General features: G+C 62.5%; 55 protein-coding genes and 1 tRNA gene (1 of these 56 running past the window's edge). 27 read left to right on the top strand and 29 right to left on the bottom strand.

From position 1 onward, the window contains the following. Positions 1-521: the 3' portion of a phosphonoacetaldehyde hydrolase gene (gene phnX / locus VVD49_RS05345; RefSeq protein ID WP_327598101.1), read on the top strand. It extends 307 nt beyond the left edge of the window; 521 of the gene's 828 nt are visible here — the last part of the coding sequence; its start codon lies beyond the left edge, outside the window; it ends in the stop codon at positions 519-521. Positions 522-539: 18 nt separating this feature from the next. Here the strand turns inward: phnX and VVD49_RS05340 are convergent, their stop codons facing one another. Then, positions 540-1,811 (bottom strand): Glu/Leu/Phe/Val family dehydrogenase, encoded by a 1,272-nt coding sequence (locus tag VVD49_RS05340; protein ID WP_327598100.1) that lies wholly within the window; start codon positions 1,809-1,811, stop codon positions 540-542. 156 nt (positions 1,812-1,967) lie between these two features. Beyond that, a tRNA-Arg gene (locus VVD49_RS05335) sits at positions 1,968-2,044 on the bottom strand. A gap of 176 nt (positions 2,045-2,220) precedes the next feature. Between VVD49_RS05335 and VVD49_RS05330 the strand changes: the two genes are divergently transcribed. Further along, on the top strand, positions 2,221-2,628 hold the full coding sequence (locus tag VVD49_RS05330; protein WP_327598099.1) for a c-type cytochrome: 408 nt from the start codon (positions 2,221-2,223) through the stop codon (positions 2,626-2,628). A 65-nt stretch (positions 2,629-2,693) separates the two neighbouring features. On the opposite strand, the gene glpK is transcribed toward VVD49_RS05330, so the two are convergent. Continuing rightward, the gene (glpK, locus tag VVD49_RS05325) at positions 2,694-4,172 is read right to left on the bottom strand and encodes a glycerol kinase GlpK (protein WP_327598098.1); all 1,479 of its coding nucleotides are present in this window, start codon (positions 4,170-4,172) and stop codon (positions 2,694-2,696) included. 196 nt (positions 4,173-4,368) lie between these two features. On the opposite strand from glpK, the gene VVD49_RS05320 reads away from it, so the two are divergent. Then, positions 4,369-4,959, top strand: a complete 591-nt coding sequence (locus VVD49_RS05320) for a YajG family lipoprotein (protein WP_327598097.1) — start codon at positions 4,369-4,371, stop codon at positions 4,957-4,959. A gap of 94 nt (positions 4,960-5,053) precedes the next feature. Here VVD49_RS05320 and VVD49_RS05315 read toward each other — a convergent pair whose 3' ends face one another. Further along, on the bottom strand, positions 5,054-6,046 hold the full coding sequence (locus VVD49_RS05315; protein WP_327598096.1) for a HEAT repeat domain-containing protein: 993 nt from the start codon (positions 6,044-6,046) through the stop codon (positions 5,054-5,056). Between the two features lie 157 nt (positions 6,047-6,203). Then, positions 6,204-7,385: a BaiN/RdsA family NAD(P)/FAD-dependent oxidoreductase gene (locus tag VVD49_RS05310; protein ID WP_327598095.1), complete on the bottom strand. Its 1,182-nt coding sequence runs from the start codon at positions 7,383-7,385 to the stop codon at positions 6,204-6,206. A gap of 151 nt (positions 7,386-7,536) precedes the next feature. On the opposite strand from VVD49_RS05310, the gene rng reads away from it, so the two are divergent. The 5 genes from rng to ruvA are packed head-to-tail and all read left to right on the top strand — an operon-like array spanning position 7,537 to position 11,542. Continuing rightward, positions 7,537-8,991, top strand: a complete 1,455-nt coding sequence (gene rng / locus VVD49_RS05305; RefSeq protein ID WP_327598094.1) for a ribonuclease G — start codon at positions 7,537-7,539, stop codon at positions 8,989-8,991. A gap of 17 nt (positions 8,992-9,008) precedes the next feature. Then, the gene (locus VVD49_RS05300; protein WP_327598093.1) at positions 9,009-9,671 is read left to right on the top strand and encodes an HAD family hydrolase; all 663 of its coding nucleotides are present in this window, start codon (positions 9,009-9,011) and stop codon (positions 9,669-9,671) included. A 10-nt stretch (positions 9,672-9,681) separates the two neighbouring features. Beyond that, positions 9,682-10,323 carry an alanyl-tRNA editing protein gene (locus VVD49_RS05295; protein ID WP_327598092.1) on the top strand — a complete coding sequence of 214 codons (642 nt, stop codon included), beginning with the start codon at positions 9,682-9,684 and terminating at the stop codon, positions 10,321-10,323. Between the two features lie 8 nt (positions 10,324-10,331). Next, the gene (locus VVD49_RS05290) at positions 10,332-10,958 is read left to right on the top strand and encodes a glutathione S-transferase family protein (protein ID WP_327598091.1); all 627 of its coding nucleotides are present in this window, start codon (positions 10,332-10,334) and stop codon (positions 10,956-10,958) included. Next, positions 10,955-11,542, top strand: a complete 588-nt coding sequence (gene ruvA / locus VVD49_RS05285) for a Holliday junction branch migration protein RuvA (protein ID WP_327598090.1) — start codon at positions 10,955-10,957, stop codon at positions 11,540-11,542. The genes VVD49_RS05290 and ruvA overlap by 4 nt, the downstream gene beginning before the upstream one ends. Before the next feature lie 24 nt (positions 11,543-11,566). On the opposite strand, the gene trhA is transcribed toward ruvA, so the two are convergent. Then, complete coding sequence (gene trhA / locus VVD49_RS05280) at positions 11,567-12,205, bottom strand: PAQR family membrane homeostasis protein TrhA (protein ID WP_327598089.1); 639 nt, start codon at positions 12,203-12,205, stop codon at positions 11,567-11,569. Between the two features lie 96 nt (positions 12,206-12,301). Then, positions 12,302-13,915 (bottom strand): methyl-accepting chemotaxis protein, encoded by a 1,614-nt coding sequence (locus VVD49_RS05275; protein ID WP_327598088.1) that lies wholly within the window; start codon positions 13,913-13,915, stop codon positions 12,302-12,304. 181 nt (positions 13,916-14,096) lie between these two features. Between VVD49_RS05275 and VVD49_RS05270 the strand changes: the two genes are divergently transcribed. Together VVD49_RS05270 and VVD49_RS05265 are read left to right on the top strand one after the other, a co-directional pair. Continuing rightward, the gene (locus VVD49_RS05270; protein WP_327598087.1) at positions 14,097-14,615 is read left to right on the top strand and encodes a DUF4442 domain-containing protein; all 519 of its coding nucleotides are present in this window, start codon (positions 14,097-14,099) and stop codon (positions 14,613-14,615) included. Then, positions 14,612-15,340, top strand: a complete 729-nt coding sequence (locus VVD49_RS05265) for a UPF0149 family protein (protein WP_327598086.1) — start codon at positions 14,612-14,614, stop codon at positions 15,338-15,340. The genes VVD49_RS05270 and VVD49_RS05265 overlap by 4 nt, the downstream gene beginning before the upstream one ends. A 110-nt stretch (positions 15,341-15,450) precedes the next feature. On the opposite strand, the gene fmt is transcribed toward VVD49_RS05265, so the two are convergent. Next, positions 15,451-16,395, bottom strand: coding sequence for a methionyl-tRNA formyltransferase (gene fmt, locus VVD49_RS05260; RefSeq protein ID WP_327598085.1), 945 nt, complete (start codon positions 16,393-16,395; stop codon positions 15,451-15,453). A gap of 91 nt (positions 16,396-16,486) precedes the next feature. Next, entirely contained in the window at positions 16,487-16,990 is a 504-nt protein-coding gene (def, locus tag VVD49_RS05255; protein WP_327598084.1) for a peptide deformylase, read from the bottom strand. A gap of 244 nt (positions 16,991-17,234) precedes the next feature. Here def and VVD49_RS05250 point away from each other — a divergent pair, with 244 nt between their 5' ends. The 12 genes from VVD49_RS05250 (at position 17,235) to VVD49_RS05195 (ending at position 31,533) form a co-directional block, all read left to right on the top strand. Beyond that, entirely contained in the window at positions 17,235-18,329 is a 1,095-nt protein-coding gene (locus tag VVD49_RS05250; protein WP_327598083.1) for a LysM peptidoglycan-binding domain-containing protein, read from the top strand. A 14-nt stretch (positions 18,330-18,343) separates the two neighbouring features. After that, entirely contained in the window at positions 18,344-19,432 is a 1,089-nt protein-coding gene (gene dprA / locus VVD49_RS05245) for a DNA-processing protein DprA (protein WP_327598082.1), read from the top strand. A 46-nt stretch (positions 19,433-19,478) separates the two neighbouring features. Continuing rightward, positions 19,479-19,967, top strand: a complete 489-nt coding sequence (locus VVD49_RS05240) for a Smg family protein (protein ID WP_327598081.1) — start codon at positions 19,479-19,481, stop codon at positions 19,965-19,967. Positions 19,968-20,189: 222 nt separating this feature from the next. Further along, positions 20,190-22,856 carry a DNA topoisomerase III gene (locus VVD49_RS05235; protein WP_327598080.1) on the top strand — a complete coding sequence of 889 codons (2,667 nt, stop codon included), beginning with the start codon at positions 20,190-20,192 and terminating at the stop codon, positions 22,854-22,856. 63 nt (positions 22,857-22,919) lie between these two features. Continuing rightward, positions 22,920-23,309, top strand: coding sequence for a GtrA family protein (locus VVD49_RS05230; RefSeq protein WP_327598079.1), 390 nt, complete (start codon positions 22,920-22,922; stop codon positions 23,307-23,309). Positions 23,310-23,311: 2 nt separating this feature from the next. Continuing rightward, a complete protein-coding gene (locus VVD49_RS05225; protein ID WP_327598078.1) occupies positions 23,312-24,292 on the top strand; it encodes a glycosyltransferase family 2 protein in 981 nt (326 codons plus the stop codon). 219 nt (positions 24,293-24,511) lie between these two features. Beyond that, positions 24,512-25,918 carry a pectate lyase family protein gene (locus VVD49_RS05220; RefSeq protein WP_327598077.1) on the top strand — a complete coding sequence of 469 codons (1,407 nt, stop codon included), beginning with the start codon at positions 24,512-24,514 and terminating at the stop codon, positions 25,916-25,918. Positions 25,919-26,136: 218 nt separating this feature from the next. Continuing rightward, positions 26,137-27,054 (top strand): TIGR02285 family protein, encoded by a 918-nt coding sequence (locus tag VVD49_RS05215; RefSeq protein WP_327598076.1) that lies wholly within the window; start codon positions 26,137-26,139, stop codon positions 27,052-27,054. Positions 27,055-27,234: 180 nt separating this feature from the next. Continuing rightward, the gene (locus VVD49_RS05210; protein ID WP_327598075.1) at positions 27,235-27,702 is read left to right on the top strand and encodes a GtrA family protein; all 468 of its coding nucleotides are present in this window, start codon (positions 27,235-27,237) and stop codon (positions 27,700-27,702) included. Positions 27,703-27,751: 49 nt separating this feature from the next. Continuing rightward, entirely contained in the window at positions 27,752-29,332 is a 1,581-nt protein-coding gene (locus tag VVD49_RS05205) for an NAD(P)/FAD-dependent oxidoreductase (protein ID WP_327598074.1), read from the top strand. A gap of 4 nt (positions 29,333-29,336) precedes the next feature. Beyond that, complete coding sequence (locus tag VVD49_RS05200; protein WP_327598073.1) at positions 29,337-31,136, top strand: hypothetical protein; 1,800 nt, start codon at positions 29,337-29,339, stop codon at positions 31,134-31,136. 82 nt (positions 31,137-31,218) lie between these two features. Beyond that, positions 31,219-31,533 carry a hypothetical protein gene (locus tag VVD49_RS05195; protein ID WP_327598072.1) on the top strand — a complete coding sequence of 105 codons (315 nt, stop codon included), beginning with the start codon at positions 31,219-31,221 and terminating at the stop codon, positions 31,531-31,533. 19 nt (positions 31,534-31,552) lie between these two features. On the opposite strand, the gene VVD49_RS05190 is transcribed toward VVD49_RS05195, so the two are convergent. Next, on the bottom strand, positions 31,553-32,530 hold the full coding sequence (locus VVD49_RS05190; protein ID WP_327598071.1) for a hypothetical protein: 978 nt from the start codon (positions 32,528-32,530) through the stop codon (positions 31,553-31,555). After that, positions 32,527-33,810 (bottom strand): TIGR03862 family flavoprotein, encoded by a 1,284-nt coding sequence (locus VVD49_RS05185; protein ID WP_327598070.1) that lies wholly within the window; start codon positions 33,808-33,810, stop codon positions 32,527-32,529. Before VVD49_RS05185 ends, VVD49_RS05190 begins: the two co-directional genes overlap by 4 nt. A 281-nt stretch (positions 33,811-34,091) precedes the next feature. On the opposite strand from VVD49_RS05185, the gene VVD49_RS05180 reads away from it, so the two are divergent. Then, positions 34,092-35,120: an acyltransferase family protein gene (locus VVD49_RS05180; protein ID WP_327598069.1), complete on the top strand. Its 1,029-nt coding sequence runs from the start codon at positions 34,092-34,094 to the stop codon at positions 35,118-35,120. Between the two features lie 28 nt (positions 35,121-35,148). On the opposite strand, the gene VVD49_RS05175 is transcribed toward VVD49_RS05180, so the two are convergent. Then, positions 35,149-35,592, bottom strand: a complete 444-nt coding sequence (locus VVD49_RS05175) for a hypothetical protein (RefSeq protein ID WP_327598068.1) — start codon at positions 35,590-35,592, stop codon at positions 35,149-35,151. Positions 35,593-35,662: 70 nt separating this feature from the next. Beyond that, on the bottom strand, positions 35,663-36,979 hold the full coding sequence (locus VVD49_RS05170) for an Nramp family divalent metal transporter (RefSeq protein WP_327598067.1): 1,317 nt from the start codon (positions 36,977-36,979) through the stop codon (positions 35,663-35,665). Positions 36,980-37,206: 227 nt separating this feature from the next. Here VVD49_RS05170 and VVD49_RS05165 point away from each other — a divergent pair, with 227 nt between their 5' ends. Further along, a complete protein-coding gene (locus VVD49_RS05165) occupies positions 37,207-37,869 on the top strand; it encodes a glutathione S-transferase (RefSeq protein WP_327598066.1) in 663 nt (220 codons plus the stop codon). Positions 37,870-37,975: 106 nt separating this feature from the next. On the opposite strand, the gene VVD49_RS05160 is transcribed toward VVD49_RS05165, so the two are convergent. Further along, positions 37,976-38,419 carry an HU family DNA-binding protein gene (locus VVD49_RS05160; RefSeq protein ID WP_327598065.1) on the bottom strand — a complete coding sequence of 148 codons (444 nt, stop codon included), beginning with the start codon at positions 38,417-38,419 and terminating at the stop codon, positions 37,976-37,978. 204 nt (positions 38,420-38,623) lie between these two features. Continuing rightward, a complete protein-coding gene (locus tag VVD49_RS05155; protein WP_327598064.1) occupies positions 38,624-39,340 on the bottom strand; it encodes a class I SAM-dependent methyltransferase in 717 nt (238 codons plus the stop codon). Positions 39,341-39,559: 219 nt separating this feature from the next. Between VVD49_RS05155 and VVD49_RS05150 the strand changes: the two genes are divergently transcribed. Beyond that, on the top strand, positions 39,560-41,458 hold the full coding sequence (locus VVD49_RS05150) for a glycosyl hydrolase family 28 protein (protein ID WP_327598063.1): 1,899 nt from the start codon (positions 39,560-39,562) through the stop codon (positions 41,456-41,458). Between the two features lie 151 nt (positions 41,459-41,609). Here VVD49_RS05150 and VVD49_RS05145 read toward each other — a convergent pair whose 3' ends face one another. From VVD49_RS05145 to VVD49_RS05125, 5 genes are all read right to left on the bottom strand, one after another. Then, positions 41,610-41,990, bottom strand: coding sequence for a hypothetical protein (locus VVD49_RS05145; protein WP_327598062.1), 381 nt, complete (start codon positions 41,988-41,990; stop codon positions 41,610-41,612). Between the two features lie 64 nt (positions 41,991-42,054). Then, positions 42,055-45,231 (bottom strand): CusA/CzcA family heavy metal efflux RND transporter, encoded by a 3,177-nt coding sequence (locus VVD49_RS05140; protein ID WP_327598061.1) that lies wholly within the window; start codon positions 45,229-45,231, stop codon positions 42,055-42,057. A gap of 12 nt (positions 45,232-45,243) precedes the next feature. Beyond that, positions 45,244-46,764 carry an efflux RND transporter periplasmic adaptor subunit gene (locus tag VVD49_RS05135; RefSeq protein ID WP_327598060.1) on the bottom strand — a complete coding sequence of 507 codons (1,521 nt, stop codon included), beginning with the start codon at positions 46,762-46,764 and terminating at the stop codon, positions 45,244-45,246. Between the two features lies 1 nt (position 46,765). Next, positions 46,766-48,142 carry a TolC family protein gene (locus VVD49_RS05130; protein WP_327598059.1) on the bottom strand — a complete coding sequence of 459 codons (1,377 nt, stop codon included), beginning with the start codon at positions 48,140-48,142 and terminating at the stop codon, positions 46,766-46,768. A 114-nt stretch (positions 48,143-48,256) separates the two neighbouring features. Then, positions 48,257-48,694, bottom strand: coding sequence for a hypothetical protein (locus VVD49_RS05125; RefSeq protein WP_327598058.1), 438 nt, complete (start codon positions 48,692-48,694; stop codon positions 48,257-48,259). A 234-nt stretch (positions 48,695-48,928) separates the two neighbouring features. Between VVD49_RS05125 and VVD49_RS05120 the strand changes: the two genes are divergently transcribed. After that, positions 48,929-49,510, top strand: a complete 582-nt coding sequence (locus VVD49_RS05120; protein ID WP_327598057.1) for a lectin-like protein — start codon at positions 48,929-48,931, stop codon at positions 49,508-49,510. 96 nt (positions 49,511-49,606) lie between these two features. Here the strand turns inward: VVD49_RS05120 and VVD49_RS05115 are convergent, their stop codons facing one another. Further along, on the bottom strand, positions 49,607-49,885 hold the full coding sequence (locus tag VVD49_RS05115; RefSeq protein ID WP_327598056.1) for an ROK family protein: 279 nt from the start codon (positions 49,883-49,885) through the stop codon (positions 49,607-49,609). On the opposite strand from VVD49_RS05115, the gene VVD49_RS05110 reads away from it, so the two are divergent. Then, positions 49,880-50,071, top strand: coding sequence for a hypothetical protein (locus VVD49_RS05110; RefSeq protein ID WP_327598055.1), 192 nt, complete (start codon positions 49,880-49,882; stop codon positions 50,069-50,071). The genes VVD49_RS05115 and VVD49_RS05110 overlap by 6 nt on opposite strands. Before the next feature lie 70 nt (positions 50,072-50,141). On the opposite strand, the gene VVD49_RS05105 is transcribed toward VVD49_RS05110, so the two are convergent. The 8 genes from VVD49_RS05105 to VVD49_RS05070 form a co-directional block, all read right to left on the bottom strand. After that, positions 50,142-50,540, bottom strand: coding sequence for a tautomerase family protein (locus VVD49_RS05105; RefSeq protein ID WP_327598054.1), 399 nt, complete (start codon positions 50,538-50,540; stop codon positions 50,142-50,144). Between the two features lie 184 nt (positions 50,541-50,724). Next, positions 50,725-51,141: a MarR family winged helix-turn-helix transcriptional regulator gene (locus VVD49_RS05100; protein WP_327598053.1), complete on the bottom strand. Its 417-nt coding sequence runs from the start codon at positions 51,139-51,141 to the stop codon at positions 50,725-50,727. A 387-nt stretch (positions 51,142-51,528) separates the two neighbouring features. Next, a complete protein-coding gene (locus VVD49_RS05095; protein WP_327598052.1) occupies positions 51,529-51,816 on the bottom strand; it encodes a DUF971 domain-containing protein in 288 nt (95 codons plus the stop codon). Further along, entirely contained in the window at positions 51,813-52,781 is a 969-nt protein-coding gene (locus tag VVD49_RS05090; RefSeq protein WP_327598051.1) for a HEAT repeat domain-containing protein, read from the bottom strand. Before VVD49_RS05090 ends, VVD49_RS05095 begins: the two co-directional genes overlap by 4 nt. Before the next feature lie 131 nt (positions 52,782-52,912). Then, positions 52,913-53,146, bottom strand: a complete 234-nt coding sequence (locus VVD49_RS05085) for a 4Fe-4S dicluster domain-containing protein (RefSeq protein WP_327598050.1) — start codon at positions 53,144-53,146, stop codon at positions 52,913-52,915. Positions 53,147-53,364: 218 nt separating this feature from the next. Then, entirely contained in the window at positions 53,365-55,107 is a 1,743-nt protein-coding gene (locus VVD49_RS05080) for a fumarate reductase/succinate dehydrogenase flavoprotein subunit (protein ID WP_327598049.1), read from the bottom strand. Then, the gene (locus VVD49_RS05075; RefSeq protein WP_327598048.1) at positions 55,104-55,931 is read right to left on the bottom strand and encodes a GntR family transcriptional regulator; all 828 of its coding nucleotides are present in this window, start codon (positions 55,929-55,931) and stop codon (positions 55,104-55,106) included. Before VVD49_RS05075 ends, VVD49_RS05080 begins: the two co-directional genes overlap by 4 nt. A gap of 197 nt (positions 55,932-56,128) precedes the next feature. After that, entirely contained in the window at positions 56,129-56,500 is a 372-nt protein-coding gene (locus VVD49_RS05070) for a YidH family protein (RefSeq protein WP_327598047.1), read from the bottom strand. Positions 56,501-56,536 lie beyond the last annotated feature (36 nt).

The following is a 56,536-nucleotide window of genomic DNA, read 5'->3' as shown; positions in this document are numbered from 1 at the left end:
TGGCCGACCATTCGCAACCCATCGCGGGCGCGACGGACACGCTGGGCTGGCTGCGCGCGCAAGGCATCAAGCTCGGCTCCTGCTCCGGCTACCCGCGTCAGGTACTCGACGTGTTGCTGCCTGCCGCCGGGGCGCAGGGCATCCAGCCTGATCACGTGGTGGCCGGCGATGAGCTCGCGGCCGGCGGCCGGCCGGGCCCGTTCATGGCACTCGCCAACGTGATCGCGCTGAGCATCGGCGACGTGCGCGCCTGCATCAAGGTCGACGACACGGTGCCGGGCATCGAGGAAGGGCGACGCGCCGGCATGTGGTGCGTGGGCCTGTCCATGTCCGGCAACGAGGTCGGCGTGACCCGCGAAGCCTTGCAGGAACTCGATGAAGATTCGCGTCAGGCCCTGCGTTACGTTGCCACCAAACGCCTGAGCAATGGCGGCGCACATTACGTCATCGACACGGTGGCCGACCTGCCAGGTGTCGTCGCCGACATTGATCGCCGCATTGCCGCAGGCGAGCGCCCCTGAACTGCTGGCCGCGAGGGATCAGGGATAGAGGCCGCGCTCCTCGCGCGCGTTGAGCACACGCGTGCAGGCCACCACGAAGGCCGCCGTGCGCAACGGGATCGCAAGATCGACGTGGGTCTGCCAGATGTGTTCCAGCGCGCCGAGGAGGATCTTGTCGAGACGCTGGTAGATCTCCTCCTCGGTCCAGAAGAAGGAGCTGAAGTCCTGCACCCACTCGAAGTAGGACACGATGACGCCACCGGCATTGGCGATCACGTCAGGTACGACCGTGACGCCACGATCCTTCAGCAGCCGGTCAGCTGCCGGCGTCGTCGGGCCGTTGGCGCCCTCCAGCACGATCTTCGTCTTCAGCTGCGCGGCGCGCGCCTCGGTGATCTGTCCTTCGAGCGCAGCGGGGATGAGGATGTCGCTGGAGACGTTCCAGAAGTCCTCGGCCGCAATACTGTCCGCACCGGCGAAGCCTGCGACGGCGCCCGTCGCTTTCGTGTGGGCCACCAGCGCAGCGACGTCGATACCCTGATCATTCAGCAGCGTGGCGCTGTGGTCCTGCACGCTCACCAGCCTGGCGCCGTTGTCGACGAACATGCTGGCGGCCACCGAGCCGACATTGCCGAAACCCTGCACGGCGATGCGCGCCCCCTGCAGGGGAGTCTGCAACTTGTTGGCCACCGTACGGCCCACCACGTAAACGCCACGCCCCGTCGCACTGACGCGGCCCAACGAGCCGCCCAGCGGAATCGGTTTGCCGGTCACGACGCCGGTGGCCGTCGAGCCCGTGTTCATGGAGTAGGTATCCATCATCCACGCCATGACCTGGGCATTGGTGTTCACGTCGGGCGCCGGGATATCCTTGTCCGGCCCGATGATCAGGCCGATCTCGCTGGTGTAACGCCGCGTCAGGCGCTCCAGCTCCTTCAGCGAAAGCTGCTTCGGATCGACGCGCACGCCGCCCTTGGCGCCGCCATAGGGCAGGTTCACGGCCGCGTTCTTGACCGTCATCCAGGCCGACAGCGCCATCACTTCTTCCAGATTCACCTGCGGGTGAAAACGCACGCCGCCCTTGCCCGGCCCGCGCGACAGGTTGTGCTGCACGCGATAGCCCTCGAAATGCGCCACGCTGCCATTGTCCAGCTCGATGGGGATGTCGACGATCAGGCAGCGCTTGGGGTGCTTGAGCGTCTCGACCCAGCGCGCGAGGTGGCCAAGATGCGGCACGACGCTATCGACCTGCGCCAGAAAGGTCCCCCAGGGACTGTCAGCTTGCGGATCAACATAGGACAGGTTCTGCACGGCAGGCTCCTTGGTCGCGACGAAACAGCTTCACCAAGGATATGCCGCCGCCCACCGGCTGCGCATCACGCCTTACCCGTACGCCACCGGATCGCGCAGACGGCAGGGCGCCATGGCAGCGGAAAACCGGGCGAAACAATGATGGACAAGGATTCATGGCGCACCCGACACGATTCGAACGTGTGACCCCTGCCTTCGGAGGGCAGTACTCTATCCAGCTGAGCTACGGGTGCGTTGGGCCACTTGGGGTGGCGAGGAGCGTCGTCTCCCGGCAAACCGGCATGCACAAGCACGGTCTGGAGACGCACAGGCGCGGATGATAGCCTTTGCCCGCTGCGACGTCCATGCAGGAGGCCTTGGCTTGCCGCTATAATCGCCGCTTTCCCCGCATCGTCACAGAAAGAACCTTATGAACCGGATCACGCGTCTGGCCCTGCCCGTAGCGCTTGTCATTGCGACGAGCTTGCTGGTTGCCTGCACCCAGAAGGAAGAAGTTTCGAAGGAAGAAACCGCGACGCTGATCGCTCCGGTCGCAAAGGTTGAACTCAGCGGCGCAGCCCCGGCCGCAGCCGGCAAGGCTGACCCCAAGCATGTGTTCGAAACCGTCTGTGCGGCCTGCCACACGACTGGCGCAGCCGGCGCCCCGAAGATGGGCGACAAGGCAGCCTGGGCACCGCGTATCGCGACCGGCAAGGACACGCTCTACAAGGTGGCGCTGACGGGCCGCAATGCCATGCCACCGAAGGGGGGCAATCCTTCGCTGTCGGATGATGACGTCAAGGCTGTTGTCGACTACATCGTCTCGCAGTCGAAGTAAGACCGTTTCGCTTGGAAAAAGCCCGTCCGCCAGACCGGACGGGCTTTTTCTTTTGTGGCGCCGTGCTACATCACCCGTTGCACGGCCGCGCGCCAGTCGCCCAGCCGCCGTTGCGCTTCATCACGACTCATGAGCGGCTCGAAAACCCGCTCGCGTTGCCATAACGTCGCCAGTTCATCCGCGCCACGCCACAGACCGACCGCCAGGCCTGCCAGGCATGCAGCACCGAGCGCCGTCGTTTCCTGCACCACCGGGCGCACCACCGGCACACCCAGCAGATCAGCCTGCATCTGCATAAGCAGATTATTGGCGCTGGCACCGCCATCGACCCGCAACTCGCCAAGTAGCTGCGCACTGTCGGCCTGCATGGCCTCGATGAGTTCGGCAGACTGGAAGGCAATGGCCTCCAGTGCTGCACGCGCAATGTGTGCCACCGAGCTGCCGCGCGTCAGGCCGACAATGGCCGCCCGCGCTTCGGGGTTCCAGTAAGGCGCGCCCAGGCCGGCGAAAGCCGGAATGAAACTCACGCCAGCCGCATCGGGGACCAAAGAGGCAAGCGCTTCGATCTCGGCGGCGCTGCGGATCACGCCAAGACCATCCCGCAACCATTGCACGACTGCGCCCCCCACGAACACGCTGCCTTCGAGCGCGTAGCTGGCGTCCGCACCCTGCAACTGCGCGGCACGCGTGGTGATCAGGCCGTTGTTCGAGCTACAGGCCACGCCCCCCGTATGCGATAGCGCAAAACAGCCCGTGCCGTAGGTGTTCTTCGCCATGCCGGACGCCACGCAGGACTGACCGAACAAGGCGGCTTGCTGGTCTCCCGCAATGCCGGCAATCCTGATCGGGGCACCGAACACAGCGGCATCGGTCTCACCGATCAATTCACTCGAATTGCATACCTCCGGCAACAGCGCGCGCGGGATGCGTAAGCGCGTCAGCAGCTCCTCGTCCCAGGCGCTGGTGTGGATGTTGTAGAGCAGGGTGCGCGACGCGTTCGTCACGTCGCTGACATGCAGACGACCGCCCGTGAGCTGCCACACCAGCCAGCTGTCGACGGTCCCGAAGGCCAGCTCGCCCGCCTCTGCGCGCGCCTGCGCGCCGGGGATCGAATCCAGCAGCCAGCGTAACTTGGTACCGGAGAAATACGGATCGAGAATGAGCCCCGTCCGTTCGCGGAACGCGGCCTCGTGGCCGGCCTCCCGCAACTGCGTGCAAAGGGCAGCGGTTCGCCGGTCCTGCCAGACAATCGCATTGCACAGCGGTCGACCGGTACTGCGCTCCCACAGCACAGTTGTCTCGCGCTGATTGGTGATGCCGATGGCGGCAATGTCCTGCGCGGCAAGGCCCGCCTTGGCCAGCACCTCGTACACCGTTGCCAGCTGGCCGCTCCAGATCTCCATCGGGTCGTGCTCGACCCAACCCGGCTGCGGATAGATCTGCGGCAACTCGCGCTGCGCCACCGCAACGATATGACATCGCGCATCGAACACGATGGCGCGCGAGCTGGTGGTGCCTTGGTCAAGCGCGAGCAGGAAGGACATGCTTGTGGCCTTTATGAGTCAGATTGATCCAGGGAAGCAAGTCGTCCGGCATATGACGACCTGCATGCTAGGATTCCGGACCGCCATAGCTGCGGTGCTCGATTATTCACAAGAACTCCAGACTTCGCTTCAGTCATGCAGCATCCACTCACTGAGGCATTTCTGACGAAGTTCGTATCACGGGGGAGTGACAAACATGTTCAAGAGTATCTCTGCCTGCCTGTCGGCAGTCGTGCTGCTGTCTGGCTGTGTCGTCGGCCAGCAGATCAATATGGAGTACAAGCCTGCGCCGAAGGCCATTGCCGAGAATGGCTCGAAGGTGAAGGCGCTGGTGACTGACGAACGTGCCGAAGTGAAGAGTGGCAAGAAGGAGCAATGGTTCATCGGCACCTACCGCGGCTCATTCGGCAATACGTTTGATGTTAGCAACTACGAAAAGCGTCCGCTGGTCGAGCAGATTTCACAAGACCTGAAGGAAGAGCTGAAGAGCCTGGGCTTCACGGAGGCGACAGGTGTTCAAGGCCAGAAGACCCTGGGCGTGCAGATCAGGGAGTGGAGTTTCGATGGCTATGCAAATGGGGAGTTCTGGTACAGCCTGCACGTGTCGGTGATCGATCAAGCCGGCAAGAGCCTGTACGACAAGAACCTGACGGACAGAAAGACAGTCACGGGAACCGTGATGGGGGCTGCGAAGGGCGGCTTTGAACGGGACATGCCCGGGCTGTACAACAGCATGATCCACACAATCGTCAGGAACAACAAAGAGCTCCTCGATGCGCTGAAGTAAACGCCGGAATGCTTCAGCAGGCCACCCTCCTGAGCGCGCCTGCAAAAACAAAAGCCCGGCAAGAGCCGGGCTTTCTTGTTGACGTTGCTGGAGATCAGTTCAGGTAGAGACCCAGCACACCCTTCGTGCGTACCGAATCAGCATCCGTCAGCTTGTCGACGCGCGCCAGCTCGGCCTTCAGGTAAGCGAGGGCTTCAGGCGTACCCAGATCACCGATGGCCTTGAGCGCGGTTGCGCGGTCTTCCCAGTCATCCTTGGTGTTCTCGGCTTTTTCCTTGAGCAGCGGGAACTGGCCAGCAGCGCGCAGCATGCCCAGCGCCGATACAGCACCTTGCGAAACTTCGTCATCCTTATGCGGGACGAGCTTCACCAGCTGCGGAATCGCGCGCGCGTTGTTGCTGAAGCCCAGTTCATGCACGTCGCGGAAGTCGATCTTGTCGCCGCTGGTCTTGGCAATGGCTGCATCGACCTGCGCATCGCTCAGCTTGGCATCGAACATGATGCGACCCAGCTTGGCCGCGAACTCCTTGGCTGCCAGCGACAGGGGCTGGTTGTAGTTCGGGTCATAGATCTCGGTGAAGGACCACACCGGCACCTTGCCACGCTTGATGAAGGCCGCGATGCGTTGCGTACCCGCCGTCGTTACAACATCGGCGCTCACGCTGGTGAAGGTTTCGAACGGGGAGAAACCGCTCACACGACGCGATTCGATGAACAGGCGCTTGATGACGATGGTATTGGCACCCGTGGCGCTGGTAGCGCGCGTCACGGGCAGGCCACGTGCCTTCATTTCGGCAACGACGTTATTTGCCAGCCAGGCAAACGAGTCCAAGGGCTTATCGTCCTTGTCCGTCACGCTCATGCCGAAGAAGCTGTTGATGAATGCCGTCTTGTTCTCGGGCGTACGGTCATCGCTGAAGTACAGCGCCACTGGCGTCGCCGTGGCCGACTTGACGTACTGAGCAGAAGACGGAACCGCATCCTGCACCGGCACCTTCATGCTGACAGCACAACCGGAGAGCAGGGTTGCCGAGACAAGCATGCTGGTCAGCACGCCGCCTTTGAGCGAGCGGAAAATGTTCTTCATGAAATCCCCTTGGAGTAGTGTTATTTATGACAAACAGACACTCGTTGGCGTCTGGCGCGGGAGTTTAGCAGCGCTCACGACAGGGGCATTCAGGCAGGTCAACGCTTCGGCATATTGCCAACACTATTGGCCGTGTCTTGCCCTTTCGGGCAGGACGTCAGGCAGAACGGCCCGCAGCGACGCCGCTGGCCCAGGCCCACTGGAAGTTGTAGCCGCCCAACCAGCCCGTGACATCCATCACCTCTCCCACGAAGTACAGGCCAGGCTGGCTCTGCGCCATCATGGTTTTCTGATCGAGGGCGCGGGTGTCGACGCCGCCACGCGTGACTTCGGCCTTGCGATAACCCTCCGAGCCTGCCGGCTTGAGTTGCCAGGCATGCGTGGCGCGGGCGAGTTCCCGCAGGGCCTTGTCAGCACAGTCGGCGATGGGCTTGCCGCTCAGACCATGACGCTCGGTCCAGGCTGCCGCAAGGCGGCTCGGCAGCCATTGCGACAACACGTTGGCAACATGCTGTTTGTTGCCATGCTTGGCCGCGATCAGTGCTTCGTCGAGACGCTGGTCGGGCACGAGATCGATCGTGAGCGCCTCGCCCGGCTGCCAGAAGGATGAAATCTGCAGGATGGCCGGGCCGGACAGGCCGCGATGGGTGAACAGCAAGTCCTCGCGGAAATGCCCTTCTGCACAGCTCACTTCGACTTCCAGCGAGGCCCCCGCCAGCTCCGCGAACGGCGCCCATGCGGTCGGGTCGAAGGTCAGCGGCACGAGCGCCGGACGCGGTGCGATCAAGGGGATGTCGAACTGCCTGGCGATGCGATGCCCGAAATCCGTCGCGCCGATTTTTGGAATCGACAAGCCACCGGTCGCAATCACGACGGACGCTGCCTGCAAGGGCCCGTGAGTCGTGTCGAGCGCCCATGCCTCGCCCTCGCGGCGCAGGTCCGTCACCTTGCAAGGCTGGCGCCAGCTCACCTTGCCCAGCTCGCACTCGCTCACCAGCATGTCGATGATGCGTTGCGCGCTGTCGTCGCAGAACAATTGCCCCTTGTGCTTCTCGTGCCAGGCGATGCCGTAGCGCTCGACGAGCTTGATGAAGTCCTGCGCGGTATAGCGCGACAGAGCCGAACGACAGAAGTGCGGATTATCGGAAAGGAAGTTCGCCGGACTTGTACCGACATTCGTGAAATTGCAGCGCCCACCGCCGGAGATACGGATCTTTTCGGCGAGCTTCTCCGCATGGTCGATCAACACCACCTTGCGGCCACGCTGGCCCGCGACGGCAGCAGCCATCATGCCTGCTGCGCCCGCTCCGATCACCACGACATCAACTTGTTCACGCATCTTGCGATGATAACTTGGCTTGACGGGAGATCCGCGCCGCGTCTGCTTCTCAGGGCTTTCCCTCGCGTACGGTCTGTTTCCGTGGCATCCCGGTAGAATCCTCGCAACGACAGCCTTCAACCCTCATTCAAACCCTTTCCGGAAACCCGTCATGAGCGAGGAATACCTCATCAATTTCACCCCGCAGGAAACGCGGGTGGCGCAGATGTTCAATGGTCAGGTGCAGGAGCTGCACATCGAGCGCGAGCATTCGCGTGGCATCGTCGGCAATATCTACCAGGGCCGCGTGGTGCGCGTGCTGCCCGGCATGCAGTCGGCCTTCCTCGAGATCGGTCTAGAACGCACGGCCTTCCTGCACGTTGCCGACATCTGGCTGGATCGCCAGCACGGCGAAACACAGAAGCCCATCGAGCGCATGTTGCACGAGGGCCAGAGCCTGACCGTGCAGGTGCTCAAGGACCCGATCGGCACCAAGGGCGCACGTCTGTCCACGCAGCTTTCGCTGGCCGGCCGCCTGCTCGTCTACCTGCCGCAGGATCATCACATCGGCATATCGCAACGCATCGAGAGCGAAGCCGATCGCGATGCACTGCGCGCGCGTCTGCAGCGTCTGATCCCGGCGGAAGAGAAGGGCGGCTTCATCGTGCGCACCCAGGCCGAGCAAGCCAGCGACGACGAGCTGACGGCCGACATCGCCTACCTGCGCAAGCTGTGGGCGGAAATCCAGCAGCGCCGCCAGTCGGCCACGCCGCCGCTGGCCCTGTATCACGACCTGACGCTGTCGCAACGCGTGCTGCGCGATCTGGTGAACGAGGAGACGACTCGCGTAGTCATCGACTCGCGCGAGAATTTCCAGAAGCTCTCAGCCTTCAGCCACGAATACATGCCGCGCGTGGCGCACATGCTCGACCACTACCAGGGCGAACGGCCACTGTTCGACCTGTTCAATGTCGAGGATGAAATCCAGAAAGCGCTGGCGCGCCGCGTCGATCTGAAGAGCGGTGGCTACCTGATCATCGACCAGACTGAAGCGCTGACCACCATCGACGTGAACACCGGCGGCTTCGTTGGTGCGCGCACGTTCGACGACACCATCTTCAAGACCAATCTCGAAGCGGCACAGGCCATCGCGCGCCAGCTGCGCCTGCGCAACCTCGGCGGCATCATCCTGCTCGACTTCATCGACATGGAGAGCGACGAGCACCGCATTGCCGTGCTCAGCGAGCTGCACAAGGCACTCGAGCGCGACCACACCAAGGTCTCCGTCGGCAGCTTTACGTCGCTGGGGCTGGTCGAGATGACGCGCAAGCGCACGCGCGAATCGCTGGCCCACATCCTCTGCGAGCCCTGCCCGACCTGCAGCGGTCGTGGCGAAGTGAAGACGGTACGCACCGTCGCCTACGAGATCCTGCGCGAACTGGTGCGCGAAGCACGCCAGTTCTCGGCCAAGGAATTCCGCATCCTCGCCTCGCCCGCAGTGGTCGACCTGTTTCTCGACGAAGAAGCGCAAGCGATTGCCATGCTGCAAGAGTTCATCGGCCGCGCGATCTCGCTGCATGCCGAGTCGAGCTACACGCAGGAGCAGTTCGACATCGTACTGCTGTAACCGGGGACGGAATCGCCATGCAACTTCATCTGACCCGACCCGACGCCGTCATCTTCGACATGGACGGCCTGTTGCTCGACAGCGAGCGCGTGGCACTGCGGCTCTTTGCTGAAGCTGCGCACTCGTTGGACCTGAAATGGGACGAAGCGGTGGGGCTGAAGATGGTCGGGCTTAATTCGCGCGATTCGGATGGCATCGTGCTCGAGGCCTTCGGCGCCGACTATCCGGTCGCAGCTTTGCGCGAGCGCTTCGGCGAGCTGTATGAGACCACCATCGTCGCCGGTGACATTCCCGTCAAACCCTTCGCGCGCGACTTGCTGATGCACCTCGAAGCGCTGCGCATCCCCTGTGCAGTGGCGACTTCGACACGCCGCACGCGAGCCGAAGCAAAACTCCATCATGCCCACCTCATCCAGCACTTCAAGGCGCTTGCCTGTGGCGATGAGGTCTTGCGCGGCAAGCCCCATCCGGAGATCTACGAACTGGCGGCGAGTCGCCTGGGCATCGAGCCCTCGCGCTGCCTGGCACTCGAAGACTCCAACGCCGGCGTACGCTCGGCGGTGTCGGCAAACATGCAGGTGGTGATGGTGCCGGATGTGCTGAAACCCGACGCGGGCATCCGCATGCTGGGCGTACCGGCCGTCTCCTCGCTCAAGGATGTGCTGGTCGCCATCGGCTGAGCGCACGATCATGACGCGCAAGGTCTTCTGGGACGACCCTTACCGCACGACGCTGGACACGCACATCACCTCGGTGGATGGCGATGTGGTCACAGTCGCGGAGACGATTTTCTACGCGCTGTCCGGCGGGCAGGAGAGCGACGCGGGCAGCATCGGTGGTCATGTCGTGACACAGGCCCGCAAGGACAGCCATGAGATTTTCTATACGCTGCCGACAGGGCACGGGCTCGCCGCGAACGACGCGATAACGATCGAGATCGACTGGACGCGGCGCTATCGCCTGATGCGCCTGCACTTTGCCGCCGAGCTGGTGCTCGAGCTGACCTGCAAGGCCCTGGGCTCGGTGGAAAAAATCGGCGCCCACATCTCGCAGGACAAGGCGCGCATCGACTTCGACTGGGCGGAGAACATCTCGCCGCTGTTCCCGCAGCTCACCGCCGAGGCGCAAGCCATCATCGACGCAGACACGCCCATCACCAGCGCGTTCTCCGACGAGACGAACGAACGTCGCTATTGGGAAGTTGTCGGACTGGCACGCGTGCCTTGTGGCGGTACGCACCTGAAGCGCACCGGCGAAGTCGGTCGGCTGAGCCTGAAACGCAAGAACGTCGGGCGCGGCAAGGAGCGCATCGAGATCTACGTCAGCCCCTGACAGGAGAAATGACCATGCAGATCGTCGGCATGCTGGATTCACCCTTCGTACGCCGTGTCGCCGTCTCGGCGTCGATGATGGGGCTGGCTTTCGAGCATCGCTCGATCTCCATCCTGCGGCAGATGGATCAGTTCCGCAGCATCAGCCCACTGTTGAAAGTGCCGGTGCTGGTCTGTGACGATGGCGAAGTCCTCAACGACAGCAACCTGATCCTCGACTATCTCGAGACGCTGGTAGGTCTCGACAAGCGCCTGCTGCCGAGCCATCCGACCTCACGTCGACGTGCTGCGCAGCTCATCGGCATCGCGCTGATTGCCTGCGAGAAGACAGTCCAGCATCTCTACGAGACGCAGCTACGGCCGGCGGACAAGCAATACGAGCCCTGGCTGGCGCGCGTACGCGCACAACTCGAGGACGCCTGGGCCTTGCTCGAGCCCGCTGCTGCGGCCGCCTCGCCATGGCTGCTCGGCGCGACGCTCACGCAAGCCGACGTGACGCTGGCGGTTGCGTGGCGCTTCAATCAATATGCGCAACCCGGCCTCAGCGACGCAGCGCGCTATCCTGCACTCGCTGCGCTGTCAGCAAAGGCCGAGACGCTTCCCGAATTCATCGCCTACCCGGTAGATAAACAATGATTGGTCGTTTGACGGGCATCCTGCTCGAAAAAAATCCGCCACAGATCCTGCTCGACGTGAACGGCGTCGGTTATGACGTCGAGGTGCCGATGAGCACCTTCTACAACCTGCCCGGCAATGGCGAGAAGATCAGCCTGCACACGCACCTGCAGGTGCGCGAGGACGCACATGTGCTGTTCGGTTTCGGCACGCTCGACGAGCGCATGGCCTTCCGCCAGTTGCTGAAGATTTCCGGCATCGGCGCGCGCACGGCGCTGGCCATCCTGTCGGGCCTGTCAGTGTCGGAGCTGGCGCAAGCGGTGGCCTTGCAGGAATCCGGACGCTTGACGAAGATTCCCGGCATCGGCAAGAAGACGGCCGAGCGCTTGCTGCTGGAGTTGCGCGACAAGCTCGCCAAGGCGTTGCCGGGTGTAGCGGACAGCGTGGCGGCCGCCGCAGCCAATCCGCAGAGCGACATCGTGCATGCGCTGCTCGCGCTCGGCTACAACGAGAAGGAAGCAGCGCTCGCGTTGAAGAGCCTGCCGGCGGACGTGAGCGTCTCCGAAGGCATCCGCGCGGCGCTCAAGCTGCTGTCGAAGGCCTAGCACGCGCCTGCACACGAGACAGCCTCAAGCCGAATACCAGAGCACCGCAAAGAAGTGGCAGGTCGTGCCGGCCATGACGAACAGATGCCAGATGAAATGGCCGAAACGCAGTCGCGAGCTGAGCGCGTAGAAGATGACGCCGCCGGTGTAGGCCAGACCGCCAGCAACGAGCCATAGCAAGCCTGCCATCGGCACTTTCTCGATCAGCGGTACGGCGGCTACGACGATGAGCCAGCCCATCAACAGATACAGACCGATCGACGCAAAACGGTTCGACAGGCCACCAAAGGCCTTGAGTAGCAGCCCGATGCTCGCCATGGCCCAGATCAGGCCGAACAGGGTCCAGCCCCAGACACCACCAAGCACACCCAGAGTGAAGGGGGTGTAAGTGCCGGCGATGAGCACGTAGATCGCTGCGTGATCGAGCTTGTGGAAGAAGCTCTTGCGCGGCCCCTGCGCCGCGCCGTGATACAAGGCCGACGAGAGATACAACAGCACCATCGATGCAGCGAAGACGCTCACGCCCGCCACATTGGCTATCGAGCCCTCGCCCGCCATCGCGGCGATGAGAAAAGGGGTGCCGCTCAGCGCGGCGAGCAGGCCCAGCACATGGCTGGCACTGTTTGCGAACTCCTCCGCGCGGGATTGCATACGCTTGCCCATGATGCGTCACCTCTGTTGCCAGAGGCCATCATGTCACGCAGCGAATTCCCGTTATTTGCGGCAGGTCAAGAACGGCGGGGTGCGTGCAGCGCGTGATCAGAGGCGGAAGCGCCCGGCAATGCGCGTGACCTCGGTGGCCTGATCGCGCAGATCACCCACTGCATCGGCCACAGCCGCCGCTGCGTTATTGCTCTCTTCGGCCATCTGCGCGACGCGTTCGATATCGCGCGCAATGAGGTTGCTGGCCGCGCTCTGTTCGTTGAGTGCCACGGCAATCTCGTTGACGCTGCCCAAGAGCTGGCTTGCGCCTGCGCGGATCCTGCTCATCTCGTCGCCCGCTTGGGTCACCAGCGAGACTCCGCGCGCAACCTGCTCGCTGCCGGCCTGCACCCCCTGCACGGCAGATTCGGTGCCGCCGAGGATGCGCTCCACCATGGTGGCAATTTCGCTGGTGGAATTGCCGGTACGCTCGGCCAGCTTGCGCACCTCGTCCGCCACCACCGCAAAGCCACGGCCCTGCTCGCCGGCACGTGCCGCTTCGATGGCAGCATTCAGCGCGAGCAGGTTGGTCTGCTCGGCCACTTCACGAATGACGTTGACTACGTTGGCGATGTTGCGTGACTCGTCGCCGAGTTCATGCATCTGTCCTGCCGAAGCGCCAACCGCCGTGGCCACGCGCTCCATCTCGGTGACGGCCTGTCGCGCGATCTGTTCGCCTTCCACCGAGCGGGCACCTGCCTGCTCGGCTTCGCGCATGACTTCCTTGGTGTTGTCGGAGACGTGGTTGATGGACACCGTCAGCTGTTCCACCGCCGCGGCCATGTTGGAGGCAGCACTACTTTGCGCGCTGGTGCCGGCAGACACCTGTGTGGATGCATCGGAGAGCTGGCGCGCCGAGTTGTTGACCACGCCCGCACTGTTCTGCAACTGCGTGACGATCTCGCGCAGGCTGGCGCGCATGCTCTGCATGGCGTGCAGCAGGCTGCCGGGATAGGCGGGATCTACGATGATCTCATTGGCCAGGTTGCCGGCGGCGATCTCGTTCGTTACCTGCGCGGCATAGTCCGGCTCGCCACCGAGCCGGCCGAATATCTGGCGGTAGTTGCGCCACTGCAGGACGCCTACGACCGCGAGCGCCACCGCACCGGCGACGCCGAGTACGCTCAGCATGGTCATGTAGACGCTGGTAAAATGTTGATCGTGGGCGATGGCATCCTGACTCAACAGGACCGCGAGTTTGTCGAGCTTGTCACGCACACCGCTGACCACGGCATCCATCTGGCCGTCGATCTCGCGCACTGCATCCATGTTCACGGGCTTGGCGTGCAGCATGGGCATGGTCTTGCCTTCGAACAGGCTGGCCAGCGTCTCGACGTCTGCACGTGCGCCCTGTACCAGGGACTTGCGCTCGGCACTGTCGAGATTGCGCTCCATACCCTCCAGCTGGTCGAAAGTCGCTTTCTTGGTCTTGGCCCATAGGGCCGCAGAGTCATCCAGGTTCTGATTGATCACCGCATCAGCGATAACCTGGTAGAGGCGAGCGCCCGCATTCGACATGTCGCGCGCCTGTGAGCCGAGTTCGGCGGCGTCGAAGCCCTTGTCCTGCAGATCGCCCAGCGTGCGCATGCCAACCCAGGTGCCGAGTGCCAGCGTAAAGACGGTCGCCGCCACGACGGCCGCGACGAGCATCAGGGATGTTTTGAGTTTCATGCTGATTCCCTCTCTGGAATCTCGGTAAGGTGATTTCTTGCTTATCGTCAAGAATTGCCAGAAATTAACAATTTCAGGCAATTGGGCGAATCTCGCGCCATGCGGCACGGTGCCGCTCGGGTAAAGTGCGTGCGTCTCCCGAGTGCACGGCCAGTCCCGCAGCGCCGCTTTTTCCCTCCGCATGAGCAACAATCCCAAATTCCGCCAAGGCTTTCTGCGCAACGCAACGCCCCCCGCCTGGGCAACGCGTCTGTTCATCAATCTCTGGCCGCCCTTCATCGGCGCCGGCATCCACGTCGAACACCTCGGCACCGATTTCCGCGAAGCGCGCGTGCGCATGCACCAGCGCCTGGTCAACACGAACATCTTCGGCACCCACTTCGGTGGCTCGCTGTTCGCCATGACGGATCCGTTCTTTGCGCTGCTGATCCTGCGCAATATCGGCAAGGACTACGTCGTGTGGGACAGCGCCTCGCATATCGACTTCAAGCTGCCGGCACGCGGCACCGTGCGCGCGCAATTCCGCATCGACGATGCGATACTTGCAGATATCCACCGCCAGACCGCTGGCGGCGAGAAGTACGAACCGCAATACACGGTCGACATCACGGACAAGCGCGGCAATGTCGTCGCCAGCGTCGTCAAGACCCTGTACATCCGGCGCAAGCCGGTGATTGAAGAAAGAGCACAACTGCCATGACGCCCCATCTCGCGCACGGCGCGCTGCATGACGACGAACTCGACGAGCTCGACGCCTTGCTGTCGCAGCACCCGGAATCGCATTCGCTGGAGGAGCTCGATGGCCTGATCTGCGCCCTCGTCACCGGCCCCGAAGTCGTGCCGCCCAGCGAGTGGCTGCCTGTCGTACTCGGTGAAGAAGCGCCAGAGTGGTCGAGTGAAGCCGCCGGCCGCCGTTGCCTGCAGCTCTTGATGCGTCACTGGAACAATCTGGCCCAGGGCTTCCGCGAAGACTGGTCAGGCGTCACGGCCAAGGAAGGGCCAGATGCCATGTACTTCCCCTTGCTGGACGATCCCGCGACCAGCGGCCATCCACTGGCCGAAGGCTGGGCGCGCGGTTTCCGCGCCGGCCTTAACTGGCTCAAGGATGCCCACTGGGATGCGCTGGAAGAAGACGAGGAATGCGTCACCCTGATCAGCATCATCGGCGCCTTCGACACCGGCGAAAAATCACCCGGCCATCCACTGACAACTGCGGAGCGCGACGAGCTGATCAGCGTCACGGCGGCGGGCCTGCAGTATCTTTACGCGTTCTGGCGTCGCTGGTTGCGTGTCATGACTGCGCCACGCGTGCCGCATCGCGCCGATGCCCAGCCCGGCCGAAATGACATCTGCCCTTGCGGCAGCGGCAAGAAATTCAAGAAATGCTGCGGCGCGCCCGCAGAACCGACGCGACTGCTCAACTAACGGCCGGCTAGGGCGGAGCTCCGAAGGAGGTTCCGCCAGCCACCGAGAGGCAGCTTTGCTCAAGGTAAATACAGGCCCAAGCCCGGCGGAACCGCCAAAGGTGTTCCGCCCTACGCAGCCTTGCTGAAGCTTGTGCCTGCCTCGATCGGAAACCCGCGCAGGAATTCGCGCACCGGCAAGCGCTTGCCGCCCGGCTTCTGCAGTTCGGTCAGACGCAAGGCGCCTTCACCGCAAGCCACCACCACGCCGGCATCGCTGACTTCGAGCACCTCGCCCGCTTGGCCGGTGCGATCCCGCGCTTCATCTACCACTTCAGCCGCCCACAATTTGATGGTCACGCCGTTGACGCTTGCTGCACCCGCCGGAAAAGGATCGAAAGCCCGCAGGCGCCGCGCCAGCACGATGGCTGACTGGCTGAAATCCAGCGCACTTTCGCTCTTGGCGATCTTGCTGGCGTAGGTCACGCCCTCGGCGGGCTGCGGCACCGCAGCCAACTCGCCTTTCTCCAGCGCCCGCAACGCCGCGACGATCATTTCGCCACCGAGTGCGGCCAGCTTGTCATGCAGGCTGGCCGTGGTGTCGCTGGCCAGGATGGGCAGGGACCGCATGCTCAACATGGCGCCTGTATCCAGCCCGGCATCCATCTGCATGATGGTGATGCCGGTCTCGGCATCTCCGGCTTCGATCGCGCGATGGATCGGCGCCGCACCGCGCCAGCGCGGCAGAAGGGAGGCGTGAATGTTCAGGCAGCCCAGGCGCGGAATATCCAGCACCGCTTGCGGCAGGATGAGTCCGTACGCAGCCACCACCAACACCTCCGGCGCGCAGTCGCGCAAGCTTTGCTGCTGCTCGGGCGTGCGCAGCTTTTCTGGCTGATCGACGGCAATACCGGCGCCCAGCGCAACCTGTTTGACCGCACTGGCGTGCAGGCTCATGCCGCGGCCCGCCGGGCGGTCCGGCTGCGTCAGGACGAGCGGTACGTCAAAACCCGCAGCCAACAAAGCCTGCAGAGCGGAGGCCGCAAATTCCGGAGTTCCGGCGAAAGCTATACGCATCGGGATACGAAAGAAAAAGTAAGGGATGAAGCGCAGGGAGCAGTCTTACGCGCCCTGCCACTTGTCTCCTCGTGGCGAACGCTTTACCGCGTCAGGCGGTGATGCGCGAGCGCTTCTGAAGCTTGACCTTGATGCGGTTCTGCTTGAGGAGTGAGAGGTGCTCGACGAATACCTTGCCATCCAGGTGATCGATCTCGTGCTGGATGCACACGGCCATCAATCCTTCCGCCTCGAACTCGAAGGGCTGGCCTTTCTCGTCGAGCGCACGCACGCGCACCCAGGCCGAGCGCGCCACCTTCTCGTACACGCCGGGCACGGACAGGCAGCCTTCCTCGCAGATCTGCTCGCCGTCACGCTCGATGATCTCCGGATTGATGTAAGCGCGCAGGCCGGACTTGTCTTCGGACGCGTCGATAACCACCACGCGTTCCTGCACATCGACCTGATTCGCGGCCAGACCGATGCCCGGCGCGGCGTACATGGTCTCAGCCATGTCGGCGACCAATCGTCGGATACGATCGTCCACAACCTTGACCGGAACGGCTTTCTTGTGGAGTCTCGGGTCCGGGTAATGAAGTATGTTCAGCAGGGCCATTTGTCTGAAAAATCCCGAAAACCTTGAAGGATGAGGCTGCTACGTGCAGAATCTAATGCAATACTTGAGCATGCACATTGCTGAAGATTATATATTTTTCGGGCATGCAGCCGTTATCTCAAGTCACTTTGGCAAGAAAGGGCGCAAATAGTTTGCGCCTCGCGGTGCAGGCCTTGTACGGCACCCGCGGCTTGTCTAACCAAGCACATCGAATGTGTGCACCCATCACCAAACGGGGTTGGCTATGAAACGCTTCTCTTCTGCGCTTTTCCTGGCGCTTGCGGCCTTGACGACTGGCGTAACGGGCTCTGCCTTGGCGCAAGCCCAAAGCGCTACCGCCAGCAAAGACAAGCTGGAGTTGGCCGACAACGCGCCGGATAGCTACACCGTCGTCAAGGGCGACACCCTGTGGGGGATTTCCGGCAAGTTCCTCAAATCGCCCTGGCGCTGGCCCGAGATCTGGAAGCTCAACACCGAACAGATCAAGAACCCGCACTGGATCTACCCCGGACAGGTCGTCTACCTCGATCGCAACGGCCCGAATGGCCCCACGCTGTCGTTGACGGCTCCTGGCAGCCAGGCCAGCCCTTACGAGAAGCTCTCGCCACAAGTCTATTCCACGCCGGCCAACGCACTGTCCGCAGTGCCGCTGCAATACATCCAGGCTCTGCTGATTGAGCCCCTGGTGACGGACGCAGCTGATCTGGCGAATTCGGGCACCGTCATCGCCCTGCAGGAAGACCGCGTCGTCATTGGCGCCAATTCCACCGTTTTCGCGCGTCATCTGGCGCCAGGCCAGGACGCCTGGTCGATCTATCGCCCGGGCACGCCGATCAAGGATCCGATCAACGGTGAGGTGCTTGGTTACGAGTCCGTGCTGGTAGGCAATGCCCGTGTGACCACGCCTGAGAATGGCTCAACCGCTGCAGCCCTCCAGGTCACCAAGGTCAAGCACGAAGTGCAAGCCAGCGATCTGTTGTTGCCTACGGGCAAGGAAACCGCGTTTGCACCCGTGCCCCGCCCAGCACCCGCCAACCTGGATGCGGCGGTCGCCAGCATCTATGGAGGCCTTGAGCAAACCGGCCGCTTCGGCATCATCACCATCAACGCCGGACGCGACAAGTACATCGAGCCGGGTCAGGTCATCGGGCTTGATCGCTATCGCGGCAATGCGACCTACCGCGGTCGTACCGGTGACGAGAAAGCCCAATATATTCCGTTGCCCAGCGAGCGGTTCGGGCTGGCCATGGTGTTCCGCGTTTTCAATCGCGTCTCCTACGCCATCGTCCTCGACAGCTCCTTGCCCGTGCAAGTCGGCGATTCGGCTGTCGCACCCTGAGTCACTACCGGTAAGTGAGCAAGCAGGAACTCCACTCCTGGTTGCGTCTGACCAGCGTTCCGGGGATAGGCCCGGAACGCCAGCGCCAGCTACTGGCAGCGTTCGGGCTGCCTGAGCAAGTCTTCGCCGCAAAACGCTCTGCGCTGGCCGAGATCATCGGCAACAAGCTGGCCGACCAGTTGCTGGCGCATGATGCAGAAGTCTTCATTGCTCGCGCCCAAGCCTGGATCGCCGAGCCCGGCAACCACATCCTGACGCTTGCCGACCAGGCTTTCCCGCAAAGCCTGCTACAGACCGCCGATCCGCCCTGCCTGATATACGCCAAGGGCAACATCGCGCTACTCAATCGTCCCGCAATCGCACTCGTCGGCTCACGCAACGCCACAGCACAAGGCAATGGCAATGCCGAGGCATTTGCGCGGGCGCTGTCACAAGCTGGGCTGACCGTCATCAGCGGCCTGGCACTTGGCATCGACGCTGCCGCTCATCGCGGCGCGCTCGGTGGCTCAGGCAGTACGGTTGCCGTGATCGGCACTGGCGCTGATCGCATTTATCCCGCCAGCAACGCCGATCTGGCGCGGCAAATCGCAGAAAGCGGTGTTGTCATCAGCGAATTCGCGCTTGGCACGCCGGCCGCTGCTTACAATTTTCCGCGCCGTAACCGGCTGATTTCCGGCCTGTCGCGTGGCGTACTGGTCGTCGAGGCGGCTGTCGGAAGTGGCTCCCTGATCACGGCGCGCATGGCGCTGGAACAGGGACGCGACGTGTTCGCCATTCCCGGCTCGATCCACTCGCCGCTCGCCAAAGGCTGTCATCAACTCATCAAGCAAGGTGCCAAACTCGTTGAAAGTGCTCAGGACGTGCTTGAAGAATTGCGCTGGGACAGCAGCGCACCGCGCCTGGCAGGACCTGCAACAACGCAGGAACTGCCGGACGAGACCTCACGACTGCTCTCCCTGATCGGCTTCGACCCTGTCGACCCCGACACACTCTCGGAACGCGCTGGCTTGACGGCCGATTCACTCTTCGCCATGCTGACAGTACTGGAACTCGAAGGGCATGTAGAACGCCTGCCGGGTGGAAGGCTGCAAAGAATCCAATAAGCACCGTTCTGACCAGTAAGAAGGTGCATGCCGAGGGAACGCGCATATGATCGACATACTTGTCTTTCTATTTGAAACCTACGGCTACGCCGAGGCTTGTCCCGCCGAACCGGAACAGCTTGCCCGCAAGCTCTCCGCCGCCGGATTCGAAGAGGGCGAAATCTCCGAGGCCATCGAATGGCTTTCCGGCCTGCGCTGCATCGTCAGCGAGCCCACGGCCAGCTTTGACGCTGACAGCCGCTCGATCCGCATCTTTACCGAAGAAGAACAGGCCCGCGTCGATATCGACTGCCGCGGCTTCCTGGCTTTCCTCGAGGCGAATCGCACGCTCGACGCACGCCAGCGCGAAATGATCATCGAGCGCGCCATGGCACTGCCCGAGCCGGAAGTCTCGCTGTCCAAGTTCAAGGTCATCGTGCTGATGGTGCTGTGGCAGCAACAAGCCAGCATGGACACGCTGATTCTCGACGAACTTCTGACCGAAGAAACCGACGAAGAAGACGGCGAGTGGACGGAAGTGCTGCCTGTTCATTAAGTACGGCCAAGGCGGCATGTTGCGTTGCCCGGGCAGCCTTTGTGGGCTGCCGACTTGCGCGATTCTTCCAGCGCCGCCTATCATCTACACGCATTGTTCGCCGGGCTCGCCCGGCGAACTCAATTCTGGAGAGGCTTTCTCGGGGTTGTACAGCCTGCCATGGCCACCCGGGAAATCTGCTCTCGCACCATATCTGCATACCTTCTGGATCTATCCGACAGCATGAGCAAACAGCTGATCATTGCCGAAAAGCCTTCCGTTGCGCAGGACATTGCGCGGGCGCTCGGCGGCTTTACCCGCGACGGTGACTACTTCGAGAGCGAGGAATACGTTCTGTCATCCGCAATCGGTCACTTGCTGGAGCTGGCGATTCCCGAAGAATTCGAAGTCAAGCGCGGCAAGTGGTCTTTTGCCCATCTGCCTGTCATTCCGCCGCACTTCAAGCTCAACCCTGTCGAGAAGACGGCTGAACGCCTGCGCCTGCTGACCCGCCTGATCAAGCGCAAGGACGTCATTGGCCTGATCAACGCATGTGACGCGGGCCGTGAAGGTGAGCTGATCTTTACTTATATTGCCAACCACTCCGGCACTGCCAAACCGCAGCGTCGCCTGTGGCTGCAGAGCATGACGGCACAGTCCATCCGCGATGGCTTCCAGGCGCTACGCACATCCAGTGACATGTCCGGCCTGCGTGAGGCCGCCACCTGTCGCGCCGAGAGTGACTGGCTGATCGGTATCAATGGCACGCGCGCCATGACGGCCTTCAACTCCAAGACCGGCGGCTTTCACCTGACCACTGTGGGCCGCGTACAGACGCCCACGCTGGCCATCGTCGTCGAGCGCGAAGAGCGCATCCGTGCTTTCAAGTCGCGCGATTACTGGGAAGTCGAAGGGCATTTCGGTGCCGCCGCGGGCGGCTATATCGGCCGCTGGTTCGACGAGAAATTCAAGAAACCCGAAGACGACGAACATGCGACCGCCGTACGCCTGTGGGACGTCAAGCGCGCCGAGGCGATCCGCGCCAAGTGCGATGGCAAACCGGGCTCGGTGGAAGAAGAGTCCAAGCCGTCCAACCAGCTTTCGCCACTGCTCTTCGACCTGACTTCGCTGCAACGCGAAGGTAACGGTCGCTTCGGTTTCTCGGCGCGTACGACCTTGCAGATCGCTCAGGCCCTCTACGAAAAGCATAAGGTGCTGACCTATCCGCGTACCGACGCACGCGCGCTGCCGGAAGACTATGTGGCGACCGTACCTGCCATCCTCGGCGCACTGCCAAGCGAGTACAAGAATTTCGCCACCGAGATCATCAAGAACGGTTGGGTGCACCCGAACAAGCGCATCTTCAACAACGCCAAGATCTCGGACCACTTCGCCATCATCCCGACCGGCACCGAACCGAAGAACCTGTCGGAAGCCGAGCAGAAGATCTACGACCTGGTCACCAAGCGTTTCCTGTCGGTGTTCTACCCTGCCGCCGAATACCAGATCACGACGCGTATCACGCGCGTCGAGGGCGAGGCCTTCAAGACCGAGGGCAAGGTGCTGGTCAATCCAGGCTGGCTGGCTGTGTATGGCAAGGAAGGCGCCGGTGACGGTGAAGAAGGCGCAACCGGTTCGCTCGTGCCGGTCAAGCCGGGTGAAACGGTCAAGACGGATGAGGTGCTGGTCAAGGCCAATGTGACCAAGCCGCCAGCACGCTACAACGAAGCAACCCTGCTGTCCGCCATGGAAGGCGCAGGCAAGCTGGTTGACGACGAAGAGCTGCGCGCGGCCATGGCCGGGCGCGGCCTCGGCACGCCAGCCACACGTGCGCAGATCATCGAAAACCTGATCGCAGAAACCTATATGCTGCGCGAAGGTCGTGAGTTGATTCCAACGGCCAAGGCCTTCTCGCTGATCACGCTGCTGCGCGGTCTTGGCGTCACGGAGCTGTCCTCGCCGGAATTGACCGGTGAATGGGAATACAAGCTGGCGCAGATGGAAAAGGGCCTGCTCACGCGCGCCGACTTCATGGGTCACATCGAGCAGATGACGCGCGAGATCGTCGAGCGCGCCAAGAAATTCGAGTCCGACACCGTGCCTGGCGACTTCGCCACGCTGCAGACGCCTTGCCCGAAGTGCGGCGGCGTCATCAAGGAGAACTACAAGAAGTTCCAGTGCCAGAACTGTGATTATTCGCTGTGGAAAATCGTCGCCAGCCGTCAGTTCGAAATCAGCGAAATCGAAACCCTGCTGTCGACCGGGAAGGTCGGTCCGCTGACGGGTTTCCGCAACAAGATGGGGCGCGCCTTCAACGCCGAGATCAAGCTGAACGACGACAAGCTGCCAGAGTTCGACTTCGGTCAGCCGCGCGAGGATGAAAGCGGCGAGCCGCCAGATTTTTCTGGTCAGACCTCGCTCGGCCCTTGCCCCAAATGCCAGTCCGGCGTGTATGAACATGGCATGGCTTTCGTGTGCGAGAAATCGCTTGGCGCGGGCAAGAGCTGTGACTTCCGTTCCGGCAAGGTGATCCTGCAGCAGCCGATCGAACGCGAGCAAATGGAGAAGCTGCTGTCGGGCGGTAGAACCGATCTGTTGACCGGCTTCATCTCGGCACGTACGCGCCGCAAATTCTCGGCATTCCTCGTGCGTGGCGCCGACGGCAAGGTGAGCTTCGAGTTCGAGAAGCGCGAGCCAAAGGCCAAGGCGGCAGGCGCCAAGGCAAAACCGGCTACCAGCACCAAGGCCAAGGCAGGCGCGACGGAAGAGACCGAAGACGCTGCGCCGGAGAAAGCCGCGGCCAAACCGGCAGCCAAGAAACCGGCGGCAAAAAAAGCAACGGCAACAAAGACCGTAGCCGCAAAGAAGCCTGCTGCCAGCAAGGCCAAGAAGGCGACGACGGCCAGCTGAGACAAGCCTCGCGGCACCGGCGCCCAAGGGAGGGGCGCCGGACGATAACTACAAGAAAGTGCCATGAGCAATATCAATCTCAATAGCTTCCTGCGCTTCCTGCTGGTCGGCGGCGGCGCAACCGGCCTGCAGTACCTCATCATGTGGGCGCTGGTTGCAGGCGTGGGCATGTCGGCGGTACCGGCATCCAACGCGGGCTTCCTGATCAGCGCCGCGTTCAATTACTGGGCCAATGCTCGCTTCACCTTCCAGGGTGGCGGGGGTGGGCATCAGCAGAACATTCCGCGCTTTCTCGTGACGCTGTGTGCGGGTCTGCTCATCAACAGTGGCGTTCTGCACGGTCTTCTGCTGCTGAATGTGCCAATCTGGCTGGCACAACTATGTGCGACCGGCGTGGTCTTCATCTGGAACTACACCGTCAACGCTGTCTGGACCTTTCGCAAGAGGCAATAACGATGTCAACGACGCCGCCCACCATCGGCTTGGTCATTCCCTGTTACAACGAGGAAGAGGTCCTGCGCGAGACCACCTCTCGCCTCATCGTGCTGCTCGAGCGGATGAAGAGCGAAAGCCTGATCACGCCGGACAGCGCTGTTTTCTACGTTGATGATGGCAGCCGTGACAAGACCTGGGCGCTCATCAAGGAGCTCTCAGCCGCGCACAAGGAGATCTGCGGCATCAAGCTGTCGCGCAACCGGGGCCACCAGAATGCGCTGTTCTGCGGTCTCATGACTGCGCCCGGCGACGCCCTCATCAGCGTCGACGCCGACCTGCAGGACGACCTCGAAGTCATTCCGCAGATGATCCGCAACTTCCGCAACGGCGATGACATCGTCTACGGCGTGCGCAAGCGTCGCGATACCGACACCTTCTTCAAGCGCTTCACGGCCGAGGGCTACTACAAACTCATGGCCGCGATGAAAGTCGACATCGTCTTCAACCATGCCGACTACCGCCTGATGAGCCGCCGCGCGCTCGATTCGCTGTCGGAATATCGCGAGAGCAATCTCTTCCTGCGCGGCATGGTGCGCCTGCTCGGTTATGCGAACTCCGTCGTCGAATACGATCGCGCCGAACGCTTCGCCGGTGAATCGAAGTACCCGCTGAAGAAGATGCTGTCCTTCGCCTGGCAGGGCGTCACTTCTTTCTCGACCTATCCACTACGCCTGATCACCAGCATCGGCACACTCGTCTCGCTGGCCGCGCTCGGCATGACGGCGTGGGGCTTGCTCCTGCGGTTGTTCACCGAAGAGGCGCTCCCCGGTTGGGCGTCCACCGTTATCCCGATGTATTTCCTCGGCGGTGTGCAGCTCCTGAGCCTGGGTGTGATCGGCGAATACGTGGCGAAGATCTACAGCGAGACCAAGGACCGGCCGCGCTTCCATGTCGACGTCCTTGAGGGCGAAGCCTTCAAGAAGAGCCGCGCCCAGACCTGATCTCGGCCCGACTCCACTCTCCACCCTGCAGCAAGCTGTCGCCCGCCGTGGCGCGATGATGCATTGCGTCAAGCCATGGCGGAAAGCAGCCTTTATGCTTGCAAGGCCCTGAGCCCATCAGGGCGTATGCGCCAGCGTTGCGCAACGTCTTCTGCAAGGACACGTCCTGCCTCGCCCATCGTTGGTAGTCCAGGCAATACAAAAAAGGAGAGTGGTTACATGTCTATGGTCAGCACCCGTCTCAAACCCCTTGTCGCACTGACAGCACTCGCGCTGCTATCACCCCTGGCGCACGCCATTCCGTCCTTCCCTGGTGCCGAAGGGTTCGGCGCGGAGACCATCGGCGGGCGCGGCGGCAAGGTGATCAAGGTCACCAATCTGAATGACTCGGGCGAGGGCAGCCTCCGCGCTGCCGTAGAGGCCGAAGGCCCCCGCACGGTGATATTCGGCACGAGCGGTACGATCCAGCTCAAGTCGCCCCTGATCATCAAGAACCCGAACATCACGATCGCCGGGCAAACCGCGCCAGGCGGCGGCATCACCTTGCGTGACTACACCTTGCACATCGATGCGCAAGAAGTGATCGTGCGCTACATCCGCTCACGCCTGGGCAATGTCAGCAAGGTGGAGGACGACGCCATCAGCATTCGCGACGGCGCTCGCAATGTCATCCTCGACCACGTCTCGGCCAGCTGGTCTACCGATGAGGCTTTGTCGCCTTCAGGCGATATCAAGAACATCACGATCCAGTGGAGCCTGATTGCCGAAAGCCTGAACAAGAGCGTGCACCTCAAGGGCGCGCACGGGTACGGCAGCCTGTTGCGCGCAACCGGTGGCGTTTCGCTGCATCACAATGTGTGGGCCTATCACCGCGGCCGCAACCCGCGCTTTGGCGACAATTACGGCAAGAACGGCGACCCCGCCGTCTTCGATTTCCGCAACAACATCGTCAGCTCATGGGGCGACTACGCGTCCGGCACGAACGACGGCAACATCCGCATCAACTACGTGGATAACCTCGTGCGTCCCGGCAAGTTCAGCACCAAGATCGAGCCGATCGTCATGACGGACAAGGGCGGCGACAACACCCAGATCTATGTGAAGGGCAATGTCGTGCCGGGCAATGCCGGCTGGACAGCCGACAATGCAAAAATGATTGCCTGGGGCGCGCCCCCGAAAGAGCTGTCGAAAGAGCCCGGCAAGTTCAAGCTCGTGAGCGCACCATTCGACGCCCCGAAAATCACGACCTGGCCTGCCAGTGAGCTGATGGTGCGCGTGCTCGACAATGTCGGCGCGAACTACCCATGGCGCGACGCGGTGGACGAACGCATCATCACCCAGATCGCCGAGAACGGCGGCAAGCTGGTCGACTCGCAGGAAGAAGTGGGGAGCTGGCCTGCCGTACCGAATGGCACGGCTCCGCTCGACAGCGACGGCGACGGCATTCCCGACGCCTGGGAACAGGCGCACGGCCTCAATGCCAAGGATGCTGGCGATGGCGCCAAGCCGGCCAAGGACAAGAGTGGCTACACCAATCTCGAGCGCTACCTGAACGGTCTGGTCGCAGCAGCCCCCGCCGTGGAAGAAGAAAAGCCGGTCAAGGGCAAGAAGAAAACCAGGGATTGATCTTCGGCTTCAAGCTGACTGACAAAGGCCATCGGTGCGAACCGGTGGCCTTTTCTTTTGCCGCGCCGGTACTTTCCACACACTGCAAACATCCCGGCGCGCAATGTGTCACGCACGCAGATAAAGCCGATGCCGCAATGACCGATATTGAAGAATGGTCATGGCGATCGCCGCGACACAGGTCCGCAATGGCGTGGACCCGACACTGAATGGCAGGCATGCGCATATCCGGTACAAGCTGCTCCCTCCGCCACCTGCTGCTTGCGCTTTGCGTCGCGGGCAGTGGGCTGCAAGCGGCCGAACCGAAGCCGGGCAATCTGGCCACCTGGTGCCAGTTCGACCTGCCGCCGATGTACATCGTCGACGGGCCGGATGCGGGCAAGGGCTCGGTCGACACGCAGGCGCAGTTCCTGATGCGGCACATGCCCGAGTATCAGCACCAATCGCAGTTCTCGAATATCCGCCGCGTCAGCGAGCAGATGCGGAATCGCGAGCACATCGTCTGTGCCGGCATGCAGAAAAATGCCGAGCGCGAGACCTACATGCACTTCTCGCTGCCCTTCCTTGGCGCTTTGCCACCCACGCTCGTACTGGCGCAGCGGAATCTCGACCGACTGCGCCCCTATCTCAATGCGGCGGGCGAGGTTCGCCTCAGTGCCCTGATTGAGGGCAGCCCGCTGATCCTGGGCATCGCCTTTGGCCGCTCTTACGGGCGCAACATCGACGCAGTCATGGCTGCATACAAGGACCGGCCGAACATCATGGTGCGCCCCTCCGGCCAGGATCTGACCGAAGGCCTGATCAAGATGATGTCGCTCAGGCGCATCGACTACACCATCGTCTACGGCAGCGAGTTGCAGGTCTATTCCAACGCCTTGTCCGGGCCCGAGAATGAAATCGTCTCCCTGCCCATCGAGGGGCTGCCGCATTTCATCCCTGTATACATCACGGCACCTGCGGACGAATGGGGCCGCGTCTTCATAGAACGCATCAATCAACTATTGCGCATCTACTGGAACGACAGCGAATTCCGCGCCAACGCCTTCCTCGGCCAGACGCCGGCCCAGCGTGAGACCAGCCGCGCCATCCTGCGTGAGTTGAACCCGAACCCTGGCAACCACCGTAGCCGGCCATGAGCCCCGCCCGCGACTTTTGCCGCAGTGCGGGCGGGCAAAAACTTCATATAAAGTATAGTTCCCGGCCGAAGCATGGCCCGAACCCGACCCGGCGTCTGGCCTGCTCAAGATCAAACCACTGATCAAGACGTAAGCGACGCAGATCGCGACACGTATACGGCGGATACAGGAGACAGTTGCATGGAACCCGGGTCACTCCCACTTTCAACGGCGGCGACATCGCACGCGCCAGCGTCCGCTTTGTCGCCCGTCGATTCGCGCGCACGTCTGCTCGCCATTGCCACCGCCTTCATCAAATACGTGGTGGTCGGCGGCGCGGCTTTCGTTGTCGACTTTGGCCTGTTCTCGCTGTGCATCAGCGGCGGGATGCATTACCTCATCGCCGTCACGCTCGGCTTCTGCGCCGGACTCATCACCAACTACATGCTGTGCGTGCTGTGGGTATGGCGCGGCACGCAGGCCCGTACGTTGCGCGATATTGCCGTATTCACGCTGGTCGGACTGGGCGGGCTGGCCTTGACCTGGCTGGGCATGTGGATCTGCGTCGAACTGCTGCATTGGCCTGAACGGCCGAGCAAGGTCCTGCTCGCGGCGGCCGTACTCGTATGGAATTTTTCGCTACGCCGCCTGTTCGTGTTCTTCCGTTGATTTCTCCGCCGATGTTCCCGCCACTCCCGACCTCTTCCAGAAGCCTCCCATGAGCAAAACTGCCCTGATCATCGGCGCCGGCCCCGCAGGCCTGACCGCTGCCTTCGAAATCCTGTCGCAGAAGACAGGCATCCAGCCCATCGTACTGGAGGCCACGGATCGCATCGGCGGCATATCCTGCACCATCGAGCACAATGGCAATCGCATAGACATCGGCGGGCATCGCTTCTTCTCGAAGAGCGACACGGTGATGGACTGGTGGGCCGCGCGCATGCCGCTGCAAGGCTCGCCATCGAGCGACGACATCATCCTCGGCAGCAAGAAACCGTGGGCGGCTGGCGGCCCGGACCCGCAGAAGGTGGATCGCGTGATGCTGATCCGCGAACGCATCTCGCGCATCTTCTACCTGCGCAAGTTCTTCGACTATCCGATCTCCATGAAGCTGGAGACCGTGACCAATCTCGGCATCTTCCGCACGGCCTGGGCGGGTCTGGGTTACGTGGCGTCGCAGATGTTCAAGCGCAAGGACGAGTCTTCGCTCGAAGACTTCCTCGTCAATCGTTTCGGCGTGCCGCTGTATCGCATGTTCTTCGAGGACTACACGGAGAAAGTGTGGGGCGCACACCCACGTCGTATCTCGGCAGCCTGGGGCGCGCAACGCATCAAGGGTCTGTCGCTCTCCAAGGCCGTCTTCTCCGCACTGAAGAAGATGCTGCCGGGCAAGAAGGACACGGACCTGCGCCAGAAGAAAACCGAGACCTCGCTGATCGAGCAGTTCTTCTATCCCAAGCTCGGCCCAGGCCAGCTGTGGGAATTCGTTGCCGATGATGTGCGCAAGATGGGTGGCGATATCCGCATGCGCCACAAGGTGATCGGCATCCATATCGAGAACGGCCGCGTCGCTGCCGTGACGGCCGAGTGCGATGGCGTGCAGACGCGCATCGAATGCGATTACTGTTTCTCGACGATGCCGATCAAGGATTTCGTCGCCGCCGCGCAAGGCGACACCGTACCCGAAGATGTCAAACGCATCGCTCGCGATCTGCCGTATCGCGACTTCATGACCGTCGGTGTGCTGGCCAATAAACTGAAGATCCGCAACACGACGAACATCAAGACCGTCGGCAACATCGTGCCCGACACCTGGATCTACATCCAGGAGCGTGACGTGAAGCTGTGTCGCCTGCAGATCTTCAACAACTGGTCGCCCTACATGGTGAAAGACCCGGTGAACACCACCTGGGTCGGCCTCGAGTACATGTGCGACGAGAAGGACGACATCTGGAAGATGAGCGATGCGGACTTCATCGAGTTCGCCGTCAAGGAACTGGTGAAGATCGACATCGTCGACCGCGCCGACATCCTCGACACCTGCCGCATCCGCATCGAGAAAGCCTACCCGGCCTACTTCGGCACCTACGACGAGTTCGATACCGTGAAAGCGTATCTGGATTCCGTCGACAACCTGTTCTGTATCGGCCGCAACGGTCAGCATCGCTACAACAACCAGGATCACTCGATGCTCACCGCGATCGAATCGGTGCGCTGCATGATAGATCCGGGCGTGCCGCGCTCGACGCTCTGGTCGATCAATACCGAGCAGGAGTATCACGAGACCAAGAAGAGCTGAGCGCGTGAAGCCTTCTTCTGCTGGTTCCGCGCTGTGCAAGCTGCTGTCGCATCGCGCCTGCCGTTTCCTGGTGTGCGCGCTGATCAGCTGGCTCGCCGTCAGTGCCGCGCTGTGGCTCGTGTGGCCACAGCTCACGGCGCACGGCCAGGTCACCAACGGGTCGAGTGGCGCCGTCTCCTTGCCGTGGAAATTCCCCACGGTCGGCGCGGGCAACCGCCTGGCTGTCAGCCTCAACTCGAACTGGCTGACGCCACAAGTCTGGCGCATCACACCTGACGACAATCTGCGCGACATCAGCGTCAACGGCAAGGCCGTTGCCCTCGACGGCGTGCGCCCCGGTGGTCTGCAGGACTACACCAACGGCTTCGAGATTGATCTTGGCGCGTACTTCGTCAGCGGCCGCAATGAGGTCGTCTTCAATGTCGACAATGGCGGCGGTGATGGCGGGCTGGACATGCGCCCCGTGCTCGGCACGGCGCGCTGGACACTGATCGGGCTGGGCTTTCTGCCGCTCCTGCTCGGCTTGTGCCAAATGTTCCGCCTGCGCGGCACGCAGACCGCCATCCTGTGTCTGGCCCTTGTTGCCCTGTGCTGCTACTGGGCGGCAACCCCCTGGAATGTGCGCACCCACGATGTCGGCAATGGTGACGGCCATTTCGATTACATCGTCTATGTCGCTACGCGGCTGGCATTGCCCAATCCGATGGAAGGCTGGACCTTCTATCACCCACCCATCTATTACATGCTCGGTGCCGTCGTGTGGCGCTGGGCACAGTGGCTGTCGCTCCCTGCCGCGGAGAGCGTGCAGGCCTTGTCGCTCGCCTTGTGGCTGGTTTTCCTGACGGCCTCGGCGGGTACCCTGCGCATGATGCTGCGCCAGCGTCATGGCGCGCTCATCCTGACCACGTTCGCGGTGGCCTTCTGGCCCTCGGGCATCATCCACGCCCTGCGCATCGGCAATGATGGCGCGCTGTATGCCACGGCCGCCGTAGCCGCCTGGTTCATGCTGCGCTGGTGGCAAGCGCGGCAACGTGCTGACCTGTGGGCGTTCTCCGCTGTCGTCGCGTTGTCCTTGTTGTGCAAGAGCAATGCCACGGTCCTGCTGGGCGCCGGGGGCTTGCTGGTGTTGTCGACGCTGGTGTCGGCGCTGTGGCGTCGCAAGGCCCGGAAGAGCAAACGGGCCCTGCTCGACCTCGTCATCTTCTCCGGCGTTGCTGGCTGCGGGCTCGCATTGAGCTTCGCGGTGCGCATCTACTACTACCTGCAAGGCCAGATCACCAACTGGCTGATCGCCAACGTCAGTGGTCTCAACAGCGGCCTTGCAGTACCGGTCGACGTCAAGAGTTTCCTGCCGCTCGATATTCCGACCTTCCTCACCGTGCCGTGGATCAATGTCGGTGACGATGCCAGCGGTCGCGGCAATTTCTGGAACTACCTGTTGCGTTCGTCCATCAGTGGCGAATTTCCCTTCCCGGGGACACTGCACCGCGTACTCGCCATCCTGTTCGGTATCGCCGTGCTGGGCCTGTTCATTCTGGCCATCAGGCGCCTGTTCAGTGGCGCGGGTTCGCGTACGCGCAGTGGCCTGTACCGCTATCGCCCGTGGTTGCTGTTATCGCTACTCTGGATCGCCAGCGTGGCTGCCCTGCGCATCCAGGTACCGTTCGCCTGCAGCAATGACTTCCGTTACGTGCTGCCCATCATCGTGCCGGCGGCGCTCTACTGGGTCGGCTGCGGGCGTCTGGCCAGGCTGCTGATGTTCAGCATCGTGCCGCTGTCGGCCATCTTCTTCCTCAGCCTGTAGCCACTCGCTACGCCCCATGCACCGGACTCCGAAGAATGAGTCCGGTATTCTGGCAATCATCAAGTTGGCGGAGATTTCGCACATGAACAGCCTGTTCCCGAAAGTTCTGCTTGTCGTTTCCTGCTGCATTTTCACGAATGGCGTCATTGCCGAAAGTGACAATGCAATGGCAAGAGTGACGGCCTGGGAGAATGGCCAGCAAAGTCAGAGCTTCGAGGTTTCCGCCAAGGGCGTGTATTCCGCGAAGTGTGTCGAATCGACGGGAAGCAGGAAGGTGGTCATCACCGTCGAGAAGAACAAGGACCAGGCCTATTCATGCGGCGACTCGAAGGTCGTGATCAGGTTTGAACCCTCGAAGAAAATCGTCATCGCGGACAAGGTGACGATCCAGAAGTAGTACGGCAACGGGCCAAGGATCACGCAAGCGCGACGTCAGGAGCGAGCGCCCGCGACTCGCGATCATGCAGCTCGACCACCGCACGCAGCTCTGCGTGGATGAACTCCGGGCCGATGTTCTCGAGATAGGTACAGGCTGCGTACGCCGAAGCCCGTGCTTCGTACTCGCTGACCCATTCAGCCCGCTCCGCCATGCGTTCCGGGTTGATGGGCCACACACCGGGCCGTGGCCGCATGTGACTGGCGATACCGATGCGCCATGGCTTCGCCGTCAGTCGCGCCCTGAAGCATCGCTGGTTGATGCACATGCGCACGTAGATCGGGTCGGCACGCACGACATTGAAAAAGTCCTGCACTTCCTCGGTCACCGCTTCGAATGCTTGATGCGTGGCGAGCAGGCGATAGCCGGCCGGCGTGCGATACAGGCGCACGCTCCACGTCGGGCGACTCTTCACGAATGCCACGATGCGCGTATAGGCCAGCTGTTCGGCCCCGCCTTGTGCGTCCAGCATCAGGCGCTGGACGAGCACCGCGGCCGGGTAGGCAAGCAGGAACGAGACGAAGGTGAGGCCCAGCGCGAGCCCCCAGCTGCCGTCGCCGAAACCCGCAAGGCCACACACCTCGAGCACTGCGAAGATCAGCAGCACAAGCTTGAAATCAGTGCTGCGCTTGAAGTCGACATCTGCGAACAGGGCGCGTGGCGAATTGAGGCAATGCGCGCCGTATGCATTTCGGGTGATGACTTCTTCGCCGTGGCGTGACAGTACCTCCTCGCGAATGGGCACACCGTCGGCACCGTTGTAGGCCAGCTTGCGTTCGCTGCGCGCGAGCTTCTCGCCCGAGACCAGTCTTTGCAGCGCATCGTCGGCGCGATGCGCAGCCATGCTGAGCGCGTCGGCCTCATCAAGCATCGACCAGCCGAAGCGTCGCACGGTGATCTGCCGGTCCGGCGTCTTGTGTTGTCGCCGGGCTTCCGCCCAGTAGTCGGGAACGATCATTTCCGCAGGCCGGCGCGTTGCATGAAATCGAGCACGCCTTCACCTGCACGCCGTGCACTCGCGAAGCAGGCAGTCAGCAGATAGCCGCCGGTGGGCGCTTCCCAGTCGAGCATCTCGCCGGCACAGAACACGCCCGGCAAGGCCGTGAGCATCAGCTGCTCATCGAGCGCTTCGAAGCGCACGCCGCCTGCCGTGCTGATGACTTCATCCAGCGGACGTGGAGCCAGCAGCTTTACGGGGAGGGCCTTGATGCCCGCTGCGAGCTTGCCCGCATCGGCGAAATCTTCCGTCGGCAGACATTCGCGCAGCAACGCCATCTTCACGCCCTTGATCCCGACCCGGCTCTGCAGGTGACTGGACATCGAGCGCGAACCGCGCGGGTGGTCCACTTCGGCCATGACACGGGCGAGCGCCTTGCCCGGCGCGAGGTCGAGAAACAGGGTCGCCTGGCCTTGCTCGTTGATCTGCTCGCGCAGCAGCGCAGAAAGGGCATAGATGAGCCCGCCTTCGACGCCGTTTTCCGTGACGACAAACTCGCCCTGTCGCGTGTGCGTATAGCCATGTGCATCAATGCAGCTGGCCGTCACGGCCTTCACCGCTTCGCCGGCAAAGCGCTCGCGCAAGTGCTCGCTCCAGCCCGCATCGAAACCACAGTTGGCCGCTTGCAACGCGGCGATGTCTACACCGTGCTGCTGCAGCCAGGGCAGCCATGCACCGTCTGAACCGAGACGTGCCCAGCTTGCGCCGCCGAGCGCGAGCACGACGGCATCCGCTTCGATCGTGCGTACGCCCTCGGGCGTTGCAAAGCCGAGCGTGTAACGGCGCCCCGCCGCACTTTGCCGTGCCTCGATGTCACCTTGCCAGCGATGCCGCACGTGGATCACCACGCCAGCTTCGCGCAGTCGATGCAGCCAGGCGCGCAGCAGCGGGGCCGCTTTCATGTCCGTCGGGAAGACGCGGCCGGATGAGCCGACAAAGGTGTCGATGCCCAGCGCATGAATCCAGTCACGCAATTGCTGCGGGCCGAAGGCCTGGATGAGCGGGGCGAGCTGCGCACGACGCTCCGCATAGCGCGCCACAAAGGCCTCGATGGGCTCCGAGTGGGTGATGTTCATGCCGCCCTTGCCGGCCATGAGGAACTTGCGCCCCACCGAGGGCATGGCATCGAACAGCTCGACCTGCATGCCACGCGCTGCGATGACTTCGGCGGCCATGAGGCCGGCAGGGCCGCCACCGATGACGGCGACGCAGGGCTGGGTATGAGCGCTTGAGGAGGACACGGTGGGGGCGGGAAGCGGGCTTGGCGACGAAGTGCGTGGATTAGACCAGAGAGCGCTACTGGCGGAAACAAGGGCCGGGATACACGGGAACACCGGTGGAGCCCTTTGCACTCATGCCACCGCAAGCAGAGGCGACGAAATGTCACGAAGTGTTACGTAGTAGACGTGTCACACGCACCTGCTTGGCTTGCGTTACAACTACGGGCTAACCCGCATGGTAGGCTTCGGCCCTTTCTTTCAATGCAAGGCCGGGAAGTGATCGTTAGCAAGGGAGACGCGGCGTGAGTTCGGATCGCATGCCGCTCGTGGATAGCCTCAAGGCGCTGAGTTCGCAGCTGATCGTGCTGCACCACCTGGCGTTCTATGGGCCCATGTCCGACGCGGCGCATCTTCTCATGCCCTCGCTGATCGACTGGCTGTACGACCACGCCCGTGCCGCGGTACAGGTGTTCCTGGTCATCGGCGGCTTTCTCGCCGCACGTGGCCTCGCGCCGGATGGCAAGTCTCGCGTGGTGCGCCCGTTGCGCCTGATCCTGCGTCGCTATCGTCGCCTCGCCTTGCCGTATTTCTTCGCGCTGCTGGTCTGTATCGTCATGGCCGCGCTGGTTCGCCCCTGGCTGCATGACGGCTCGGTACCGCATAGCCCGGTGCTGGCGCAGCTCGGCGCGCATGCCTTGTTGCTGCATGACGTCCTCGGTCACGAAGCCTTGTCTGCCGGCGTGTGGTACGTCGCCATCGACTTCCAGCTGTTCGCGCTCTTTGTCTTCATCCTGTGGGGCTCAGCGCTATTGGCACGGCGCTCACCGCTTCTGAGCAACGTCGCGCTGTGGCTGGTCGGCTCGCTGGCGCTGGCCTCACTGTTCTACTTCAACCGTCATGAGTCCTGGGATTCCTGGGCGCTGTATTTCTTCGGCGCCTACGCGCTGGGCGCTTTCGCCTGGTGGGCCTCCGATGAGGACAGCCCGCCCGCCATGCTGGGCATCGTGGCATTGCTGACGGGGGCGGCGCTGGTGGTGGAATACCGCGAGCGCATCCTCGTCGCGCTGGTGGTGGCGCTATTGCTGGGTACGGCGCGACGCACCGGCAAGCTGGCCCACTGGCAGACACCCCGGCCGCTGCTGCAACTGGGCCAGATGTCCTACTCCGTGTTCCTGATCCACTTCCCGGTGTGTCTGCTCATCAACGCGCTATGGACGCACTACCTGCCGGCCGATCCGCTGCTGGGCCTGTTCGGCATGATCGTCGCGTGGGGCGCCAGCATGCTGGCTGGCTCGGCGATGTACCGCTGGGTCGAAAGCCGTATTGCCTGACCAGGCCCTGCCTCGCTGACGCGCAGGTCTAGGGCATCAGCAGCATCGGCAGCCGCGTCACATCCATGTAGCGGAGCACATTGGCCGAGCCCTGCGTAACCGCCGGGTTGGCCACCAGCGAGTCGCCGATGAGCTGCGCCAGTTGCTGGAAGGCCTGCTGCATGGCGGTTGGCCCCTCACTGCGCAAGGCTGCGCCCGCCTGGCTACGACAGCTATCAAATACCAGACGCTGGATCAGCTGCCCCGCTGTGCGATCAATCTCCTGCCTCAGCTCGGGCGTGACCGTCGCGAGCCCGGCCACATCCGGATGCAGGGCTGCATTGGCGAACATCCAGCGCATCAGATCCGTCCGGTCTTTTTGCGATGCGTGGTCGAGCAGACACCTGCCCATGGCATCGGCATAAGGGCCGGCGCTGGCCGGCTGGGTCCACAAGACAAGCGATGCGGTCAGGGCGAGGAGGAGTTTGTGCATGAGCGTGCTCCGGCTGATCGGAACAGCCATTGTGCCACCGCGCGACTGCCGGCGTGGTGCGCCCCGCTACTCAGGCAAAGGTCGCGTACAACAACCAGACATTGGCTGCGGTAACCGTTGCGAAGATGGCCCACGCACAGAGTTTCGTCAGCGCATCATTGCGGAACTCCCCCATCAGGCCGCGATCACTGGTGAATCGGATCAAGGGGTAGATCGCGAAGGGCAGCTGGAAACTCAGGACCACCTGACTCAGCACCAGCAGCTTGCCGACCGCCGCATCACCCAGCCAGGCGGCACCCACGAAAGCCGGTACGAGCGCCAGGCCACGCGTAATGAGGCGGCGCTGCCAGCAGGGAATCTTCAGGTCGAGAAAGCCTTCCATGATCACCTGACCGGCGATGGTGCCGGTGAAGGTCGCGCTCTGTCCTGCCGCCAGCAAGGCAATGCCGAACAGGGTGGCCGCCATGGCGCTGCCCACGATGGGGTTGAGCAACTGGTAGGCATCTTCGATCGACGCTACATCGTGCCGCCCCGTCGCATGGAAAGCGCTCGCGGCAAGCACGAGGATCGCCGCATTGACCATCAACGCCAGCGACAGCGAGCCTATGGTGTCGATCTTGCACATGCGGATGGCGAGCCGCTTCGATGGCAGATCGGGTGCAACCAGCCGTGTCTGCACGATGGACGAGTGCAGGTACAGGTTGTGCGGCATCACCGTGGCGCCGAGTATGCCGATGGCAAGATACAGCGCGTGATCCTGCCGCAGGGTATCCACGCGCGGCACGAAGCCCTGCAGCACGGCACGCCAGTCCGGCTGCACGAAGAACAGTTCGACCATGAAGCAGATGGCAATGGTCAGCACCAGCCCGAGAATGATGGCTTCGACACGACGGAACCCATTGCCCTTGAGCGCCAGCACAAGCAGCGTATCCAGCGCCGTGATGGCGATGCCGGTGGTCAGCGAACAGCCGAAGAGCAGATGCAGGGCCAGCGCACTGCCCAGCACCTCGGCCAGATCGCAGGCAATGATGGCAAGCTCGGCGAACACCCACAGCACGAAGTTCACGCGCGGGTCATAGCGCTCGCGACACAGGCGCGCCATGTCGCGTTGCGCGACGATGCCCAGACGTGAGCACAGGCATTGCAACAACATCGCCGCGACGCTGGAGAGCAACACCACGAACAACAGGCCAAAACCGAAGCGCGAGCCTGCTTCGATATCCGTCGCCCAGTTGCCGGGATCCATGTAGCCGACGGAAACGAGCAGGCCGGGGCCGGCGAAACGCAGCAGCGTTTTCCAGAAGGACGCACCTGCCGGCACGGCGATGCTGCCTTTGACCTCGGACGGGCAGAAAGGCGCGGTAGCGGTTTGCGGGAGTCTGAACATGGCAACAGTATGCAATGGAAGTGACGTGCTGCCGCAGGTCTTGCAGGTGCACGACTGATGCGTGCGGCAACTGGCTATCGCTTCGGTGAAGACATCGATCGCAACGCGTCGGCCGGGATGACGGAGATATGCGAGACGGTGATTGAAGCACCACGCACGGCATGCCATCGCTACAGAGTTGGCCGGCAGCACTATCATGCGTGCTCGACACCGCTCCGTCCTGATCCATGTCCCTGCCCATCCTCTATTCCTTCCGGCGTTGCCCCTATGCCATGCGCGCGCGCCTCGCGCTCAAAGTCTCGGGTATCGACGCCGAGCTGCGCGAAGTGGCCCTGCGCAGCAAGCCTGCGGAGATGCTGGCGGTGTCGCCGAAGGGAACGGTACCGGTGCTCGTACTGCCCGACGGCAAGGTGCTCGAGGAGAGCCTGGACATCATGCGCTGGGCGCTCGCCCAGTCCGATCCGCAGGGCTGGCTGGCGCAGGCAGAGCACGGCGCAGAATTGATTGCGCTCAATGACGGGCCGTTCAAACAACTGCTCGACCGCTACAAGTACGCCGACCGTTACCCGGAACGCTCCGCCGCGGGGTGGCGTGAGGCGGCAGTCGTCCTGCATATCGCACCGCTCGAAGCGCGCTTGCAACAGACCCGCTTCCTGCTCGGCGAAACGATCTCGCTGGCCGACATGGCCCTCATGCCTTTCGTGCGCCAGTTCGCAGCGGTGGACACCGCGTGGTTCGACGGCGATGCGGATGGCCTCGGCACGCATGCACCATTCCCGGCCGTGCGTGTCTGGCTGCAAGGGCTGGTCGATACCGGGCTATTTGCTGCAGTGATGCACAAGCTGCCGCCGTGGAAAGCGGACGACCCTGTCACGCTTTTTCTTGACTGAGGCAAAGCCAGGCGACCCCGTTGCCGTCATTCCCGCGAAAACAGGAACGACGAAATGAAAAAAGCCCGCTACGAAGCGGGCTTTTCTCTGGCGCAGTGCTGATCTATCAGACTGCTGCGTCCTTCAGCTTCTTCAGGGCACGTGCCTTGATACGCACCGAAGCTGGCTTCGGATCGAACCAACGCTCGACACCGGTGAACGGATCCTTGCCGAAGCGCTTCTTCTTCGCAGCGATCTGTTGCACGCCGATCTTCAGCAGACCTGGCAGTGTGAATTCGCCAGCGCCCTTCTTGTGGACGGAGCCGAGGATGGTTGCTTCGAGAGCGGCCAGAACTGCCTTGGCTGCCTTCGGCTCAACGCCAGCTTGCGTCGCGAGGTAAGTCGCCAGCGAAGCCTTGGTGAAACCTTCCTTGATCGGCTTCACTGCTGCGGGTGCAGCAGCGGCTGCCTTCGGTGCAGCTGCCTTCTTCGGTGCTGCTTTTGCTGGAGCCTTTGCCGGTGCCTTTGCAGCTACCTTCTTCGCAGCAGGCGCAGCTGCCTTCTTTGCCACAGGGGCTTTTACTGCCTTCTTTGCCGTTGCCATAAGTATCCAATCGAAAGAGAAAAGGGAACCGTCCTGTACGTCAGTGACGATGCGCTGATCGACAGAGCATGAATGATTCTAGCGGAGTGTTTGAAAATTGTCCGTGAATCTGCGCTGCAAATAGCAGCGGAAATACCGTCTTGTTGTGCCGTCTGTCGGCCATTCCGCTTTTCAGCCGCCCGCGCCAGCCACCGGCTTTATGCACACCGCATTGACGAGCGTCTCTTCGCGCTGCACGGGTACGCTGAAACCAAGCTTCTCCATGAGGCCCAGATCCTCACGGCTCCACCACAGATAAGGCAGATTGATACGCGCCGCCGGCAAGGTGAAGCCCGCGGCACGAATCAGCGCGATGTACTCCTCCGCCGTTTTCTGCACCTCCATCGGGTGACGGAAGAAAGTTCGGATCACCCAGGAGTGGATGTAACGCCTGGTCGACTCCGCGAACAGCAGCACTCCACCCGGCTTGAGCACACGGAAGAACTCCGCCATGGCCTGCTCCTGGTCGACGATGTGATGAAAGGTCTGGTGACAGAACACCATGTCGAAGGAGGCGTCGGCAAAAGGCATGCGCGCCGCATTGACCTCATGCAACGACACCTTGCACGCTGCGCGTTTCGCTGCGTCGCCCGCACGCGCGAGCAGCTCCGGGTCAGCATCGGTGGCAACGATTTCGTCAGGGTCGAAGCGCTCGGCAAGCTGCGCGAAGGAGTGCCCGAAGCCGCAACCCACGTCGAGAATGCGCGGATAGCGCGACACGTCGGCCGGCATCAACGGTTGCAGCAGGCTCAGCGCGCGCGCGATGACGTGCTTCTTCCAGATGTACGAGTTGATGAACCAGTTGCCGAAGCGGGTCTCTTCGATAAAGGGCAGAAGCGGGGCATTCATCTGGAAAGGCGCGTCACACGTGAATTGAAAAATCTACAGGGCGAGGGCGGCGCCAAGAATAGCGCACGCGGGTGCTGCCCTGCAGCAGTACAGCCCTGCACAGGGATGATACAAAGCAGCCTCGCCGTCGTCTGCGAGACACATGAAATGCCGTCGAGAAGCCGGTACTCGCGCCGGCATGAAGCGCGCAGCACACTCACCCTTGCAAGGAGCAGACTGATGAGAGCACGGCCCGCCGCACGCAGCGCGATACCTGTCACCTTGACCGCTCTTCTGCTCATCAGTTCACTGGCGCATGCCAAAGGCGAAGGTGCGGCGCAAAGCACGGCACAGGTGCCGGCGCGCGTACAGGTGCTGCAACTGGCCAGTGAAGCTGACCGCATCGTGCTCGCCTGGAACAAGCCCGAGCAATATGCCGACGTGCGTGACTACAAGGTGTTCATGAACGGCAAGCTGCTCGGCAGTGCGTCGGACAATGCGCGTCGTCATTCGCCGGCCCAGGCTTACGTCGACAAGTTCTACGCTGCGGACACTCGCAAGGTGCACGTGCGCGTCAGCCCGCACAGCTTCACCGTCGACGGGCTCAAGCCCGCGACGACTTATCGCTTCACGGTGCGCGCGGTTCTCGCCGACGACAAACTCTCGGCCGCCAGCCCGGTCGTCACGGCACGCACCACAAGCTCGCCAAAGCTGTGCGACGTCGGCGCACGCGGTGCGCTCGGAGATGGCAGCACCCTCAATACCGCAGCCATCCAGGCCACCATCGACAACTGTGCAGCAGGCGGCACCGTGCGCATCCCCAAGGGCGTGTTCAAGAGCGGGGCGCTGTTCCTCAAGAGCAACATGACGCTGGAGTTGGCCGAGGGCGCCACCCTGCTCGGCTCGGAACGCGCGGAGGACTACCCGCTGGAACGTGGCTACAAGCTCTACGAATATTCCAGCACGCAGCGCCCGCCCTCGCTCATCAACGCGCTCGACGCAAGGAATCGCCACCTGGGTGCGTTCAGCAATATCCGCATCGTCGGCAAGGGCGTGATCGACGGCAATGGCTGGAAGCGCCACAGCGACGCCAGCCTCACGGACGACACCGGCTACGCATTGCCACAGTACATCGCGGGCACCAGCAAGAGCTCCACCAGCGACGGCATCCTCGCCGCTGCGCAGATGGAGCAGGCCCTCAAGGAAGGTTTGTCGGCGCTGGCCGCCTACAGCCAGCGCCGCTCCAGCCTGATCACCCTGCGCGGCGTCAGCAACCTGTATGTCGCTGGTGTCACCCTGCGTAACCCGGCCTTCCATGGCGTCATGGTGCTGGAATCGGAAAATGCCGCGGTGAACGGCGTGCGCGTCGAGACCTGGGACGTGAACAACGGTGACGGTGTCGAGTTCGGCAACAGCCAGTACGTCACGGTGATGAACAGCTTCTTCGACACGGGCGATGACTGCATCAACTTCGCCGCAGGCACCGGCGAGGAAGCCACCAGCCAACCACAGCAACAGTTCGGCTGGATCTTCAACAACTACTTCCGGCGTGGCCACGGTGCCGTCGTCATGGGCAGCCACACCGGCGCGTGGATCACCGACATCCTCGCCGAAGACAATGTGGTTCACCTCACCTGGACCGGGCTGCGCGGCAAGACCAATAACCTCAACGGCGGCGGTGCGCGTCGTGTCGTCTATCGCGACAACGCCCATCGCGACCTGCAACGCGAAGGCTTCGTGCTGAGCGCCGAATACAGCGACCCCAACCTGCTGCTCGACTACAAACCCGCCAGCCAGCCCGGCAAGTTCCAGGACATCCTCGTGCAGCACAACTCACTGGAATTCACCGATAGCTGGCAGCCCACGCCCATCAACCGCGATGGCCAGAAAGTAGTCGTCGCATTCAACCCGGTGCTCGTGCAAGGCGATGCGAAGAACAATGTCTTCCACGAGAACATCGTGTTCGACGACCTCCTTCTCATCAACGCCCCGCCGATCAAGATCGACGGCCTGCGCAACGGCCAGATCCGCGGCATCACCTTCCGCGACTACAAGACCGAAGGCATGCCGTGGAAGATCAGCAATGCGCCGGGGACGAAGATGCAGGATGTGAAGCTGGAGCCGGCGGAGAAAAAGTGAGTGCTGCTCGGCCAAGGCAGGCCGCCGCGTCAACGCCTGGAAAGGCCGCCTTGAACTGAAGGGTGGTCATGCGTGGCTGCCACACCCCGATGCATGGACTTACTTCGTCACTTCCACTACCAGCGCAGCTTCGCACCGCACTCTGACCCGGCTACTTGATGGTGAAGCGAGCGCTCGCGGCAGCTTTGCCAGGCAAGCTCACCGAGGCGAGCACCTTGGTGCCTGCCGAGACCTTGAAGCTGCCTTTTGCTTCGAGCTTGTCGCCAGCAGGCTTGAGTTCGACTTCCTGCTTGTCAGTGCCTGACAGCAGCGTGATACGTGCAGAGGCCCCATCGAGTTTCACGGGCTTGCCGTGATCACTGACATAGAGCTGCAGCGTGTCAGTCCTGGCGATCAACTCGTACTGCACCTCCTTCACTTCAACCACGATGCCGCCGTGCGCAGGTTTGTGATCGTGTTCGCCTGCGGCGAGTACGACTTCGGCGCCGAGCAATGAGAGCGTCGCCAGAGCGATTGCGATGCGGTGTTTCATGAGTGCTTCCTTTCAGACGTTGGGCAAGGGAGTGGACCGCCGGGCAAGCAGCGGTCCGGTGGAATCAGACCTGGGAGTGAGCTGGAATGGCCGCGCTTGCCGGACTCTCCACCTCTTCCTCGCGACGATGAGCAAGTCGGTACAGCACGGGCAGCACCAACAGCGTGAGCAAGGTGGAAGACAGGATGCCGCCGATGACGACCGTCGCCAGCGGACGCTGCACTTCCGCGCCCGTACCTGTGGCAATGGCCATGGGAACGAAACCCAGGGATGCGACCAGCGCGGTCATCAGCACCGGGCGCAAGCGCGTCAGCGCGCCATCGAAGATGGCCTCATCGAGCGATCTGCCTTCTTCGCGCAGATTGCGGATGAATGACAGCATCACCAGCCCATTGAGCACTGCCACGCCACTGAGAGCGATGAAGCCGACCGCGGCAGAGATCGACAAGGGAATACCGCGAGCCCACAAGGCCACGACGCCGCCCGTCAATGCAAACGGAATGCCGGTAAAGACGATCAGGCCATCGCGGAAATTGCCGAACATGGCGAAGAGCAGCGCGAAGACAAGCAGCAAGGACACAGGTACGACAATCTGCAAACGCTTGGCTGCCGACTGCAGGTTCTCGAACTGCCCGCCCCAGGTAGTCCAGTAACCCGTCGGCACTTTCACCTGTTCGCGCAGGGCTTGCCCGGCTTCGCTGACAAAGGAGCCGAGATCGCGGCCACGCACATTGGCACTCACCACGATGCGCCGCTTGCCGTCCTCGCGACTGACCTGATTCGGTCCCGGCGCGAGTTCCAGTGTGGCGACTTCGCCGAGCGGGATGAAGCGAAGCTGGCCAACCGTTCCATCTGCTTTGGGCAATGCCACCGGCAGGCGCTTGAGTGCTTCCAGATCACTGCGCAAGGCTTCAGGCAAGCGCACAAGTACATCGAAGCGACGGTCGCCCTGGAAGATGGTGCCGGCCTCCTGACCACCGATGGCGGTGGCCACGACCTGCTGCACATCGGCGACATTGAGGCCATAGCGCGCCGTCTTGTCGCGGTCGATCCTGACCGTGAGCATCGGCAAGCCCGTGGTCTGCTCGACCTTCACGTCCTGCGCGCCAGCAACGCTGCCGAGCACGCCGGAGATGCGCGCGGCCGTAGCGTTGAGCACATCCATGTCGTCACCGAAGACCTTCACCGCCACGTCGCTGCGCACACCGGAGATCAGCTCGTTGAAGCGCATCTGGATCGGTTGTGTGAACTCATAGTTGTTTCCCGCCACCTTGGCGAGCGCCACCTGCATGGCCTCCACCAGTTCTTCCTTGCTGCGCCTTGCCTCAGGCCACTCGGACTGCGGCTTGAGCATCACGAAGTTGTCGGCCACATTCGGCGGCATCGGGTCGGTCGCAACCTCTGCCGTGCCGATCTTGGCGAACACGCGTTCAACCTCAGGGAAGCTCTTGATGGTGCGCTCGACCTCTGCCTGCATCGCCACCGACTGCGTCAGGCTCGTGCCCGGAATGCGCATTGCATGCAGGGCAATATCGCCCTCGTTGAGGCTCGGGATGAACTCACTGCCCATGCGCATCGTGAGCAAGCCTGACAGCACGACCGTGACGAGGGCAGCGGTGATCACTACCGGCATATTGGCCATGACGCGCGTCAGCACCGGTGCGTAGATGCGCTTGGCCGCCAGCATGAGGCGGTTCTCCTTCTCTGCGACCTTGTTGCCGATGAACAGGGCGACTGCCGCGGGGATGAAGGTTACCGACAGGATCATGGCGCCAAGCAAGGCGATGACGACCGTGAACGCCATCGGGTGGAACATCTTTCCTTCCACGCCGGTGAGCGCAAAGATCGGCAGGTACACGATCATGATGATGAGCTGACCGAACAGCAGCGGCCTGCGCGCTTCCCTCGAGGCTGCAAACACTTCGTGGAAACGCTCGCTGAGCGTGAGCGCCCGGCCATGATGAGCCTGGGCGTGTGACAAGCGTCGCACGCAGTTCTCGACGATCACGACTGCGCCGTCGATGATGATGCCGAAGTCGAGAGCGCCGAGACTCATGAGATTGGCGCTGACCTTCTGCGACACCATGCCGCTGAAGGTGAACAGCATCGACAGCGGAATCACCAGCGCAGTGATGAGTGCCGCGCGGATGTTGCCGAGGAACAGGAAGAGGATGGCGATGACCAGCACCGCACCCTCGAACAGATTCTTCTTCACCGTGTTGATGGCCTTGTCGACCAGTACCGTGCGGTCATACACGGTCACGGCTTGCACGCCAGCGGGCAGGCTACGATTGATATCGAGCATCTTGGCGTCGACGGCGCGCGACACCGTGCGGCTGTTTTCGCCGAGCAGCATGAAGACCGTGCCGAGCACCACCTCACGACCATCCTCGGTGGCTGCACCCGTGCGCAGCTCGCGCCCCAATCCGACTTCGGCGACATCGCGAATGCGTACCGGCACGCCATCGGCACTGCCGAGCACGACGTTGCGGATGTCCTCCTCGTTGCCGAGCTGCCCCGGCGCGCGAATCAGGTATTGCTCGCCGCGCTTCTCGATATAGCCCGCGCCAACGTTTGCGTTGTTGCGCTCCAGCGCCGTCACGATGTCCTGCAGCGTCAGGCCGTAGGAGACGAGCCGTTGCGGGTTGGGTGCTACCTGGAACTCCTTGGCATGCCCGCCAATGGTGTTGATCTCGGTGACGCCGGGAACATTGCGCAGCTGCGGCTTGATGATCCAGTCCTGGATCTCGCGCAGATCGGTTGGTGTGTAAGCCGTGCCGTCCGGCTTGAGCGCACCTTCCTTCGCTTCGACCGTCCACATGTAGATCTCGCCGAGCCCGGTGGAGATCGGGCCCATGGTCGGCGTCATGCCGGCGGGTAGTTTTTCGCGTGCCTCCTGGATGCGTTCGTTGACCAGTTGGCGGGCAAAATAGATGTCCGTGCCGTCCTCGAAGATGACAGTCACTTGCGACAGGCCATAGCGCGACAGCGAGCGCGTCTGCTGCAAGCGTGGCAAGCCGGCCATGACGGTTTCGATGGGATAGGTCACGCGCTGCTCGGCTTCGAGCGGTGAATAACCGGCGGCTTCGGTGTTGATCTGCACCTGCACATTGGTGATGTCGGGCACGGCATCGATGGGCAGGCGCTGGTAGTTGTAGACGCCAAGCGCGGCCATGCCGAGCACGGCCAGAATCACAAACCATCGTTGCTCGATGGCGAAGCGGATGATGCGTTCAAACATTTGTCATCCCTCTCAGTGTTCGTGTGCGGCGGATGACTTGCCGAGTTCGGCTTTCACCACGAAGCTGCCTGCAGCCGCGTAACGCGTGCCGGCCTTGAGGCCCTTGAGTACTTCGACGCGCTGGCCGTCGCTGCGGCCAAGCTCGACCGGCTGTGCCACGAAGCCGGCATTGGTACGCACGAACACGGTGGGTTTGTCGCCAATAGTCTGGATCGCATCGCTCGCGATGCTCACCGCCACCGGCGTTTCGCTGGAGGTGAGTTCGACATTCACGAAGAGGCCAGGCCGCCACGCGCCCTGCGGATTCGGCAGGGTCACGCGCGCGGTCGCGGTGCGTGTCTGCTCACCAATCAGCGCGCCGACGTAGGACACTTTGCCGCTGGCCTGTGACTCGAACGCCGTCGCGCGAATCGTGACCTTGTCGCCCACGCGCACGAGGTTCATATCCTTGGCGGGCACACTCATTTCGGCCCAGACGTTTGAAAGGTCGGAAAGCGTGAAGAGCTGCGCATCCTCCTTGACGGATTCGCCGAGGGTGACGTGCTTCTCGACCACCATGCCGTCGAAGGGAGCGCGCAATTCGAAGCGGCTCAGTTGATTGCCTGACAGTCCGCCGACACCCAGCGCCGCAAGTTTCTGTTGGGCGTTGGCGTTCGCAATCTCCGCTTCACGCAACACCTGCTCTGCTTGCAGATAGTCCTGCTGCGGGGTGATCTTCTCTTCCCACAGCTTCTTCTCTCGCTCGAAAGTCGTCTTCGCCAGCGCCAGGCGCTTCTGCGTTGCCAGTTGCTCGCTGCGCAGCTCCGAGACTGAAGTGCTGGTGATCACCGCCAGCAATTGCCCCTTCTTCAACTGCTGACCAAGGTCGGCATGCACGCTTTCCACGACGCCCTGCACGCGCGGTACGACGTGCGCGGTGCGATCCTGGTTGAAGCGGATCTCGCCCGGAAGCTGCAGCGTGTTGCGGATGCTCGCGGCAGCGGCGCTATCCACCGTGATGTTCGCCGCCTTGATCTGCGCCTCGCTCATGGCGACTTCACCTTCATCCTTCGTGAAGCTGAACAGGTAAGGCTCTTTCGGTGTCTGCGCTTCGATGGCGGCTTCAAAGGCATGCGGTTCGGCAATCCTCTGCACGCTGCGCAAACTGTCTTTGTCAGCAGCGAAGCTGATGTTTTCCTTGTCGCCATTGGCCCGCGTCAGCGTGACGGCCAGCGTGGCTGCCGATGCTGGTAGCGCCGTGTCCTTGTCGAAGAGCCAGACGCGCAGACGCGCCTCACCACCTTCTTCGGCGAGTTTCACTTCAAGACCGAAGTCACCGTCCTTGAACAACTCCCCGCCATGGGGCCCCTTGGCTTCAGCCTCGACGTGCTCGCCCTCTGCATGCCCATGCTCGTCAGCATGGCCGTGTCCATCGCCACCACTCTTGCTCGGCGCAACGCCAAGGATGAGTGCGGCGCCAATGGCGGCAATCGCCAGCAGAGCGAAGATCATGGCCCATTGGCGTTTGTTTATGTCATGCGTATTGATTTTCATGTCATGGCTTCCTGTCAGGCGTCTGGCCCGCGATTGACGATGTGTTCGTGATGGTTTCGGCGTCTGTTTCGTCGCCGAGCAGGCGCGCGATATCGCCTGCTGCCTTGTGCGCTTCTATCCATGCGCGCAAGCGTTGGGTCTTCAGTTGAAACAGGCTGCGCTGTGCATCGAGGACGTCGAGGAAACCGAACTTGCCCAGCTCGTAACCGCGGGTTGCGGCATCGAGCGCGCTCTGCGCACCGGGCAGGCTTTCATTCGTCAGGCTGTCGGCTTCGAGGCGGCTGAGCAGCAGGCGATCTCGCGCTTGCATCAGCTCGGCGCTCACGCTGGCGCGCGTCACCGCCAGTTCGTCCAGAGCCTGCTCGCGACGAGCGAGGGCCTCGCGCAGGTTGCCGCGATTACTGTCGAACAATGGCAAAGGGATGCTGACGCCGAGGACGGCCTGGTTACGCCCGACCTCTGCATCGCGCTTGACGCCGACACTCACGTTCAGATCGGGGTAGCGTCGGCTCTGCTCGACCTGTGTGAGGGCTTGTCGACGCGTCGCTTCATTGTTGGCCACTGCGAGTGCGGGTGCGTTGTCGAGACGACTCAGCAGGGCTTCGCGAGTTGGCACCAGCGGAAGCTCATCGAAGCGTCCCTCGACGCGTGTGAAGTCCGCCTGTGCGATGCCCCACAGGGCTGCCAGTCGATCACGCGCAGCGCCAAGCGCAGCCTCGGCCTGGGCACGGGCGAGCCTGGCTCCGCTCTCTTCGAGTCGCGCACGTGTTGCTTCCTGCGGTGAGGCGCTGCCTGCCTGCACACGTCGGGCAGCGGCCTGCGTCGCGCGCTGCGCCAAGGCCAGACTTTCGTCGCCCTGATGCAGGCTCTCCTGGGCTGCCAATATCTCGCGGAAGCCGGCCTGCACCTGCGCGCGAAGCTCGGCGCGACGCACGGATAACTGCGCGCTTGCGACGTCACGGCCACGTTCCGCAGCACTGATGCGTGCGGCACGTTTGCCACCCAGTTCGAGTGGCTGGCTGAGGATCACCGTGTTGGTACGCGAGGCCTTGCGCGTGTCCTCCATTTCGTAAGACAGCTCGGGGTTCGGTCGTGCCCCGCCCTGGTCGACAGCACCATTGGCTGCTTCCACTTCTCGCCCTGCTGCGCGCAGCCAGGGGCTATGCGCGAGTGCGCGCTGCATGGCTTCACGCTCTGTAAGTGCTGCGCCTCGAACTACGGATGGCGAAACCGCGGACGGTTTGAGCGACAGGTCCAGCGGCACGTTGGCGACGACCAGTCGATCAGTCGGGTGCTCGGCAAATGCCGGACGAAGGCATACGGAAACAGCGGCGGTACCCAATAGGCACGCCAGAACATTGCGCTGAAAAAGGCGCATGGAATTACTCCTGCTCGGTTTGAATCAGACACGCGCCACTCACGCGCCTGAATCAACGGAATCAGGCGCTATGGGTCAGCAGCGAAGGGACACGAGGTGCGCAGGCTTGCCTGATCAGGCGAGCGCTGGCTGGGAGCCTGGCCACTTGGGCCGTTCTGGACGGGCATTGGAACGCGCGGGCGGGGAGCCTTTGCGGATGACGGCATACACGGCAGGTGAAGCCGTCGTTTGAAGCGTGAAGGAGGTCAACATGAAGCAGCAATGACCGAAATGGCAGGCACCGCATTCGCCGCTCGCCTGCGACTTGTCGGTGCCATCCTGATCGGCAGGTGCGTGCTGATGCTGGTCCGTGTGATGACCGAAGTGTTGCTGTGAGCCGGCATCCGCCTCGTGTCCACAGAATGCACCTGCTACCGCCCAGATGGATTCCAGCGGTAACAACAGCACAAAGAGGATCAGCAACAGGCGTTTCATCGTGGCCGAGTCTATCGGAAAGGTTTGCGCGGCATCAAGGCACGAACTCTCAATGAGTGCGTCGGCGGTGTAGTGCACGACGCTGTCCCAGGCTGAGTGATCGGCAGGGAGTTGTCGGCATGCAGGCTGGTGCGGGCATGGATGGCGGGGCCGGCACAAAGGCCTTCCAGCGGTCGGCCGTGTCGACGATGCTTACAGTCCCGCGCTGGGGGCAATTGGCAATTTCACAATGAGGGTTTGATCTCGTTCAGCTTTTTCAATTGGCGTGATTTTTGCGTTGCGAGCGGTGGAATATTCCACTTTGGAGACGCTATGCGAATCACGACCTGTTGGGCCCTGTTGGGTAGCTTGCTGTTTGCCGGTGCTGCCAGTGCAATACCCATTCAATGGACTGCCGCAAGCGGCGGCAATGATCATTGGTATGAAGCGGTTTCAGCGAACAGCATCAACTGGACCGATTCAAAAGCCGCAGCTGAAGCGGCAGGTGGTTATCTGGCGACCGTTACGTCGGCTGCCGAGAACGCCTTTATCGCTGGACTCGTGCCGGACTATGGCGCTGACGCAGAGCGTCCTTACTGGTTGGGCGCTTTCCAGCCCCCCGGCTCCGCAGCCAATGTCGGCTGGCAATGGGTCACGGGAGAGGCCTGGAGCTACACGAATTGGGCACCAGGCGAACCCACCAACACCAATGAAAACGCTTTGGCATTCGCGTACTTTGCTACCGGCGACGCCTGGAACAATGCTCCGACCGGCCACACCGGCTACGGCGCCTTCGCCGGCTATGTGGTCGAGTATGTGCGGGAGGATCGCACGGATGTACCGGAACCTGCGTCGCTGGCATTGGTCGCCCTCGGCCTGGCGGGATTGGGATGGAGCCGGCACAAGCGCGTATGAAACATCTTCGCTGCGTCCCTCGCAGCTAGCGAAAAAAGTGGCCGCTTCCGGCCACTTTTTTGTGCGCGCGGTTGGTATTCCTGCCATGAAGCTGTGTCACGCAACATCTCCCGGCAGCCGTTGTGCCAGCCTCGCCGCCCCGCATAGACCAGCAGCATCGTCAAGCGTTGGGGCAACGAGATAACGATCTATGGATTCAAGAATGGCTGACGACGCGATGTAGCCGTTCAGGCTCTCCCGCCCCGCCTCACGCAGCCGCACAAAGAACACGGCTTCCCCCAATGCACCTGCTTTGCGCACGCTGCCGCCGAGGATGATGCATTGTGGTGAGAGGGTCAGGATGATGTTGGCGAGTGCGGTGGCGGTGTAGTGCACGACGCTGTCCCAGGCGGGGCGTTGTTCGGCGTGCTGGTCGGCAACCCGTATGGTGATGGCAATGTTGATTGGCTGATCAATACCAGCGCACTCACTGCCGGCCAGAACTACTCCTTCGGCATTCAGGCCGCCGTGCCGGAGCTGGGCATGCTGGGCATCACCACGCGTCGTCGCCTCAAGGCCTGATCGCACGCGACCATGCGCTGGAACAGATCGGGCCTGCGGGCCCGATTTTCTTTTCGCGTGGCCATGTGTCTCAGCGCGCGGGGTGCTGGTAGCGCGACTCCTGCGTGCGGCCACCATAGCCATACGCCGCAGCGCGTACATCCTGAACGTAGATGTAGCTCTCCTCGTGCAGCTCGCCGAGTATCTGGCGGAAGCCGTCGAAGGCTTCGCGGATGTAGCGCGCCTTCTCGTCCTTGGTGTTGGTCTCGTCGGTGATCTTGATGTCGAAGTAGAAGCTCGCCAGCCTGTGTTCGGCGAGTGATCTGCCGGCGATGATCCAGTCCTCCGGATCGACGTAGTCGATGGCGATGGCCGTGACTTTCGGGTCCTTGCGCAGGATGCGGGTAGTGAGATCGATGAGCAGGGCAGCGACGCGCTGCGTGGTCTCGCGGGATCTGGAGGCGCCAAGTTTTACGTTGAGGATGGGCATGGTGGTTTTTCTTTCGGCTTTGAGTCATATGGTTAGCGATGCAACTATATGGGCACATAGGAGGCGCCAACTTATCCCGGGCGCCTGGCGGGTTCGAATATCACATCAAGTCATCATCCCGACGGAGGCCGGGATCCAGATGGCTCTAGCGCCACTGGATTCCCGCGTCCGCGGGACTGACGTATTAGCCGAGCGAGCTACGTATCTCCTTCAGTTGCCCCACGACCCCGGCGAACACATCGGTGCCAAGCTGTTTCTTTAACCGCTTCGTCACGGCACCGCTCGCTTCGTTAAGTCCGGTCTCGATGGCACGTGCGGCCCTGGTCGGGTGGATCTCCCATTCGCGGCCGTCGTTGGCGGAACTGCGGCGCTCGATCAATGCTTTCTCCTGCAGGCCATCGAGCAGGCGCGTGGCGGTTGGCCGCGCGATGGTCATCATGTCGGCCAGCTCGCGTTGCAACAGGCCTGGCTGGTTGAGCACGGTGCGCAGCAGGAAGGCCTGCGGCGGTGTGAGCTCGAAGGGCTTGAAGGCGGCGGTCCATTCGCGCTCCAGCAGGCGGGCGAGCGAGGTGGTGTTGAAGTAGAGGCATTGATCAAACATGAATCCACTTTAGTTGCTATTGATTAGTTATGCAACTAATAATCGTGTCGGGTGTAGGTCGGAAAAGCGGAGCGCCTTCCGACATCCGGCGCGCAGAACTGGCATGAGGGTTGTTGAGCCCAATATGTGTCGGAAGGCGCTCCGCTTTTCCGACCTACAGGTTGTCGCGGGCAAGACGACGAACTGTAGGAGCGGGCCCTGCCCGCAACAACGCAAGGTACGTCGTGGCACAGGCCTGCTTGAACCCGTGGTGTCGCGAGCATGGCCCGCTCCTGCATTCTGAGCGTAGGGCGGAACGCGAAGCGGCTCCGCCGGGTTTGCGCCAAAAACGTATGCTGCGTGGGGCCGCCTCACGGCGGCTGGCGGAACCTCTGGAGGAGTTCCGCCCTACGCCATCACGAGTTCGACGAGATACGGAAAGGGGTAGATGCCACGTGTGTGGCCGTCGGAGAAGTGCAGATTGAGCGCATGGCCGCCTACGGGCGCGATTGCATTCAGCACGACTTCCGCCGCGTCGATGTTGCCGCCACGGCGTTGCAGGGCAGTGCATTCGGCGCAGCGGCAGGCGGCGCGCAAGCGTGCGTAGCTGAGTTCGCCCTGCGTGCCGTCGTCGAGGTCGAGGCCGAGGATGCCTTTGGCATCGTCGGTGCGGATGGAGAGTATCTGTGCGCTCATGCGTTCTGTGCTGCGACGAGTCGGCCGAGCGCGATACGCGAGAGCTTGCGCACATCGGGGTCGGGGTCGTTGGCCGCAACTTCGAGCGCGGGTACGGCACGCGCATCGCCGAGTTCGCCAAGCGCCACGGCGGCTTCCTTGCGCAGGTTGCTGACGGTGTGCGCGAGGGCGTCGACGAGTACATGCAGTGCATCGAGGGCTTTCATCTTGCCGAGCGCACGCGCACTGGCGACACGCACCTGCCAGTAGTCGTCGTTCATCGCTTCGGCGAGCTTGCCGGCAGCGCTGACGAGCTTGAGCTTGCCGAGGGTGTGGGCGGCTTCCTCACGCACCAGCCAGGCGCTGTCCTGGAGCGCAGCTTCGAGGGCAGGCACGACTTCCTGCACATTGGCTTGTTCGGCGAAACCGAGTGCGCCAACGGCGACCTTGCGCACATCGGCTTCGGCGTCTTGCGTGGCGATGCGGGTGAGCGTCGGCAGTGCAGTAGCTTTGCGCAGGTAAGCGAGCACGCCGACGGCCTCGCGGCGGACTGATGCGTCTGCTGACGTACTGGCGCTGAGGGCGGGCTCGTAGGCGGCGTCTACCTTGAGCGCGCGCAAGGCACGTAATGCGGCGGCCTGCACGCTGGCTTCGGTGTCGTTGGCCATGCCGAGCAGCAGATGGCCCCAGCGCGGCTCCTTGAGTTCGGCGAGCGTCTTGGCGACGGCTTCACGCACGGCGCTGTCCGTGTCCTTGAGCATGGGCACGAGGGCCGAGACGACTTCCTCCTCCTCAACGCCTTCGAGGGCGTGGGCAGCTTCGGCGCGCACGCTGGCGGCTTCGTCTGCGAGGGCTGCGGTAAGGAGTTCGATGTAATCGTCGTCGTCGCTGTAGGGCAGGTCGAGGACAGCGACGCGACGGACTTCGGCGTCGGGGTCGGCGAGGCGGGCGCGCAGGGAGTTGGCTTCGGTAAAGGGATTGGTCATGTTGTTCTCACTTTGATTCTTCAGTTCGTCATTCAGAGGACACGCGCGCAAGCAAGGCGCTCTGTTTGCCGTTCCCTCTCCCTCAGGGAGAAGGAACGGCTGCATGTCGCTGGCTTGCGATCACCGGTCTCTCATCTCAACAAATACGGAATGCTGACTTTCACCGCATCCGTCGGGCAGTCCGTCTCGCAAGGCATGCAGTACCAGCATTCGTCGTATTTCATGAAGGCCTTGCCTTTGAGCATGTCGATGGCGAGGACGTCGAGCGGGCATACGTCTACGCAGACGGTGCAACCTTTATGTGCGATGCATTTCTCTTCGTCGATGACGACGGGGACGCTGGAAAGTGTGGCGGCTAGTGGCATGGTTTGTTCTCTATCGGATTCGGGGATGCTGGTTCAGTAAGGCACTTGCGTTGCAGTTCCCTCTCCCAGGCGTGGGAGAGGGTGCCTCGACAGAGGCGGGTGAGGGCAAAGCTACGTTCGTTGACATCCACCGTTACCCTCACCCGGCCCTGACGGGCCACCCTCTCCCGCAAGCGGTAGAGGGGACTGCAACGTGCCGGTGGTTGCTCGGTAGCAGCTCACGCCGCAACCGGCTCACGCTTCACGCGCAGCCTTTCGTAGGCAGTCTTCTCGCTGTCATCCAGTTCGACGACGTAAGGTTCGATCTCGCGCTTGAGATGTTCCATCTCGCCGTTCGCGCCTTTCTTCAGATGGCAGTGCACGAACCATTCAGCGTCGTTCTTCTGCGGATAGTCGACGCGGTAGTGATACAGGCCCCAGCGGCTTTCCTTGCGGAACAACGAGGCGCGCGCAGCCATCTCGGCGCAGTCGGCGATGTGGTAGACCTCCATGGCGCGCAGCAGCTCGTGCGGGTTGTTGGCCTGCATGTATTCCAGATCGGCACGCACTTGCTGGATGCGCTCGAGGCCAATCTCCATCTTGCGTGTGACCTTCGGCGGCTGCAGGTAGTCGTTCACCAGGCGACGCAGCTTGTATTCGACCTGTGCGGGCGGCAGGCCGTCCTTGCGATCCAGCGGTGCGCGCACGCGGGCGTATTCAGCGTCGATCTGCGCTTGCGGGATGACCGGCGCGGCGCCATCCGGGTAGGTCTCTGCAATGTAGTCCGCCGAGTTCTCGCCGCAGAACCAGCCGTAGGTGAATGCTCCCAGCATGTAGTTGTGCGGCACGGCCGCCATGTCACCCGCCGAGTACAAACCCTTCACCGAAGTCTCGCCCTTCTCGTTCACCCACACGCCGGAGGCGCTGTGGCCTGAGCAGAAGCCGATCTCGGAGATATGCATCTCGACCATCTTCTCGCGGTAGTCCGTGCCGCGCCCTTCATGGAAGCGGCCGCGACTCGGGCGTTCGTTGGTGTGCAGGATGTTCTCGATCGTCGCGATCGTCTCTTCGGCGAGGTGGTTCATCTTGAGGAAGACGGGGCCGTTGCCGCTGGAAAGTTCGTTGTAGAACTCCATCATCATCTGGCCCGACCAGTAGTCGCACTCGATAAAGCGTTCGCCCTTGTTGTTGGCGGTATAGCCGCCGAACGGGCCGGTGACGTAGGCGCAGGACGGGCCGTTGTAGTCCTTGATCAGCGGGTTGATCTGGAAGCACTCGAGGTTGGCCAGCTCGGCGCCAGCGTGATACGCCATGGCGTAGCCGTCGCCCGCATTGGTCGGGTTTTCGTAAGTGCCGAACAGGTAGCCGGATGTCGGCAGGCCGAGGCGGCCGGCAGCGCCGCAGGAAAGAATCACGGCCTTGGCGCGGATTACGACAAAGTCGCCGCTGCGGCAATCGAAGCCCATTACGCCGGCCGCCGCGCCGTTCTCGTCGAGCAGTACGCGCGTGGCGATGACGCGGTTGGTGACCTCGACGCGCTTCTGCTTGAGCTGGCGGTAAAGCACCTTCTTCATGTGGTGACCTTCCGGCATCGGCAGCACGTAGGTGCCGATGTGGTGCACCTTGCGCATGGCATAGTCGCCAGTCTCGTCCTTCTCGAACTTCACGCCCCAGCGATCCAGCTCCTGGATGACGCGGTAGCTGTTCTGCGCATACGCATACACCGTCGCCTGGTTCACCACGCCATCGTTGGCGGTGGTGATTTCCTTGACGTATTGCTCGGGCGTAGCGAAGCCGGGTACGACGGCGTTGTTGAGGCCGTCCATGCCCATGGAGATGGCGCCGCTGCGCTTGACGTTGGCCTTCTCCAGCAGCATCACCTTGAGCCGCGGGTTGCGCTCCTTGGCTTTCACCGCGGCCATCGGCCCGGCCGTGCCGCCGCCAACTACCAGCACGTCAACTTCGTGTTCGATCGTATTCATTCAACATCTCCGGGGAAATTGTGTTCTTGTGTATTGCGCTCTGCATCTCTGTTGACTCGCAAGCGGTACTGGAAGGCATCCGCGCGGTAATGGAGGTATTCGTAGTCGATGGGCTGGCCGTCGGCGCCGTACGTCAGGCGCTCCATGCGCAAGATGGGCGCGCCCTCCGCAACCTGTAGCAGGCCGGCCAGCGTGTCGTCGGCGAGCATGGCGCCGATCTCCAGTTCGGCACGGCCGAGCGCAATGCCGAGTTCGTTCTCCAGCAGCGCGAAGATGTCGCGGTTGGCAAGGTCGGCCGCGCACAGGCGTTTGCCAATGGCATGCGGGAAGTAGCTGATGTCGAGCGAGATCGGCTCGCGATTGAGGAAGCGCACACGGCGGATCTCGATGACCTGCGTGCCGATAGGCAGCTGCAGGTGGTGCGCGACCTTGTCGTCGGCCGCCAGCTCACGTTGCGACACGACGCGATTGAAGGTCTCGAAGCCGCGCTTGCCCATGGCCTCGGCAAAGCCCTCGAGCTGTGCCAGCTCCTGCGAAGTCTTCGGCTTGGAAACATAAGTGCCCTTGCCGTGCACCTTGAACAGCAAGCCCTCGCGCTGCAGATCGCCGAGCGCCTGGCGCACGGTGATACGGCTCACGCCGAATAGCGCGATCAGCTCGTTCTCGGAAGGCAAGCGCTCGTGCGGCGTGTAGCGACCGTCGAGGATGCGCGCGCGCAGCTCGTTGCGGATCTGCGCATACATCGGCTGCGGCGACAGACGCGTGACGCCCAGCTCCGGCGTGGCTGGCGTGGTATCAAGATAGGGTGTGGCAGAGAGCGACATGGCAGCTTGGCTTGACTCGTGACGACTTGTCATGACGAGTCATTGCAAAGCCTGTGCCATTTGCCCGGATCGGCCGGAAACCCTTGCCAGCTATGGCTATGCGCGCATCGGGCCGATGCTGCCCAGCTTTTCAAGTGCTGATTTCAAAGCACTTGTGTTGCCTTGGTGTACAGATCTGTACACTTGATTCGGGTCGATCAGGCGGACAACACGAACCAGATCGCCATTGCCACCGCGCTCGCGGCAAGCAGCATGTTGATCATCGGGCCGGCCCAGACGAGTTGCCCGCGCGGGATCTCGGCGGCGCTGAGTTCGCGCAGGAAGCGGCGGAATTGCCAGGTGGAGATGAGGGCGACAGCCGCGCCGATGAGCAGGAACAGCACGCCGAAGAACAGCGAGACGTGAGCATGGCCGGCCGGCAGTTGTGCGCCGCCGGACTGGATGCGGATGAACAGGCCGAAGCGCTCGACCACGAAACCGAGGCCGATGAGGGCGATCGCAGTGCGCTGCCAGGCCAGCAAGGTGCGCTCGGCCGCGAAGAACACACGTGGGTCGTCGAGATAGGACATGCGGAATCACCTCGCTGCAGGGCTGGCCGAAGCGAG

The organism is Uliginosibacterium silvisoli (assembly GCF_036017035.1).
In the GTDB taxonomy this organism is placed as follows: domain Bacteria; phylum Pseudomonadota; class Gammaproteobacteria; order Burkholderiales; family Rhodocyclaceae; genus Viridibacterium; species Viridibacterium silvisoli.
This window is presented reverse-complemented; position numbering and strand designations above follow the sequence as displayed.

Bases quoted from the DNA above. Each gene is read 5' to 3' on its own strand.
- VVD49_RS05120 (WP_327598057.1), top strand. From the start codon at position 48,929: ATGCGAATCACGACCTGTTGGGCCCTGTTGGGTAGCTTGCTGTTTGCC.
- VVD49_RS05220 (WP_327598077.1), top strand. From the start codon at position 24,512: ATGTCTATGGTCAGCACCCGTCTCAAACCCCTTGTCGCACTGACAGCA.
- VVD49_RS05140 (WP_327598061.1), bottom strand. From the start codon at position 45,231: ATGTTTGAACGCATCATCCGCTTCGCCATCGAGCAACGATGGTTTGTG.
- VVD49_RS05215 (WP_327598076.1), top strand. From the start codon at position 26,137: ATGCGCATATCCGGTACAAGCTGCTCCCTCCGCCACCTGCTGCTTGCG.
- VVD49_RS05270 (WP_327598087.1), top strand. From the start codon at position 14,097: ATGAGCAACAATCCCAAATTCCGCCAAGGCTTTCTGCGCAACGCAACG.
- VVD49_RS05315 (WP_327598096.1), bottom strand. From the start codon at position 6,046: ATGAAGAACATTTTCCGCTCGCTCAAAGGCGGCGTGCTGACCAGCATG.
- VVD49_RS05145 (WP_327598062.1), bottom strand. From the start codon at position 41,990: ATGAAACACCGCATCGCAATCGCTCTGGCGACGCTCTCATTGCTCGGC.
- fmt (WP_327598085.1), bottom strand. From the start codon at position 16,395: ATGCGTATAGCTTTCGCCGGAACTCCGGAATTTGCGGCCTCCGCTCTG.
- VVD49_RS05075 (WP_327598048.1), bottom strand. From the start codon at position 55,931: ATGTCGCTCTCTGCCACACCCTATCTTGATACCACGCCAGCCACGCCG.
- VVD49_RS05195 (WP_327598072.1), top strand. From the start codon at position 31,219: ATGAACAGCCTGTTCCCGAAAGTTCTGCTTGTCGTTTCCTGCTGCATT.
- VVD49_RS05190 (WP_327598071.1), bottom strand. From the start codon at position 32,530: ATGATCGTTCCCGACTACTGGGCGGAAGCCCGGCGACAACACAAGACG.
- VVD49_RS05275 (WP_327598088.1), bottom strand. From the start codon at position 13,915: ATGAAACTCAAAACATCCCTGATGCTCGTCGCGGCCGTCGTGGCGGCG.
- VVD49_RS05230 (WP_327598079.1), top strand. From the start codon at position 22,920: ATGAGCAATATCAATCTCAATAGCTTCCTGCGCTTCCTGCTGGTCGGC.
- VVD49_RS05150 (WP_327598063.1), top strand. From the start codon at position 39,560: ATGAGAGCACGGCCCGCCGCACGCAGCGCGATACCTGTCACCTTGACC.
- VVD49_RS05330 (WP_327598099.1), top strand. From the start codon at position 2,221: ATGAACCGGATCACGCGTCTGGCCCTGCCCGTAGCGCTTGTCATTGCG.
- trhA (WP_327598089.1), bottom strand. From the start codon at position 12,205: ATGGGCAAGCGTATGCAATCCCGCGCGGAGGAGTTCGCAAACAGTGCC.
- VVD49_RS05265 (WP_327598086.1), top strand. From the start codon at position 14,612: ATGACGCCCCATCTCGCGCACGGCGCGCTGCATGACGACGAACTCGAC.
- VVD49_RS05085 (WP_327598050.1), bottom strand. From the start codon at position 53,146: ATGCCACTAGCCGCCACACTTTCCAGCGTCCCCGTCGTCATCGACGAA.
- VVD49_RS05300 (WP_327598093.1), top strand. From the start codon at position 9,009: ATGCAACTTCATCTGACCCGACCCGACGCCGTCATCTTCGACATGGAC.
- VVD49_RS05205 (WP_327598074.1), top strand. From the start codon at position 27,752: ATGAGCAAAACTGCCCTGATCATCGGCGCCGGCCCCGCAGGCCTGACC.
- VVD49_RS05210 (WP_327598075.1), top strand. From the start codon at position 27,235: ATGGAACCCGGGTCACTCCCACTTTCAACGGCGGCGACATCGCACGCG.
- VVD49_RS05295 (WP_327598092.1), top strand. From the start codon at position 9,682: ATGACGCGCAAGGTCTTCTGGGACGACCCTTACCGCACGACGCTGGAC.
- rng (WP_327598094.1), top strand. From the start codon at position 7,537: ATGAGCGAGGAATACCTCATCAATTTCACCCCGCAGGAAACGCGGGTG.
- VVD49_RS05080 (WP_327598049.1), bottom strand. From the start codon at position 55,107: ATGAATACGATCGAACACGAAGTTGACGTGCTGGTAGTTGGCGGCGGC.
- VVD49_RS05130 (WP_327598059.1), bottom strand. From the start codon at position 48,142: ATGCGCCTTTTTCAGCGCAATGTTCTGGCGTGCCTATTGGGTACCGCC.
- VVD49_RS05135 (WP_327598060.1), bottom strand. From the start codon at position 46,764: ATGAAAATCAATACGCATGACATAAACAAACGCCAATGGGCCATGATC.
- VVD49_RS05310 (WP_327598095.1), bottom strand. From the start codon at position 7,385: ATGCGTGAACAAGTTGATGTCGTGGTGATCGGAGCGGGCGCAGCAGGC.
- VVD49_RS05240 (WP_327598081.1), top strand. From the start codon at position 19,479: ATGATCGACATACTTGTCTTTCTATTTGAAACCTACGGCTACGCCGAG.
- def (WP_327598084.1), bottom strand. From the start codon at position 16,990: ATGGCCCTGCTGAACATACTTCATTACCCGGACCCGAGACTCCACAAG.
- VVD49_RS05250 (WP_327598083.1), top strand. From the start codon at position 17,235: ATGAAACGCTTCTCTTCTGCGCTTTTCCTGGCGCTTGCGGCCTTGACG.
- VVD49_RS05165 (WP_327598066.1), top strand. From the start codon at position 37,207: ATGTCCCTGCCCATCCTCTATTCCTTCCGGCGTTGCCCCTATGCCATG.
- VVD49_RS05320 (WP_327598097.1), top strand. From the start codon at position 4,369: ATGTTCAAGAGTATCTCTGCCTGCCTGTCGGCAGTCGTGCTGCTGTCT.
- glpK (WP_327598098.1), bottom strand. From the start codon at position 4,172: ATGTCCTTCCTGCTCGCGCTTGACCAAGGCACCACCAGCTCGCGCGCC.
- VVD49_RS05235 (WP_327598080.1), top strand. From the start codon at position 20,190: ATGAGCAAACAGCTGATCATTGCCGAAAAGCCTTCCGTTGCGCAGGAC.
- VVD49_RS05090 (WP_327598051.1), bottom strand. From the start codon at position 52,781: ATGACCAATCCCTTTACCGAAGCCAACTCCCTGCGCGCCCGCCTCGCC.
- VVD49_RS05170 (WP_327598067.1), bottom strand. From the start codon at position 36,979: ATGTTCAGACTCCCGCAAACCGCTACCGCGCCTTTCTGCCCGTCCGAG.
- VVD49_RS05100 (WP_327598053.1), bottom strand. From the start codon at position 51,141: ATGTTTGATCAATGCCTCTACTTCAACACCACCTCGCTCGCCCGCCTG.
- VVD49_RS05290 (WP_327598091.1), top strand. From the start codon at position 10,332: ATGACCATGCAGATCGTCGGCATGCTGGATTCACCCTTCGTACGCCGT.
- VVD49_RS05155 (WP_327598064.1), bottom strand. From the start codon at position 39,340: ATGAATGCCCCGCTTCTGCCCTTTATCGAAGAGACCCGCTTCGGCAAC.
- VVD49_RS05175 (WP_327598068.1), bottom strand. From the start codon at position 35,592: ATGCACAAACTCCTCCTCGCCCTGACCGCATCGCTTGTCTTGTGGACC.
- ruvA (WP_327598090.1), top strand. From the start codon at position 10,955: ATGATTGGTCGTTTGACGGGCATCCTGCTCGAAAAAAATCCGCCACAG.
- VVD49_RS05070 (WP_327598047.1), bottom strand. From the start codon at position 56,500: ATGTCCTATCTCGACGACCCACGTGTGTTCTTCGCGGCCGAGCGCACC.
- VVD49_RS05225 (WP_327598078.1), top strand. From the start codon at position 23,312: ATGTCAACGACGCCGCCCACCATCGGCTTGGTCATTCCCTGTTACAAC.
- VVD49_RS05095 (WP_327598052.1), bottom strand. From the start codon at position 51,816: ATGAGCGCACAGATACTCTCCATCCGCACCGACGATGCCAAAGGCATC.
- VVD49_RS05105 (WP_327598054.1), bottom strand. From the start codon at position 50,540: ATGCCCATCCTCAACGTAAAACTTGGCGCCTCCAGATCCCGCGAGACC.